Origin of the sequence: Halococcus salifodinae DSM 8989 (assembly GCF_000336935.1) — an archaeon.
GTDB lineage: Archaea > Halobacteriota > Halobacteria > Halobacteriales > Halococcaceae > Halococcus > Halococcus salifodinae.
The window spans coordinates 56,860-114,139 of record NZ_AOME01000051.1 but is presented as its reverse complement, the minus strand read 5'-3'; the positions used below and the strand labels follow the sequence as shown (position 1 = coordinate 114,139).

The 57,280-nt window shown below is 66.8% G+C and carries 53 protein-coding genes (1 of these 53 cut by a window edge); 25 read left to right on the top strand and 28 right to left on the bottom strand.

Annotated elements, in window-relative coordinates; genetic code table 11:
- Window positions 1-12: 12 nt before the first annotated feature.
- Both C450_RS07825 and C450_RS07820 read right to left on the bottom strand, forming a co-directional pair.
- A complete protein-coding gene (locus tag C450_RS07825) occupies window positions 13-1,014 on the bottom strand; it encodes an LLM class flavin-dependent oxidoreductase (protein WP_005042351.1) in 1,002 nt (333 codons plus the stop codon).
- Window positions 1,011-1,394, bottom strand: coding sequence for a nuclear transport factor 2 family protein (locus tag C450_RS07820; RefSeq protein WP_005042350.1), 384 nt, complete (start codon window positions 1,392-1,394; stop codon window positions 1,011-1,013). The genes C450_RS07825 and C450_RS07820 overlap by 4 nt, the downstream gene beginning before the upstream one ends.
- Window positions 1,395-1,490: 96 nt before the next feature.
- Here C450_RS07820 and C450_RS07815 point away from each other — a divergent pair, with 96 nt between their 5' ends.
- The 14 genes from C450_RS07815 to C450_RS07750 all read left to right on the top strand — a co-directional run bounded on the left by C450_RS07815 (window position 1,491) and on the right by C450_RS07750 (window position 19,115).
- Window positions 1,491-2,930 (top strand): FAD-dependent oxidoreductase, encoded by a 1,440-nt coding sequence (locus tag C450_RS07815; protein ID WP_005042346.1) that lies wholly within the window; start codon window positions 1,491-1,493, stop codon window positions 2,928-2,930.
- Between the two features lie 96 nt (window positions 2,931-3,026).
- Window positions 3,027-4,430: an ABC transporter substrate-binding protein gene (locus tag C450_RS07810; protein ID WP_049909947.1), complete on the top strand. Its 1,404-nt coding sequence runs from the start codon at window positions 3,027-3,029 to the stop codon at window positions 4,428-4,430.
- A gap of 70 nt (window positions 4,431-4,500) precedes the next feature.
- The gene (locus C450_RS07805; RefSeq protein WP_005042342.1) at window positions 4,501-5,493 is read left to right on the top strand and encodes a branched-chain amino acid ABC transporter permease; all 993 of its coding nucleotides are present in this window, start codon (window positions 4,501-4,503) and stop codon (window positions 5,491-5,493) included.
- Window positions 5,490-6,659 (top strand): branched-chain amino acid ABC transporter permease, encoded by a 1,170-nt coding sequence (locus C450_RS07800; protein ID WP_005042340.1) that lies wholly within the window; start codon window positions 5,490-5,492, stop codon window positions 6,657-6,659. Before C450_RS07805 ends, C450_RS07800 begins: the two co-directional genes overlap by 4 nt.
- Complete coding sequence (locus tag C450_RS07795) at window positions 6,659-7,525, top strand: ABC transporter ATP-binding protein (RefSeq protein ID WP_005042338.1); 867 nt, start codon at window positions 6,659-6,661, stop codon at window positions 7,523-7,525. The genes C450_RS07800 and C450_RS07795 overlap by 1 nt, the downstream gene beginning before the upstream one ends.
- Window positions 7,518-8,222 (top strand): ABC transporter ATP-binding protein, encoded by a 705-nt coding sequence (locus C450_RS07790; protein WP_049910004.1) that lies wholly within the window; start codon window positions 7,518-7,520, stop codon window positions 8,220-8,222. Before C450_RS07795 ends, C450_RS07790 begins: the two co-directional genes overlap by 8 nt.
- Before the next feature lie 53 nt (window positions 8,223-8,275).
- A complete protein-coding gene (locus C450_RS07785; RefSeq protein WP_005042332.1) occupies window positions 8,276-9,658 on the top strand; it encodes an MmgE/PrpD family protein in 1,383 nt (460 codons plus the stop codon).
- 115 nt (window positions 9,659-9,773) lie between these two features.
- Complete coding sequence (locus tag C450_RS07780) at window positions 9,774-11,174, top strand: MmgE/PrpD family protein (RefSeq protein WP_152424456.1); 1,401 nt, start codon at window positions 9,774-9,776, stop codon at window positions 11,172-11,174.
- An 84-nt stretch (window positions 11,175-11,258) separates the two neighbouring features.
- Window positions 11,259-12,032 carry an IclR family transcriptional regulator gene (locus tag C450_RS07775; protein WP_005042328.1) on the top strand — a complete coding sequence of 258 codons (774 nt, stop codon included), beginning with the start codon at window positions 11,259-11,261 and terminating at the stop codon, window positions 12,030-12,032.
- Window positions 12,033-12,890: 858 nt separating this feature from the next.
- Window positions 12,891-13,652 (top strand): IclR family transcriptional regulator, encoded by a 762-nt coding sequence (locus tag C450_RS07770; protein ID WP_005042325.1) that lies wholly within the window; start codon window positions 12,891-12,893, stop codon window positions 13,650-13,652.
- A 66-nt stretch (window positions 13,653-13,718) separates the two neighbouring features.
- Complete coding sequence (locus tag C450_RS07765) at window positions 13,719-14,483, top strand: cyclase family protein (RefSeq protein WP_005042323.1); 765 nt, start codon at window positions 13,719-13,721, stop codon at window positions 14,481-14,483.
- A 76-nt stretch (window positions 14,484-14,559) separates the two neighbouring features.
- Entirely contained in the window at window positions 14,560-15,777 is a 1,218-nt protein-coding gene (locus C450_RS07760) for a CaiB/BaiF CoA transferase family protein (RefSeq protein ID WP_005042320.1), read from the top strand.
- 141 nt (window positions 15,778-15,918) lie between these two features.
- A complete protein-coding gene (locus C450_RS07755) occupies window positions 15,919-16,482 on the top strand; it encodes a (2Fe-2S)-binding protein (RefSeq protein ID WP_005042317.1) in 564 nt (187 codons plus the stop codon).
- Window positions 16,482-19,115, top strand: a complete 2,634-nt coding sequence (locus tag C450_RS07750; RefSeq protein WP_005042315.1) for a xanthine dehydrogenase family protein molybdopterin-binding subunit — start codon at window positions 16,482-16,484, stop codon at window positions 19,113-19,115. Before C450_RS07755 ends, C450_RS07750 begins: the two co-directional genes overlap by 1 nt.
- 225 nt (window positions 19,116-19,340) lie before the next feature.
- Here the strand turns inward: C450_RS07750 and C450_RS07745 are convergent, their stop codons facing one another.
- From C450_RS07745 to C450_RS07735, 3 genes are all read right to left on the bottom strand, one after another.
- On the bottom strand, window positions 19,341-19,841 hold the full coding sequence (locus C450_RS07745) for a CoxG family protein (protein ID WP_005042314.1): 501 nt from the start codon (window positions 19,839-19,841) through the stop codon (window positions 19,341-19,343).
- Window positions 19,838-20,749: an FAD binding domain-containing protein gene (locus tag C450_RS07740; protein ID WP_005042311.1), complete on the bottom strand. Its 912-nt coding sequence runs from the start codon at window positions 20,747-20,749 to the stop codon at window positions 19,838-19,840. The genes C450_RS07745 and C450_RS07740 overlap by 4 nt, the downstream gene beginning before the upstream one ends.
- A 137-nt stretch (window positions 20,750-20,886) precedes the next feature.
- On the bottom strand, window positions 20,887-22,776 hold the full coding sequence (locus C450_RS07735) for a CocE/NonD family hydrolase (RefSeq protein ID WP_005042308.1): 1,890 nt from the start codon (window positions 22,774-22,776) through the stop codon (window positions 20,887-20,889).
- Between the two features lie 224 nt (window positions 22,777-23,000).
- On the opposite strand from C450_RS07735, the gene C450_RS07730 reads away from it, so the two are divergent.
- The 4 genes from C450_RS07730 to C450_RS07715 all read left to right on the top strand — a co-directional run bounded on the left by C450_RS07730 (window position 23,001) and on the right by C450_RS07715 (window position 28,009).
- Window positions 23,001-24,545, top strand: coding sequence for a uracil-xanthine permease family protein (locus tag C450_RS07730; RefSeq protein WP_241430289.1), 1,545 nt, complete (start codon window positions 23,001-23,003; stop codon window positions 24,543-24,545).
- Between the two features lie 85 nt (window positions 24,546-24,630).
- Window positions 24,631-25,047, top strand: coding sequence for a hypothetical protein (locus tag C450_RS07725; RefSeq protein WP_005042303.1), 417 nt, complete (start codon window positions 24,631-24,633; stop codon window positions 25,045-25,047).
- An 82-nt stretch (window positions 25,048-25,129) separates the two neighbouring features.
- Entirely contained in the window at window positions 25,130-26,563 is a 1,434-nt protein-coding gene (locus tag C450_RS07720; protein ID WP_049909946.1) for a dihydroorotase, read from the top strand.
- A gap of 432 nt (window positions 26,564-26,995) precedes the next feature.
- Window positions 26,996-28,009 (top strand): phosphate uptake regulator PhoU, encoded by a 1,014-nt coding sequence (locus tag C450_RS07715; RefSeq protein ID WP_005042299.1) that lies wholly within the window; start codon window positions 26,996-26,998, stop codon window positions 28,007-28,009.
- Between the two features lie 57 nt (window positions 28,010-28,066).
- On the opposite strand, the gene C450_RS07710 is transcribed toward C450_RS07715, so the two are convergent.
- Window positions 28,067-29,590: a cobyric acid synthase gene (locus C450_RS07710; RefSeq protein ID WP_005042297.1), complete on the bottom strand. Its 1,524-nt coding sequence runs from the start codon at window positions 29,588-29,590 to the stop codon at window positions 28,067-28,069.
- Between the two features lie 184 nt (window positions 29,591-29,774).
- Here C450_RS07710 and C450_RS07705 point away from each other — a divergent pair, with 184 nt between their 5' ends.
- A complete protein-coding gene (locus tag C450_RS07705) occupies window positions 29,775-30,407 on the top strand; it encodes a SatD family protein (protein WP_241430287.1) in 633 nt (210 codons plus the stop codon).
- Window positions 30,389-30,838 (top strand): hypothetical protein, encoded by a 450-nt coding sequence (locus C450_RS07700; RefSeq protein WP_005042289.1) that lies wholly within the window; start codon window positions 30,389-30,391, stop codon window positions 30,836-30,838. Before C450_RS07705 ends, C450_RS07700 begins: the two co-directional genes overlap by 19 nt.
- On the opposite strand, the gene C450_RS07695 is transcribed toward C450_RS07700, so the two are convergent.
- From C450_RS07695 to cobT, 8 genes are read right to left on the bottom strand one after another with little or no spacing between them, the layout of a single operon-like run.
- Entirely contained in the window at window positions 30,835-31,542 is a 708-nt protein-coding gene (locus C450_RS07695; RefSeq protein WP_005042286.1) for a cob(I)yrinic acid a,c-diamide adenosyltransferase, read from the bottom strand. The two genes, C450_RS07700 and C450_RS07695, sit on opposite strands and share 4 nt — an antisense overlap.
- 59 nt (window positions 31,543-31,601) lie before the next feature.
- On the bottom strand, window positions 31,602-32,318 hold the full coding sequence (locus C450_RS07690; RefSeq protein WP_005042284.1) for an adenosylcobinamide amidohydrolase: 717 nt from the start codon (window positions 32,316-32,318) through the stop codon (window positions 31,602-31,604).
- Window positions 32,311-33,330 (bottom strand): aminotransferase class I/II-fold pyridoxal phosphate-dependent enzyme, encoded by a 1,020-nt coding sequence (locus tag C450_RS07685; protein ID WP_005042281.1) that lies wholly within the window; start codon window positions 33,328-33,330, stop codon window positions 32,311-32,313. Before C450_RS07685 ends, C450_RS07690 begins: the two co-directional genes overlap by 8 nt.
- Window positions 33,327-33,914 carry an NTP transferase domain-containing protein gene (locus C450_RS07680; protein WP_005042279.1) on the bottom strand — a complete coding sequence of 196 codons (588 nt, stop codon included), beginning with the start codon at window positions 33,912-33,914 and terminating at the stop codon, window positions 33,327-33,329. The genes C450_RS07685 and C450_RS07680 overlap by 4 nt, the downstream gene beginning before the upstream one ends.
- Window positions 33,914-34,660, bottom strand: coding sequence for an adenosylcobinamide-GDP ribazoletransferase (cobS, locus tag C450_RS07675; RefSeq protein WP_005042276.1), 747 nt, complete (start codon window positions 34,658-34,660; stop codon window positions 33,914-33,916). Before cobS ends, C450_RS07680 begins: the two co-directional genes overlap by 1 nt.
- On the bottom strand, window positions 34,651-35,553 hold the full coding sequence (locus C450_RS07670; RefSeq protein ID WP_005042274.1) for a CobD/CbiB family cobalamin biosynthesis protein: 903 nt from the start codon (window positions 35,551-35,553) through the stop codon (window positions 34,651-34,653). The genes cobS and C450_RS07670 overlap by 10 nt, the downstream gene beginning before the upstream one ends.
- A gap of 59 nt (window positions 35,554-35,612) precedes the next feature.
- A complete protein-coding gene (locus C450_RS07665) occupies window positions 35,613-36,953 on the bottom strand; it encodes a cobyrinic acid a,c-diamide synthase (protein WP_005042272.1) in 1,341 nt (446 codons plus the stop codon).
- Entirely contained in the window at window positions 36,950-37,957 is a 1,008-nt protein-coding gene (gene cobT / locus C450_RS07660) for a nicotinate mononucleotide-dependent phosphoribosyltransferase CobT (protein ID WP_005042269.1), read from the bottom strand. Before cobT ends, C450_RS07665 begins: the two co-directional genes overlap by 4 nt.
- 298 nt (window positions 37,958-38,255) lie before the next feature.
- On the opposite strand from cobT, the gene C450_RS07655 reads away from it, so the two are divergent.
- Window positions 38,256-39,047: a sirohydrochlorin chelatase gene (locus tag C450_RS07655; RefSeq protein ID WP_005042268.1), complete on the top strand. Its 792-nt coding sequence runs from the start codon at window positions 38,256-38,258 to the stop codon at window positions 39,045-39,047.
- Window positions 39,048-39,054: 7 nt separating this feature from the next.
- Here C450_RS07655 and C450_RS07650 read toward each other — a convergent pair whose 3' ends face one another.
- Genes C450_RS07650 through cobN form a run of 3 tightly spaced genes read right to left on the bottom strand, consistent with a single transcriptional unit; the run spans window position 39,055 to window position 44,532 of the window.
- On the bottom strand, window positions 39,055-39,837 hold the full coding sequence (locus C450_RS07650; RefSeq protein WP_005042266.1) for a cobalt-precorrin-7 (C(5))-methyltransferase: 783 nt from the start codon (window positions 39,835-39,837) through the stop codon (window positions 39,055-39,057).
- Window positions 39,834-40,553 (bottom strand): precorrin-8X methylmutase, encoded by a 720-nt coding sequence (locus C450_RS07645; protein ID WP_005042262.1) that lies wholly within the window; start codon window positions 40,551-40,553, stop codon window positions 39,834-39,836. Before C450_RS07645 ends, C450_RS07650 begins: the two co-directional genes overlap by 4 nt.
- Window positions 40,543-44,532: a cobaltochelatase subunit CobN gene (gene cobN / locus C450_RS07640; RefSeq protein ID WP_005042260.1), complete on the bottom strand. Its 3,990-nt coding sequence runs from the start codon at window positions 44,530-44,532 to the stop codon at window positions 40,543-40,545. The genes C450_RS07645 and cobN overlap by 11 nt, the downstream gene beginning before the upstream one ends.
- A gap of 34 nt (window positions 44,533-44,566) precedes the next feature.
- On the opposite strand from cobN, the gene C450_RS07635 reads away from it, so the two are divergent.
- Genes C450_RS07635 through C450_RS07620 form a run of 4 tightly spaced genes read left to right on the top strand, consistent with a single transcriptional unit; the run spans window position 44,567 to window position 48,281 of the window.
- Window positions 44,567-46,849 carry an ATP-binding protein gene (locus C450_RS07635; protein WP_005042257.1) on the top strand — a complete coding sequence of 761 codons (2,283 nt, stop codon included), beginning with the start codon at window positions 44,567-44,569 and terminating at the stop codon, window positions 46,847-46,849.
- Between the two features lie 51 nt (window positions 46,850-46,900).
- Window positions 46,901-47,089, top strand: a complete 189-nt coding sequence (locus tag C450_RS07630; protein ID WP_005042255.1) for a CbtB domain-containing protein — start codon at window positions 46,901-46,903, stop codon at window positions 47,087-47,089.
- Complete coding sequence (locus C450_RS07625; protein WP_005042254.1) at window positions 47,089-47,916, top strand: CbtA family protein; 828 nt, start codon at window positions 47,089-47,091, stop codon at window positions 47,914-47,916. Before C450_RS07630 ends, C450_RS07625 begins: the two co-directional genes overlap by 1 nt.
- Window positions 47,913-48,281: a (2Fe-2S) ferredoxin domain-containing protein gene (locus tag C450_RS07620; protein ID WP_005042251.1), complete on the top strand. Its 369-nt coding sequence runs from the start codon at window positions 47,913-47,915 to the stop codon at window positions 48,279-48,281. Before C450_RS07625 ends, C450_RS07620 begins: the two co-directional genes overlap by 4 nt.
- Window positions 48,282-48,335: 54 nt before the next feature.
- On the opposite strand, the gene C450_RS07615 is transcribed toward C450_RS07620, so the two are convergent.
- From C450_RS07615 to cbiT, 11 genes are all read right to left on the bottom strand, one after another.
- A complete protein-coding gene (locus C450_RS07615) occupies window positions 48,336-49,589 on the bottom strand; it encodes an outer membrane protein assembly factor BamB family protein (protein ID WP_005042249.1) in 1,254 nt (417 codons plus the stop codon).
- Window positions 49,582-49,953 carry a DUF3209 family protein gene (locus C450_RS07610; RefSeq protein ID WP_005042245.1) on the bottom strand — a complete coding sequence of 124 codons (372 nt, stop codon included), beginning with the start codon at window positions 49,951-49,953 and terminating at the stop codon, window positions 49,582-49,584. Before C450_RS07610 ends, C450_RS07615 begins: the two co-directional genes overlap by 8 nt.
- Before the next feature lie 27 nt (window positions 49,954-49,980).
- Window positions 49,981-51,207: a CbiX/SirB N-terminal domain-containing protein gene (locus C450_RS07605; RefSeq protein ID WP_005042243.1), complete on the bottom strand. Its 1,227-nt coding sequence runs from the start codon at window positions 51,205-51,207 to the stop codon at window positions 49,981-49,983.
- Entirely contained in the window at window positions 51,204-51,914 is a 711-nt protein-coding gene (locus tag C450_RS07600; RefSeq protein ID WP_005042240.1) for a hypothetical protein, read from the bottom strand. Before C450_RS07600 ends, C450_RS07605 begins: the two co-directional genes overlap by 4 nt.
- Window positions 51,907-52,194: a ferredoxin gene (locus C450_RS07595; RefSeq protein WP_005042238.1), complete on the bottom strand. Its 288-nt coding sequence runs from the start codon at window positions 52,192-52,194 to the stop codon at window positions 51,907-51,909. Before C450_RS07595 ends, C450_RS07600 begins: the two co-directional genes overlap by 8 nt.
- Entirely contained in the window at window positions 52,184-53,176 is a 993-nt protein-coding gene (gene cobJ / locus C450_RS07590; protein ID WP_005042236.1) for a precorrin-3B C(17)-methyltransferase, read from the bottom strand. The genes C450_RS07595 and cobJ overlap by 11 nt, the downstream gene beginning before the upstream one ends.
- 2 nt (window positions 53,177-53,178) lie before the next feature.
- The gene (locus tag C450_RS07585; RefSeq protein WP_005042234.1) at window positions 53,179-54,072 is read right to left on the bottom strand and encodes a precorrin-3B C(17)-methyltransferase; all 894 of its coding nucleotides are present in this window, start codon (window positions 54,070-54,072) and stop codon (window positions 53,179-53,181) included.
- Between the two features lies 1 nt (window position 54,073).
- Complete coding sequence (gene cbiG / locus C450_RS07580) at window positions 54,074-55,087, bottom strand: cobalt-precorrin 5A hydrolase (RefSeq protein ID WP_005042232.1); 1,014 nt, start codon at window positions 55,085-55,087, stop codon at window positions 54,074-54,076.
- A gap of 261 nt (window positions 55,088-55,348) precedes the next feature.
- The gene (locus C450_RS07575; RefSeq protein WP_005042229.1) at window positions 55,349-56,221 is read right to left on the bottom strand and encodes a cobalt-precorrin-4/precorrin-4 C(11)-methyltransferase; all 873 of its coding nucleotides are present in this window, start codon (window positions 56,219-56,221) and stop codon (window positions 55,349-55,351) included.
- Window positions 56,218-57,096, bottom strand: a complete 879-nt coding sequence (locus tag C450_RS07570) for a cobalt-factor II C(20)-methyltransferase (protein ID WP_005042227.1) — start codon at window positions 57,094-57,096, stop codon at window positions 56,218-56,220. The genes C450_RS07575 and C450_RS07570 overlap by 4 nt, the downstream gene beginning before the upstream one ends.
- Window positions 57,093-57,280, bottom strand: the final stretch of a protein-coding gene (gene cbiT, locus C450_RS07565; protein ID WP_005042224.1) for a precorrin-6Y C5,15-methyltransferase (decarboxylating) subunit CbiT. 388 nt of this gene lie beyond the right edge of the window; only the last 188 of its 576 coding nucleotides appear in the window; its start codon lies off the right edge, out of view; it ends in the stop codon at window positions 57,093-57,095. Before cbiT ends, C450_RS07570 begins: the two co-directional genes overlap by 4 nt.

Sequence of the window (57,280 nt, the reverse complement as noted above, 5' to 3'; positions counted from 1 at the left end):
CATAAGCCTTCGTCACGTCGTGTCCTCCCCCGACGGTGTGGGGGCGAACGTTTCGAGCATCCGGTGGACGGCCTCGTCCTCGACGCCGGCGGGCGCACGCACGATCGGCAGGTCGACGCCCATCTCACGGATCGTCGACAGCCCTGTTCGCACCTCGTCGGGCGTTCCTGCCACTGCGACGAGGTCGAGGAACTCCTCGCTCACTCGGTCGGCGGCCGTCGCGTCCGAATTCGCCGCTCGAATCGCCGCGACCTCGTCCGCGAAGCCGGCCTCTTCGGCGACCCGGCCGTAGTACCCCGGAATCTGCCGAAGGTAGTAGACGACGTGTTCGGCCGCGGCGCGGCGCGCTTTCGCCGGATCCTCGTCGACGCTCGTGAGGACGTACATCGCGACATCGATCTCCTCGACGTCCCGTCCAGCCCGGTCGGCCCCGCGCGCCAGCCACCCGGTTGCCGTCTCGAAGCGCGGTCGCGGGTAGAGGTTCGGCAGCCAGCCATCGGCGTACTCGCCGGTGAGCGTGACGTTGCCCTCGCCGAGCGCCGCGTTGTAGATCGGGATTTTCGCCCGCTCCGGCTCGAAGGCGTCCCAGAATCGCGTCCGTTCCGGTGTGTAGAACTCCCCGTCGAAGCCGTCGGCGTCGCCCCGGAGGTACCGCCGGACCAGATCGACGTACTCGGCCATGCGCGCGAGCGGGCGATCGAACTCCGTACCATGAAATCCCTCGACCACGCCGGGGTGGGCGACGCCGAGACCGAGAATCGCCCGGCCCCCCGAATGTGCGTCGAGCGTCGCCGCCGCCTGGGCGAGCGCCGCGGGCGTGCGCGAGTAGACGTTCACGATCCCGGTCGCGAGGCCGATCCGATCGGTCGCGGTCGCCCACCGTTCGAGCTTGCCGAATGCCGTCCGGCCCTGGCCTTCGGCGGCCCAGACGCTCTCGTAGCCCAACCGTTCGGACCGTCGGACGAGATCGAGGTCGTCGCGGAGCGAGAGGAGCACCCCGATACGGTCGGTCACGAATCGACGACCCCCGCCACGAGGAGGTCGTTCCAGATGTCGAGGCGCTCGATCCGGCCGTCCGCGACCTCGTAGACGTCGATGTAGCGAACGCCTTCGAACGCCTCGCCACGGTTGTCGACGCCCGAGAGCGTCCCGATGCTCACGACCGTCGACCCCGACTCGATCCAGCGGTCGAACGTCTTGGTCGCCCGCTCGTAGCGCGGGGCGAGATGATCGAGGAATGCCGCGAAAGCGTCCTCGCCGGCGAACGACGCGCCAGGAAGCGTGATCGTCGGCTCGGCAACGAACAGCTCGCCGGCGGTCCGCCGGCGGTCGTCGTCGGCCATCCGGTCGAAGAACGCCTCGGCGACGGCACGCGGGGCTGGTGTGTCGCTCATGCCTCTCGAATCGTTCACACCGCAACGACCTATCTCCTTCGGCCACGCTGTCTCGATGTGCGGTAGCTTTACGCATATGCACCCCAAGCGTGGGACATGAGCGAGTCGGCACAGCCGACGCTGCGAGACGACCGTACCGAGACCGTTCCCGCGAGCGAGGTCGAGTGGGACGTCAGTACCGACATGCTGATCGCCGGCGGCGGCGGGACGGGGCTGGTCGCGGCGCTCGCGGCGAGCGAGTCCGATCTTCAGGTGACGGTCCTCGAAAAGACCGACGCGGTCGGCGGGAACACCTCCCTCTCGACCGGGATGATCCCCGCAGCGGGAACGCGCTACCAGGCCGAGGCGGGAATCGAGGACGACCCCGAAGACATGGCCGCCGACATCCTCGCGAAGAACGACTGCGAGGCCGACGAATCGATGGTGTCACACCTCTGTGCCGAGAGCGCGTCCCTCGTCCACTGGCTTGTCGACGAATGGGACGTCTCGCTCTCGCTCGTGGACGATTTCAAATACCCCAAGCACTCGGAGTACCGGATGCACGCCCCGCCCGGCCGCAACGGGGAGAACCTCGTTGCAGAACTCAAAGACAGAATCGAGGCGACTGAGAACGTCGAACTCCTGACGAACGCGCCTGTCACGAAGCTCGTCGCCGACGACGGAGCGGCGGGCGTCGCTGGCGTCGTGGCCGGCGAGCGCCGCGAGGAGTCGATCGAGGCCGAACGCGTGATCCTCGCGACCGACGGGTTCGCCGGCAACAAACGGATGGTGACGGAGTGGTGCGCGGAGATTGAGGAGGCGCTCTACTTCGGGGCCGACGGCAACACGGGCGACGGGATCCGGTGGGGGGCCGAGCTCGGGGGCGACCTCGCGTGCATGGACGCCTATCAGGGCCACGCGACCGTCGCCTACCAGACGGGGGCGCTCTCGACGTACGCCGTGGTCATGAACGGCGGGATCGTGGTGAACAGGGAGGGCGAGCGCTTCGGCGACGAATCGGCCGGCTACTCGGCGTTCGCGGTCGACGTGCTCCGCCAGCCCGACAACGTCGCCTACGAGGTCTTCGACGAGCGCATCTTCGACCGTCTCGACGGGGAGTTCGACGACTTCGACGAGGCCGTGTCGCTGGGAGCCTATCACGAAGCCGAGTCGGTCGAGGCCCTGGCCGACCATCTCGGCTGCGACCCCGATGTGACGGCGGCGACGGTCGAGCGGTACAACGAGGCGGTCGCGGCGGACGAGCCCGACGAAACCGGTCGTACCGACGGCGTCAACACCCTCTCGCCACCGTTCTACGGGGCCGAGGTCACCGGCGCGCTGTTCCACACTCAGGGTGGGCTCGTCGTGGACGAACACGGTCGGGTGCTCCGCGAGGACGGCTCGCCGGTCGAAGGGCTGTACGCCGGCGGGGGCTGTGCGGTCGGGATCAGCGGCCACGGGCCTGGCGGATATCTCAGCGGGAACGGGCTGACCACGGCGCTGGGTCTCGGCCGTCTCGCAGGGCTCCACGCGCGCCGATCGCTCGACGCGGACTGACCGATCGGCTCGTCGCTCGTGATTCTTTTGTGACACGACCTGTCGAAGATCGAATGTAAGTGTTTTATGTGATGGCCCGAAAAGGTGGCGTGTAGCATGCGCAGAAGTAACAAGCCCCCGGCATCGGCGGACAGGCGACGGTTCATCAAATACGCTGGCGCGGCCGGCGTCACGGGGTTGGCGAGCCTCGCCGGCTGCTCTAGCGACGACGCGGGTGGCAGCGGGGAGAACGGCAGCGGCGGTGGCGGCGACGGTGGTGGACAGGAAACCACTGGCGGCGAGGGGACGGAAGGTGGTGAGGAGACCACCGGCGGTAGCGGGAACAACAGTGAAGGTGGAACGACGAGCGGCTCCGCCGGCGGCAGCACGGAGGAGGTCCTCATCGGGTCGAACCATCCACTCTCGGGATCGCTCGCGTCGACGGGCGTCGGCATGAACAACGCGATCAAGCTCGCCGCCCAGCGGAAGAACGAGGCGGGCGGCATCGAGTCACTCGGGGGCGCACAGGTGCGCGTGTTGGAGGGCGACAATCAGGGCCAGCAGGAACTCGGTGGCCAAGTGACCCAGGAGCTCATCGACGAGGGGGCGAAGGTCGTCTCGGGCTGTTTCGCCTCGCCGGTGACGACGGCGGCGACGCAGGTCGCGGAGCGCCGACAGACCCCGTTCGTGATCTCGGTCGCGGCCGCGACGGACATTCTTCGTGGACGGGGATTCAACTACGTCTACCGGCCACAGCCCCCGGCGCGGAGGATGGCCATGGACTACGCGAACCTCGTTCCCGAGGTCATCCGCCAGAACGGAGGAGAGATCGGCACCGCCGGGCTGTTCTACGTGAACAACAGCTACGGCCAGTCGATCAACGAGAACCTGAAGCGCTCTCTCCCCGAAAACGGCGTCGAGGTGGTCACGGAGACCGCGCTCGAACTCGGGGCCTCCAGCGCGAACACGCAGGTCTCGAAGCTCAAGCAGGCCGATCCCGACACGGTGATCGCGACCACGTACGTGCCTGGCGGTGTGACGCTGGTGGACGCGATGCAGAACCAGAGCTACCGGCCGCCTTACCTGACGGCCTGTGCGAGCGCGACGTTCACCGACGACGCGGCCGTGAGCGACGTCGGCGAGTTCGCGAACGGCGTCCTCGACAACAACTACGCGCTGAACCCGACGGTCGACAAGACCCAGGAAGTGCGCGAGCAGTTCAACAGTTCGTACGAGGGCTCGTTCAGCGCGAGCGTCGGGATGGCGTACACCGCGGGCGAGGTCATCATCGAGGCGATCGAGCAGGCCGGCAGCACCGAGCGCGAGGCGATCAACGGGGCGCTCCAGTCGCTCACCTACAAGGACCACATCGCCGCGATGGGTCCGATTACGTTCCAGGACAACGGCGAGAACGAGAACGCGCTCGCCGCGGTTAACCAGGTACAGGACGGCACGATCAACGTCGTCTACCCCGAGGAGTTCGCGGGGGTAGAACCGATCGTCGAAAGCTCGTCGAACTGAACCAACCTGCGCGACTCCCGCGGTCTCGGCCTCGCGCGGTCGCGCCCGTCTCACAGCCTGATCACACTCCATGCCCACGACACTCCCACTCGCTTCGACCCTACTGCCTGCACTCGCTTCGGTACAATCGCCCGCACAGACGGGGATCGTCAATCGATTCGTCGACCCGTTCGCGAACTTCATCGCAGATCTCCTCGCGCTCGAGCCGATCCTCGTACAACTGCTCGTATTCGGCCTCCTGCTTGGAGGCGTCTACGCGCTGACCGCCCTCGGCCTGACGATGATCTTCGGGGTGATGGACGTCATCAACTTCGCCCACGGCGTCTTCCTCGTCGTCGGGATGTACGCCGTCTGGTGGTCGACGGAAACGTTCGGAATCAACCCCTTCCTGGCCCTGCCGATCGCCGTTATCGTGCTGTTCGTTTTGGGGGTTCTCATCCACGTCGCCATCATCGAGCCGATCATCGAGGCTCCCCAGCAGAACCAGCTTATCGCGACGCTCGGGGTGCTGTTCATCCTCCAGTCCGCGATCGAGATCGTCTTCTCGCCGAACCCGAAGGACATCCCGCTGGACGTGGGGACACTCACGTTCGGCGGCGTGTTCGTTCCGCTCGGCCAGTTCTACGCCCTGCTGATCGCGGTGGTCGCGATGCTCGCGGTCCGGGCGTTCCTCCAGTACACCGACCTCGGCCGAGCGATCCGGGGCACCGCCGACAACCGCGACGGCGCGCGGTACGTCGGGATCGATGTCCCCCGGATCAACTACCTCACCTTCGGGATCGGGGCCGCGCTCGCCGGGATCGCGGGGGGATCGATCGCGCTCTTTCAACGATTCGACCCCTTCACCGGCGAGACATATCTCATCAACGCCTTTGTGATCGTCATCCTCGGGGGGCTCGGATCGTTTACGGGGGCGTTCGTCGGCGGGCTGTTCATCGGGCTCGTCGAGGTGTTCGGGTCGTACTACCTTCCCGGTACGACCGCCCAAGTACTGATCTTCCTGCTGTTCATAGCGGCGCTTCTCCTCAAACCTGAAGGGCTGTTCGGGGGGTCGTCGTCGTGAGCGCGCTCGACTCGCTCCGGCAGCGCTACGCGTCCTTTTCCGAACGACGGTACGCCACCGTCGTGAAGGCGCTCGTCGGCTTCGGCTTCCTCGCTGTGCTTCCATACGTAATCGAGATCGACGTGATGGGGATGGAGCTCGCGGCGACGCTCAGCCTCCAAGTCCTCATCCTTACCCTCGTGTTTGCGTACTCGGCCCAGGCGTGGAACATCATGTCCGGGTACACCGGCCAGTTCTCTTTCGGCCACGCCGCCTTTTTCGGGATCGGTGCGTACGCGACCCAGGCGCTCGCCGTCGATCTGGCGGTCAACCCGTGGGTCGGCATGCTGATCGGGAGCGTCCTCGCCGGGATCTACGGGCTGTGTGTCGGTTACCTCTGCTTTCGGTACGATCTTCAGGGCCACTACTTCGCGCTCGCGACGCTCGCGTTCGCCGAACTGCTCCGGTTCATGGTCGTCAATGCGGGGGAGCTCAACGGCGCGAACGGCTACTTCAAGCCGTTCCCGCAGGATTACGGCGAGACGTTCGGCCTCGTGGCGTTTCAGTTCCAAAGTGACCTGCCGTACTACTACGTCATCCTCGCCTTCCTCGTGATCGTTACCGCTGTGTCGTGGGCGATCAAGCGCTCGTGGATCGGACTGTACTTCTTCTCGATTCGAGAGGACGAGCGGGCGGCGGCGAGCCTCGGTGTGCCCGCCTACCGCTACAAGATGCTCGGCATTGGGGTGAGCGCCTTCTTTACCGCGTGGGCCGGCGCATTCTGGAGCATGTACTTCAATACGATCCGCCCATCGACGGTGTTCGCGCTCTTCCTCAACGTCGAACTCCTGTTGCCTGCTGTCGTCGGCGGTCCCGGTACGCTCATCGGGCCGATCGTGGGATCGTTCGTCGTCACGCCGATCAGCGAGATCGCGCGGACCACCTTTAGCGATATCAGTGGTCTCGACCGGATCATCTACGGAATCTTCCTCGTGGTGATCGTGATCTACAGCCCGAAGGGCGTCGTGGAGTGGCCGGCGATGGCGAGACGGCGCGTGGCCGCCTTCCGCGATCGATCGCGCCGTGACGGGATGGGAACGACCGCCGAGACCGGAGCGGCCGAGGCAACCGAGACACCGGAGCAACCCGAGACGAGCCCCGACGCCGACACTCAGGAGGACGACTGATGTCGACCGACACACCAAACGAAACGACCGACACGGACGCATCGACGACGACCGATCACGAGGGTGAGGCCCTCCTGCGGGCGACCGACGTCACGAAGACGTTCGATGGCCTGGTCGCCCTGCGGGACGTCTCCCTTGACGTCCGCCGCGGGGAGATCGTCGGACTGATCGGACCGAACGGTGCGGGGAAGACCACGCTGTTCAACTGTATCAGCGGCGTGTTCGCGCCGACCGAGGGAACGGTCCACCTCGGCGACGAGGAGATCACGAACAAGTCCGCCCACCGGGTCGCACGGAGCGGGCTCTCTCGCACGTTCCAGATCACACGCCCGCTGGAGGAGCTCTCGGTCCTCGAAAACGTGCTCGTCGGGGCACACATCCACACGCGCCGGAGAGGACCCGCCGAGGACATCGCGCGCGAACAGCTCTCGTTCGTCGGACTCGACGAGCGCGCCGCGGAGAGTGCGGGCGATCTCACGGTCGGCGACCAGAAGCGCCTCGAACTCGCTCGGACGCTCGCCACGGAGCCGTCGATCCTGCTGCTCGACGAGATCATGGCCGGATTGACGCCGACCGAAACGCAGCGAATGCTCGATCTCTTCCGCGAGATTCGGGAATCGGGGACGAGCATCCTGCTCATCGAACACGACATGGAGGCCATCATGAGCGTTAGCGACCGGGTGGCAGTGCTCGACAACGGCGAGGCGATCGCGTTCGATTCACCCGAGGCAGTCGCGAGCGACGAGCGGGTGATTGAGGCGTACATTGGCGGCGACGTCGACGCCGATGGGGACGACGGGGCGACGAGTGATGCCACGACCACCGACGGAGAGCAGGCGGGAGGTGACCACGATGGCGATGCTTGAGATCGACGACCTCCGAGCGGGCTACGACGGGATCGAGGTGCTCCACGGCGTCGACTTGACTGTCGAGGAGGGGGAGATCGTCGCGCTCGTCGGCTCGAACGGTGCAGGGAAGACGACCACGACGCGGGCGATCGCGGGGATCGTCGAGTCGATGGGTGGCTCAATCCGGTATCGTGGCGACGAAATCGGCGGCGAAGACCCACACGAGATCGTCGAGCGCGGAATCGTCCAGGTTCCCGAGGACCGCGACCTCTTTACGGGGCTGAGCGTGCGGGAGAACCTCCTCCTCGGAGCACAGACCGACGATGCGAAGGCGGATCGGGGATCGACCATCGAGGAGGCGTTCGACCTGTTCCCGCGGCTCGAAGAGCGCGCCGACCAGCGCGCCGGGACGATGAGCGGGGGCGAACAGCAGATGCTGACGCTCGCGCGCGCCCTGATGGGTGCGCCCGACCTCCTCGTGCTCGACGAGCCCTCGACCGGCCTCGCCCCGCAACTCGTCGCGGACATGTTCGGAACGATCGCCGAGATCCACGACTCGGGGCTCACAGTGTTGATCATCGAGCAGAACGTCCAGCAGACGCTCGAACTCGCCGATCGGGGCTACGTGATGGAGAACGGCCGGATCACGCTCGACGGCACCGGCGACGAGCTGCTTGACGACGAGGGCGTCGTCGAGGCGTACCTCGGGGTGTAATCGTGAACGACGACGCTCGCCACGCCGAACGTACTCGCCCGAACGACAGGGAGATGGACCACGGAACAGCCGACGAGGAACACACCCACCGCCTCGCGGCGTGGGTCGCGGAGCTCGATAGCGAGACCGTTCCGCCGTCGGTCGAGGACCGCGTCGGGCTCGTGGTCGCCGACACGCTTGGCGTCGTGATCGGCGGCGCAAGCGACGACGCGGTGGCACGCCTCCGCGAGGCCTGGCGCGAGCGGGCGGACGACACCGGCGACGCGACGATCCTCGCCGCCGACGCGGGACGAGCGAGCCGACACCATGCGGCCTTCCTCAACGCGACGAGCGGCACAGTCTTGGAACTCGACGAGGGTCATCGGTTCGCCGCAGGCCACCCGGCGATTCACGTTCTCCCTGCGCTCCTCGCGGAGGCCGAAACGCGCTACGCCGACCGCGAGGCATTCCTCGTGGCGTTCGTGGCAGGCTACGAGACCGCCGTCAGGGTCGCCGAGGCAGTCCAGCCGCTCGCAGAGGGGTACCACCCACACGGCGTCTGGGGGGTGGTCGGGGGCGCTGCCGCCGTTTCCCGGCTCCGGGGCTACGACGCGACGACGACCCGGACGGCGCTCTCGATCGCCGCCAACTACGCCCAGCACACTCGCTTTGCGGCCGCGACGGCAGGGGCCACAGTTAGGAACTCCTACGCAGGCATGAGCAACCTCGCCTCGCTGATCGCGGCGGATCAGGCGCGGGCAGGGTTCACCGAGCTCGACGACGGGATCGCCGCCCACCTCGCGTCGGCCAGCGCGGCGGGCGTCGTCCGCGAGCGTCTCGCCGCCGACCTCGGCGATCGGTGGACGCTCTCGGAGGGGTATTTCAAAACTCACGCTGCCTGTCGGTACACCCACGCGACGCTGGACGCGCTCGCGGCGGCGCTCGACGGGATCGACGGGGAGCCAGCGGCCGAGGAGGTAGAGGAGGTGATCGTCGAGACGTACGCTGCGGCCGCGAAGCTCGACGATCCACACCCACGAAACGCGCTCGCGGCGAAGTTCTCGGTGCCGTTCGCGGTCGCGACGGCGCTCCGCACCGGCTCGACCGGTGCCGAGGCGTTCACGAACGACGCCGTCGCCCCGGAGACGCTCGCGCTCGCCGAGCGCGTGGCGGTCCGCGTTGAGGACGAGATCGACGCGCGAGCACCCGACGAACGCGGGGCCCGTGTGACGGTGACGCTCGCCAATGGAACCGAGGCCAGCGCCGCGGTGCGGCACGCGCGCGGTGGCGAGGCCGACCCGTTCGAGCCGTCGGAACTGCGGGCGAAGTTCGAGTCGCTGGTCGGTCCCGCGATCGGCAGCGAGCGGACCGACCGGCTCTGGACGGCGGCCCGCGACCCCGCACCGCCACGGGTGCTCTGTGCGATGGTCCGCGGCGGCGAGCACCCGGACCGATGAGTCGTCGCTGTCCGCGACCGGCCGACGGACCCGTGGCCGTTCACTTGCGGAACCGATTCGGACGCCGCTGTCCGTCGCGACCGGTATCCAACCACCACCGAAGGCTGCCAATATCATGACCGACAATACCGAATACGCCGTGCGCGAGTGGGAAGCGCACGTCTACGAGTTCCTCGACGAACCGATCCCCGACGACGTCCGCGCCCACGCCGCGACGACCGTCGGCGACGTGCTCTGTGCGACCGTAGCTGGTTCCGCGGCCCCTGGCGTCGGCGCGGTCGGGGCGAACGCCGACTTCGGTGACGGCCAGGCGACCGTCCTCGGGACCGCCCGAACCACGACGCCCGAGGCCGCCGCACTCTGCAACGGGGCGGCGGCGATCGCTCAAGAGACCGACGAGGGCCACGACACGGGCGGTCACGTCGGGAGTGGGATCGTCGCCGGCGGCCTCGCCGCGGCGGAGGCCGCAGCCGTGAGTGGCGCGACGTTCGTCGACGCCTGCGCCCGCTCGTACGAGCTCTGCGTCCGGCTCGAACGCGTGATCTTCGCGATGAAGGACCGACTCAACGACGCGACGCCGTGGCTGCTCCGCGATCCCCACGCGGCGTGGACCACGGTCGGCCCAGCGCTGACGGCCGCGCAGTGTTTCGGCGCAAGTATGGAAGAGCTCCGCGAGACGTTCCGGATCGCGGCGAACCTCGCGGTGATCTCGATGCACGACCCCTACGAGGAGGGACCGCCAGCCCGGAACTTCACCGCGGGTTTCTCGGCCCAGGCCGGCGTGAGCGCTGCACGGACCGCCCTCACGGGGCTGACTGGTTCGGCGAGCGCGATCGGCGTCGTGTACGACCCGTTCGAGTCGCTGCTCCCCGAGGGCGAGTTCGAGGGGAGTTTCGCGTCGCTCGGCGAACGGTGGGAGATCACGCGGAACTACTTCAAGCCGTACCCGTCGTGTCGGTACACTCACCCACCGCTCGACGCGCTTCGCGAGGCCATTGAGGAGAACAACTCGGAGAACAGGATCGATCCCGAAACCGTCGAATCGATCGAGATCGAGACGTTCGCCAACGCGACCGACATGGCGAACCCCGCCCCGGAGAGTTTCACGGCCGCGAAGTTCTCCACGCCGTACGTCCTCGCGCGCTACCTCGTGAGCGGCGACCTCCGGCTGGAACACTTCTCCTCGACCGCCATCGTGGACCCCGAGGTCAAGAAAATCGCCGAGAGCGTCCGTCTCGTGCGGGCGGAGCGCTTCGACGAGGGGGTCCCCGAGGCGTGGGGTGCGGCCGCGACCATCCAGTTCGCGGACGGCACTGAGCTCACTGGGGAACGGTCGTTCCCCAGAGGCGATCACCGCGATCCGATCGACGAGTCAGCGCTACGGACGCGACAGCGTGAACTGCTCGCGCACGGTCTCGACGGGAGCGACGTCGAGTGGGCGATGAACGCGATCACGACCATCGACTCGCGGCCCGTCCGTGAGGTGACGGCCGCACTCCGGGCCGAAACAGCGTAGCTTTATTTACTCTACCGGAATTTTGATTCGTCAGTGGTGAACAGAACGACAAGAGCTATTACGACGCTGCCCTCGTTATGAATCATGAACGATGAACCGGCCGTCACAAAAAAGCGAATCGGCGCTACCGAAACGTCGTTCGCCATCGCCGAACTGCTTCGGGATCAAGGCGGGGCGACGATCACGACCCTAGCCGAAGAGGTAGGACGATCGAAGAGTACGGTACACAACCACCTCCAGACGCTCCGGGAGTCGGGCTACGTCGTGAAGGACGAGGGCACCTACTACCTCGGTCTGGGGTTTCTCGACCTCGGCAACGCTGCGAGGCAGCGATGGAACCTCTACGAGATCGCCAAACCGGAGATGGACGAACTGGTGAGTGCGGTCGGCGAACGGGCCCAGCTGATGGTCGAAGAGCAGGGCCGAGGCGTGTACATCTACCAGACGAAGGCCGAGGGCGGGGTCCAGACCGATTCACACATCGGTGCAACCGTCGATCTTCACGCGACGGCGGTCGGAAAAGCCTACCTCGCCCACCTTCCGGCGGACGAACTGGTCGACCTCCGAGAACGACTCGATCTCGACGAGCGCACGGGTCGAACGCTCACCGACTGGGACGAGCTCGAAAGAGAGCTTGAGACGATCCGGGAGCGGGGGTATGCGTTCAACGACGAGGAACGGCTGATTGGGATGCGAGCGGTAGGCGCACCGGTCCTCGGCGACGATGACGAAATCCTGGCGGCGGTCAGCGTCTCCGGGCCAACGACGCGCATGGCCGACGAGTGGTACCGCGAGGAAGTTCCTGAGATCGTGACCCAGGCGGCGCGGATCATTGGAATTCGCGCGACGTACTCCTGATATTCGCCGCTTCGAGACGACTCCGACGCGTGGCAAGACGCTTCCGATGAACGGCCAAGATTGCTGGCGAGACATACGATCGATCGTTTCGACGTCGCGATAAGACGGACGGTTACAATGTGAACACCAACCATGAATCGGAACCGTTCGATACCAAGGCCTACAGAGCCGATGGAGATAGCGCCATCTGCTGTCGAGCTGGAAGCGTCGTTCGGTTTCTGCCCCACTTTTGTAACAACAATATCCTTGTTAGCGGTCGTGATGGTGATGACGTATAGTGGTTCGACCCCGTGAGGTGAGAGCGATCGGATCACGAGAGACATCGAGACGACTCACACCAGGCCTGACTTCGATTCCCCTATCAGTCACGAGTTCCGCTCTGTAGAACGTTCTTTCGTTAGGTTATCCATCGACGATCGGTCTTCGACTTCGTTGGTCTGGAATCGCGGCCAACGAATGCTCCCGATGGACGGCCACCTTACGCCTTGATCGCTTTTTGCTCTCGCTGAGGCGAACTCGCCGACCATCGCTTGGTATCGCCGATCTACAACGCGTGCTTACATACATTGATAGCCGTACCATATGACGAAACGATCCGACGTTATTCTAACCTCGCACTCGGGCCGCTGTCGTACCTCGATTTCCTGAGATCCACTGGACACCGCTTCAACAAGGGGTTGAAGACGCCGTCTCGACGTCGACTTGCGGCGCGTGTCTCGTACCATATCGTGGAACTCGTGTGAGGAGTCAAATAACTCTTCGAAGTCGGATACAGTACGTTGCAGCGGGTTGTACTGAGAGTTCTGAACGTCCCACGATGCGGAACACTTAGGTGAATCGCGTGATACACTCTCTCGCATGGCGACAGATGGTGAAACGATCGGTGCGGTCGGACGGACGCTCGACGTCCTAGAGTTGCTTCGCGAACACGGGGCGGCGACGCTGTCCACCGTTGCGACCGAACTCGACGTGAGCAAGAGTACGGCTCACCGACACCTCCGGACCCTGGAGGACAGGGAATACGTGGTCGAGCGTGACGACGGGTTCCACCTCGGGCTCCGATTCCTCGACTTCGGCGAGTTCACTCGACGGTGCCAACCCGAGTATCGACTCGCGAAGGAGAAGGTGGTCGAGCTCGCCGACGAAGTCGACGAACGGGTCCAGTTCATGGTCGAGGAACACGGGCGAGCCGTCTACGTCCACCAGCACTCGGGTCGTCACGCGGTCGAGGCCAACACCCACCCCGGCAAGCGCGTCCCGATCCACGCGAGTGCGGCCGGGCTCGCGATCCTCTCGGAGGTTCCATCGGCGGCCATCGATCGGATCGCCGATCGTCGTGGGCTCGCGTCCGTCACACCGAAGACACTCTCGACGCGCGAGGCCTTAGATCGCGAGCTCCGGGCGACCCGCGAGCGGGGGTACAGCATCAACGATCAAGGGATCATCGAGGGGCTCCGCGCCGTCGGTGCGCCGGTGACGGGTCCCGAAGGGGGAGTGATCGGCGGACTGAGCATCTCCGGCCCGATACACCGGATGGAGGGCGAGCGACTCGAAGAGCAGATTCCCTCGCTCCTGCTCGGTGCGACCAACGAGCTCGAACTCAACATCGCCTACCAGTGACCGGGGACGACGCTGCACGATCCACGGCACGGATTTTTATAGGAGGGGCGAGAACCAGAAGAGCGTATGCTAGACGGGTACGAGATGCACGACCTGACCCAGCCGTGGTGTGAGCACACGCCAGCGTGGCCGACCTACGACAACCCGAAGGTGTGGTACGAGAAAAGCCTCGACACCGAGAAGGTCAACGGCCAGAAGATCGAGTTCATGAATCACACAGGAACTCATCTCGACGGCGAGAAACATTTCGTCGCGAGCGGCCGAGACATCGAGAGCATGCCGCTCGACGAACTCGTCGGCGAGGCGGTCATCGCCGATATCTCCGACGAAGTCGGGGACTACGACGTCTACACCAGCGAGATGATTGAAGACGCCGTCGACGTTCGGGAGGGCGACATCCTCTTCATCCACACCGGGTATCAACAGCACGCGTGGCACCGCGAGGACGCCGACCCGCACAAGTTCTTCTGCAAACATCCCGGCCCCAACCAGGAGTTCGCCGAGTGGTGTGCGGAGAAGGAACTCAACTACCTGATCCTCGACTGTGGGAGCGCCGACCACCCGATGAACACCGTCGTCCGGGACGTCCGTCCGGAGCTCGCCGACGAGGCGGCAGACCATCTCGGCGTCGGCGATCTCGACGAGATCTTCCCGCCGGAGGGCTACCAGCTGATGCATACTGAACTGTTCCCCGAGGGGATCGTCCACGTCGAGAACGCTCAAGTCCCCGAAGAGCTCTTGAACGAACGGGTGCAGATCGGGACGTTCCCGTGGCGATTCCGCGGCGGCGAGTCGAGCGTCTGTCGGTGCGTCGCGTTCACCGAAGCCTGAGCGGCTCCCGCCCCGATGACAGGGGAGGGGTGCTGGCAGGCAACACTTTTCACACCCCGGTGCGCCAAGTAATTGCATGGACGCTTCCGGGTACGTACTGGAGGGTGTGTCCGTCCTCGATCTGTCGACGTTCGTGACCGGTGGGTTCTGCTCGCTGATGCTCGCGAACCAGGGTGCGGACGTGGTGAAGATCGAACGGCCCGGCGCTGGCGACGACATCCGCCACTCCGGACCGCCGTTCGTCGACGGCGAGTCGCCGTACTACTGGACGGTCAACTACGACAAGCGGAGCGTCGAACTCGACCTGAAATCCGATGCGGGCCGCGAGGCGCTGTACGATCTCGCGCGCGAAGCCGACGTGTTCATCCAGAACTACCGGCCCGGGACCGCCGAACGGCTCGGCGTCGACTACGACCGGATCGCGGCCGAAAACGACGAGATCGTCTACTGTGCCATCTCGGCGTTCGGCCAGACCGGGCCGTGGCGGCAGCGACCGGGCTATGACCTGCTGGTCCAGGGGCTCAGCGGGATCATGGACGTCACCGGCGATCCCGACGGCCGACCCGCGAAGGTCGGACTACCGATGACCGATCTCGTTACCGGGATGTGGGCCGCCTTCGGGATCGTCACCGCGCTCTACCGCCGTACAGCCACCAGTGAGGGCGAGTATATCGATCTCGGGATGTTGGACGCGACTCTGCCGTGGCTCACCAAACAGGCCGGGAAGGTGTTCGCTGGCGAGGAGCCACAGCGGATGGGAACGAAGGATCCGGTGTTGGCACCGTATCAGACCTTCCGGACCGCCGACGGCCACATCAACGTCGCCTGCCTCAACGGGAAACTCTGGCGAGCGTTCTGTGGAGCGATCGATCGCGAGGATCTCGCCGAGGACGAGCGGTTCGCGACCAACGCCGATCGAGTCGAGTCGATGAACGATCTCGAGGCCGAGATCGAGCGGACGCTGACGGACCGGCCGACCGACGAGTGGCTGGATCTGTTCGTCGATTCGGGTATCCCCGCAGCCCCGGTTCAGGGCGTCGAAGACGCGCTCTACAACGAACAGACCGCCGAACGCGACGTCGTGGGCACAGTCACCGGCAATGATGGCCACGAGGTTCCCGTCATCGAACACCCGCTCAACTTCCGACACGCGACGAGCGGCTTCCGATCGCCACCGCCACGCCTCGGCGAGCACACTCGCGAGATACTCCGGGAGGCCGGCTACGACGAGTCGGCCATCGACCGGCTGTTCGAGCGTGGCGTCGTCGGTAATGAGGCCGACACGTCTGAGTGAGTCGGGACCGCCGACCATCTCCCGCCGATCGCCTCTTCTCGATGGCTCCGACCGACCGTCCGAACCACCGAAATCGGAAGGGAACTGCTACCGCGGAAAGCTTTAACACGGTATCGACCATCATCCACGTCATGGTCGATCATGAGTGCTGATACGCCTGAGGACGCCGTGGGTCGACCGACGCGAGAGGTCTCACTCACGGTGAACGGCGAGACAGTCGAAGCCGAAGTCGAGCCCCGGCTGAAGCTCTCGGACTTCCTCCGGAATCACTGCGGTCTCCGCGGGGTCCGGGTCGGCTGCGAACACGGTGTCTGTGGGGCGTGTACAGTGAGTTTCGACGGCGATATCGTGAAGAGCTGCCTCGTCTACGCGGTCCAGGCCGACGGTCGCGAGATCGGGACCGTCGAAGGACTCGCCGAGGGCGGCGATCTCGGCCCGGTTCAACGGGCGTTTCACGAGGAGCACGCGCTCCAGTGTGGCTTCTGCACGAGCGGGTTCGTGATGGCGACTCGCGACCTCCTCGAACGGAACCCCGATCCGTCAGACGAAGCCATTCGAAAGGGGCTCGCGGACAACATCTGTCGGTGTACAGGCTACCAGAACATCTACGACGCAGTCCATCGGGCCGCCGACGAGATGGACACGAACGGCGGACAGCGTTCGGCGACGAACGTGGACGCCGACACCGACGCGGAGGTGGACTGATGTCGGGGGCCGAAACCGGTCCCGAGTCCGCTCCGGAGCCGGGTGCCGACGCGGGCACGGACGGGCGCTCGGAATCGTTCACCGGATCGGGACTCGAACGCGTCGAGGACCACCGCATACTCACCGGCGAGGCCGAGTACGTCCACGACATCACGCCCGAGGGCTGTCTCCATATGGCACTCCTCCGGACGACCCACCCCCATGCCGAAATCGAATCGATCGACACGAGCGCCGCCGAGGATCACCCCGACTGCGAACTCGTGCTGACCGGCGCGGATCTCCAGGAAGAATATTATCCGATGCCCTGTGGTCTCCCCGGGTTCGAGGAGTGGTCGCTCGCGGTCGATCGGGTGCGGTTCGTCGGCGAACCCGTCGCAGCGGTCGTCGCCACCGATCGGTACGCCGCCGAAGACGTCGTGGACGAAATCGACGTCGAGTACGAGACACTCGATCCCGTGGTCGATCCCCGTGACGCGCTCGACGACGAGACGATCATTCACGAGGACGTTGGTACCAACGTCCCCGACGGCGAGGAGTTCGTCTTCGGCGACGTCGACGCGGCGTTCGCCGACGCCGACCGCGTGATCGAGCGCGAGTACTCGTGGGGCCGGATCTCGGGCGTCCCTCTCGAAACCGGGGGCGTCGTCGCGGAGTACGACACCGAGGACGACGCCTTTTCGATCGACTGCAACATCCAACTCCACACGCTGGTCGACGACACGGTGTACGAGACGCTGGGCTATCCCCCTGAGCGCGTCTCGCTCGACGTTCCCGCCGACGTCGGCGGGAGCTTCGGCACGAAGATCGCCATCCACCGGTACTGCTGTCTCGCAGCGATGGCGAGCCAGCAGCTCGACGGCACTCCTGTAAAATTCGTCGAAGATCGCGTCGAGAACCTCCAGGGCGGCGACATGCACTCCTCCGACCGCGAGTACGAGGTCCGGCTCGCGGTCGACGACGACGGCATCATTCAGGGACTCGACACGTGGTTCGTCGACGACTTCGGTGCGTGGCCCCACTATCCCGTGAACCAGGCGCTCAAACCGCTCTCGGTGCTCACCGACGCCTACGACATTTCCAATGTGCGGTACGACTACGACCTCGTGCTGACGAACAAGACCTCCCAGACGGCGTATCGGGGATTCGGCGTTCCGCCACACCTCTACGCCATCGAGATGATCGTCGACGAGGCCGCCCGCGAACTCGATCTCGATCCCGCCGAACTCCGCCGGATGAACTTCGTCACGCCGGATCAGATGCCTCACGAGATCGCCTCGCACAACATCTACGACTCGGGGGACTACCCGGCGGCGCTCGATCACCTCCGGGATCGCGTAGAAGAGCGAGAGGCCGTCGACGGCGGCCTTCTCGACTTCGACACGGTCGAGGCGCGCCGCGATGAGGGGAAGTATCGTGGGGTGAGCTACACCCTCCACATCGAACCTGGCGCGAGTGGGTCGGACTGGACCGACCGCCAACGCACCGATCGCGACGCCCTCGACGACCGGAACCGCGAGGATGTCGCCGAACTCCCCGAACACCTCCGTGCCGAGATTACCCGTGAAGGGGACGTGCGCGCGTTTCTGGCCACCGATTCGTCGGGCCAGGGCCACCAGACCATCGTCACCCAGCTGCTCGCCGACGAGCTCGAAGTGCTTCCGAGCACGATCGAAGTCGAGTATTTGGATAGCGTTGCAGCCCCCACCGAGTACGGCAGCGCTGCCTCCCGGATGGCGGTGATGCTCTCGGGGGCGGCCCAGGGGCTCGGTGCAACGATGAAAGAAAACCTCGAAACGCTCGCCGCCGAGGAGTGGGGCGTCGACGAGGACGCGGTCCAGTACCGCGATGGGGCCGTCGAGCGCCGCGACGGCGACGGCTCGCTCGATCTCGCGACTCTCGCCGAGATCGACGCGGCGGGTGGCCGTGGCAGCGACCGGCTCACGCGGGCGAGCTACGATTACGAGCATCCTGCCACCGTGCTCTCGGAGTTCGACGAGGCGCTCGCCGGCAAGTTCCCCGTGTATCCGACCGCGGCGTTCGCGGTCAACGCGCCGATCGTCGAGGTCGATACGCGAACGGGGGAGGTCGAGATCTTGAAATTCTACACGCTCCGGGACTGCGGGACCCAGCTGAACCCCGTCATCGTCGAGGGACAGGCCCACGGCGGCATCGCCCAGGGTATCGGGGCCGCCCTGATGGAGGAGTTCGGCTACGACGAATCGGGCCAGCCACAGGCGGTAACGTTTTTCGATTACCTCCTGCCGTCGATCAAGAACGTCCCGAACATCGACATGGACCACTCCGAAACTCCCTCGCCGTTCACCGCGACCGGCGCGAAAGGCACGGGCGAGGGCGGGATGATCGACGCCCCCGCGAGCATCGCGTCGTCGATCAATCGCGCGCTCGAACCGCTCGGTGTCGTCGCCGATCGGATCCCTGCGACGCCGAACCGGGTTCACGACTGGGTCCGCGACGCGCAGTCGAATAGCGAGCCGACAACTGCCGAATCCGAGGACGCCGCGAGTGCGGAGACCGATGGCGGTGAGCGCGCCGAAGGCGCGCGATCCTCGCCAGATCGGAGGTCTGGCGGTGGTGAGCAGGCCGAAGGCCTGCAAACGTCGGAAGACGAGTGAAACGAGTCTTCCGGAAGTGAGGCGAGTAGCGAGGGACGCTTTGCGTCCCTCGGACCGTGCGAACGGGCGCTTCGCGCCCGTGAGCAGATGAAGCGAGCGCGAACCTCGTCGGTCGAGAGAAGCGACCCGACGGCGGCGTTGACGACACTTCAAGTTGAAAACGGGACGGCTAACGAAAGACGGGACGGTTAGTGGTCGATTCGGTTGCGTTCGCGGCCTCGTGAGTCAGTTCTCGATCGAGGCTTCGGCCTCGGGTTTGGCTTCGAGCTTCGACTCGGCAGGAACGCCTTCGTCGGCTTTCGCTTCGAGATCCTCGAAGAAGTTGTTCACGATCCGGGCAGCAACGCTGCCGAGCGCGCGCTGGCCCATGCTGGCGATGAGTCCGGCGACGTTCGTGCGGGCCTCCCACGTGGCGGTCGTCCCGTCGCCATCCTCGACGAGGCACATCTCGGTGACGGCCTCGAAAGAGTTCCGGCTCGCGTCGCCACCGACCTCCATCTCGAGGATTGCGGGCGCGTCGGCGCGCGTGACGGTCATATCGACGTCGAACGTCGGCTTGACGCTGCCGACACCGACCGTGATGGTCGCCGACAGCTCGCCGGGCGATTCCATCGTGATCTCGTCACAGCCTGGCGCGCAGTCGGCGAGGATTGCGGGATCGGTGAAGTAGTTCCAGAGATCGTCACGCGGGTGATCCGAGGTGAACTCGCCGTCGAATTCCATCATGGTGTTGTGGTGTCCGTGGTGTCGACCGCACGTTCGTACGCCGTTTCGAGCGAGCGCCGGGTGTACTCGCCGGCCAACTCTTCTTTGTACTCGGCGTCGGCGTGCATCTCCTCGCCCGGTTCGGCGGCCTCACTCGCGGCGTCGGCGGCCGACGCGAGTGGTGCTTCGACGAGCGATTCACCCTCGACGGCCGCCTCGGCATCCTCGACGCGGAGCGGAACGTCGGCGGCGTTCGCGAGCGCGAGCCGTGCCTCCTCGACGACGGGTGCGTCCGCGTCGGGGTCGTCGATGCGGATGACCGCGGCCGCACTGATCGTCGGCCACGTCTGGGCCGCGGGTTTCTGTTCGAGGAATGCCATCCCCGTGCGTTCGGCCGGGAACGGCTCCCGATCGACGGAGACGCCGGTGATCAGCTCGTCCTCCGCGAGGTCGGAGAACATGTACGCGATGAAGTACTCCGACGCCGCGACGGTTCGCTCCCCGTCCGCGGACGCGACGTGGAGATCGCCGTCGAGCGCGGTGAGCACAGCGGGATAGTTCCCCGCAGGGTCGGCTTCGCCCACACTCCCGCCAAGCGTGCCGAGGTTGCGGACGCTCGGCCCGGCGATCTGTTCGGCCGCCGCCGGGAACATCGGCAGCGCGTCGGCGAGGGCGGCCGAGGTCTCGATGGTGCGGTGGCTCGTCAGCGCGCCGATCGTGACCCGTTCGGTGGCAACGTCGACGTAGTCGAGTTCGTCGACACCGTTGATGTCGACGATATGCTCCGGTGTCGCCAGGCGATTCGCCATCACGATCCCGAGCGACTGGTTGCCCGCCATCAACTCGGCGTCGTGTTCGTGCTCCGCGAGGAGGTCGGTCGCCTCCGTCACCGACGACGGCTGGTGGTACTGGAACGCGGCCGGTTTCATCCGCCGTCACCGCCCGTCGGCGATCGATCCGTTTCGTGTCGGTTGTTCGTGTGGCTCATACGAACACGGTTCTTCCGTAGCCCCACCGTGAGTATAAGTGTTGCCGTGAAACCCCGAACTGTCCGCCGCTGATCTCATCAGGTCCGTCGAACCGGCAGCTCGATTCGGGTCGGATGGTCGGCGCTGTGATGGACGGTGTTCGTCGCGACCTGGTACTCGCGGTCGCCGTAGAGCGGACCGCCGGTGTTGTGGTTCACGTCGAACCGGGGGAAGTTCGACGAGGAGATGTCGAGCCGGATCCGGTGGCCCGCAGCGAAGACGTTTGCGGTCGGGTACGGCTCCATCACGAACTCGTAGACCTCGCCGGGGTCGACGAAGTCCGGCTCGTCGCGGTAGCCCCGGTATCGCGCCCGACAGATCGAGTCCGCGAGGTTGAGCGCGAACCCGTTCGGGAACCCGTCGCTGGGTGGGTACTCCTCGATTAGCTTCGCAGTGAAGTCGGTGTCGGGGGCGTCGGTCTCTCCGTGGACCCGGACCCGGATCGGGCCGACGATCTCGACCGGCTCGTCGAGCGGGGGCGTGCGGAAGACGAGCACGTCGTCGCGGTGCTCCAGCGGGCCGTACGGTGGCTCCGCGCCGAAGGTGTCCTCGCGAGTGCGCTGATCGAACCCGCCCCGACCGGTGATGTCGTGGAGGTTGCGCTCGGCCAGCGGGTACTCGATCAGGTTCTCCTCGCGGGGTTCGTAGGTGATGTACGACGAACAGTTGCCGCCGAGGGTGGGGACGGGATCTTTGGGATCGAACTCGTAGCTCGTCGCGCCGCCATCGGAATCGGGTTCGGCGGTCGCAAGCGTTCCGTCGCCGTGGGCGTAGTAGGTGGTCTGTTCGACGTCGTTCGGAGGCCACTCATCGGCCGTCGACCACTCCCCGCCGTGGAACAGCCGGCCGTCGGTGGTCCGGCCGCCGTCGCCGGTCCCCATCCGGAAGAACTCCACCGTGGCCTGGTCGCTCCACGAGTCCTCGTCCTTGAGGTAGTGATCGAAGAAGCGCAGGCGGGTTTCCTGGTAGTCCCGAAGCGCGGCCTCGCCGAAGGCGAGTTCACCGGAGTAGGGTTTGTTCCACGACGGCAGCGGATACCCGTTCCAGCCGTGGGTCCACGGCCCCATCAGGAGGAACTGATCCGCGTCCTTCCGCTCCGCGAGCGCAGCGAAGTTGTCACAGGTCGCCTTGGTGTAGGAGTCGTACCACGCGCCCGCGTACACGGTGGGAACGTCGGCCATCCCGTCGTAGTGGCGCTCGAAGTCGATTCCGGGAGACTGCCAGAGTTCGTCGCTCGCCGCCCCCTGCGTCATGATGTCGAACGCCCACTCCTCGTAGTTCGGGATGTGTCGCAGCGGGGACTGACCCTGCTGGATCGGCCCGTCAGCGAGCACGTCCCGAACGTCGACGTTCGCGAGGAGCGCCTGAACATCCGAGTTCTCCAGGGCGCGCTTCGCGAACCCGCCGCCGAGGGTGAGCGCCCAGCAGAGCCACCGGAGTTCGAACGCGCCGTTGTGTCGGAAGGTCGCCTCTCTCCCATTGGCGGCCCCCTGGTTCACGAACATCGCTTCGAGGTGGGGTGGATCCTGGGTCGCGATCGCGCTCTGGACCCATGCTCCATACGAAGTGCCGATCGTGCCGACCTGACCGTCACAGTAGGGGCGGTCGGCGAGCCATTCCACCGTATCGTAGCCGTCCTCTGGTTCGTCGACGAAGATGTAGTACTCGCCCTCACTGTCGAACCGGCCACGACAGTCCTGGATCGCGACGACGTAGCCGCGTTCGGCGTACCACTCGCCGTGGCGCTCCATCCGCCCCCGCTTTCCGTACGGCGTCCGGTCGAGCAGCGCTGGTTTCGGATCGTCGATCGGTTCGTTCGTGTCCGGATCCGCCGGCCGATAGATGTCGGTCGCGAGTTCGATTCCGTCACGCGTCTCGACGGGAACGTTCAGTTCGGCGGAGACTCCGTACTCCGATTGACTGCCCATACTGACTTCCTCTCACAATGGTACCAAGTAACTTGCGTCCGGCCGGATACGCCATCGCCACCGAAGGTCCACCGACGAGTCGACGGACGACGATCGAGAGTGCGGATTGCGTTCTCCCCGGCGGTCGTGACGACAACCCATAGATTTATGTCTTCATTCGACAACGATGCGCAAGGAGAGTACGACATGACATACCACAGCCGATGCCCGTACTGGAGGCGGTCATGAGCGGAGACACCAGCACCGAGAAAGCGGGGGCACACGAGAGCAGCATGGTCGAGTACGGGATCGACGACAAGCCGCCGCTCGGCCAGTCGGCGCTGCTCGGCGTCCAGCACTGGCTGACGATGATCGGGTCGACGATCGCGATCCCGCTCGTGCTCGCGGGGGCGATCGGGTTCGACGCCGCACAGACCGCCCAGCTCGTGGCGACGTTCTTCGTGGTTTCGGGGGTCGCGACGCTCGCGCAGGCCACGATCGGGAACCGCTACCCGATCGTCCAGGGCGGGACGTTCTCGATGCTGGGACCCGCACTCGCGATCGTCGCGGTGCTCGCGACGGGCGACGCCGCCCCGACGACGATGATCCGCGAGCTCCAGGGAGCGGTCATCGTCGCCGGTCTCGTCGAGGTCGCGATCGGCTATCTCGGGATCTTCGGCCGACTCAAGCGGTACGTCGGCCCGCTCGTGATCGCGGTGGTGATCGCGCTGATCGGGCTCGCGCTCCTCACTGTCCCGCAGATCACCAGCCCGACGAACAACTGGTATCTCGTCGGATTGACGCTCGCGCTCATCGTGCTGTTCTCGCAGTACCTCGACGGCTACTCCCGAATCTTCAAACTGTTTCCCGTTCTGTTGGGACTCGGCGGAGCGTACCTGTTCGCCGTCGTCCTCTCGGTCACCGGGCTCGTCCCCGGTCTCGTGGATCTGAGTCCGGTCGCGAACGCGCCCCCGCTCCGCGCGATCACCCCGTTTCAGTGGGGGCTCCCGCTGTTTACGACCTCCTTCATCGCGGGGATGATCGCCGGGATGCTCGCCTCGGCCATCGAGAGCTTCGGGGACTATCACTCGGTCGCCCGGATGGCTGGTGAGGGCGCACCCAACGCGCGGCGGGTCAATCACGGGCTCGGTATGGAGGGGCTCGGCAACATCTTTGCGGGCATCATGGGAACCGGCAACGGCTCGACCTCCTACACCGAGAACATCGGTGCGATCGGGATCACGGGGGTGGCCTCGCGGTACGTCGTCCAGGTCGGCGCGGTCGTGATGATCGTCGTCGGGTTCGTCGGCTACTTCGGGGCGCTGGTGACGACGATCCCGAGCGCGATCGTCGGGGGGCTGTTCCTCGCGATGTTCGCCCAGATCGTCGGAGTCGGCCTCTCACAGCTCCAGTACGTCGATCTCAACCAGAACCGGAACGTGTTCGTGCTCGGCTTCGGCCTGTTCGCCGGGCTGTCGATCCCGGAGTACGTCACCAACGTCCAGAACGCCTCGGACATCTCGCTCGAAGCTGGCCTCGCGAGCGTCCCCGTCTTCGGTGCAGTGCTCGGCCTTCCCACGGTCGCCCAGACGCTCGGGATCATCCTCGGCACGCCGATCGCCGTCGGCGGTATCGCCGCGTTCGTGCTCGACAACACGATCCCTGGCACCGCCGAGGAACGCGGCCTGACCGCGTGGGAGGAGATCACCGAAGACGACGACGCGTTCACGCCGTATCACGCACGATTCTTCGGCGGGGAGTCGAGAGAACCCGACGTCGCCAACGACTGATCGGCGATACGAAGCCTCACTTTTCGTGCCTCCATCCACGACTGACCCCCGTAACTCGGAAGTGATCGTGCCGCCACGCACCCGCATGAACGACCGCGACGGCTCGGACGGCACGACGATCACCCGAATGGGACTCCGGCGCGGCGGCTGGATCGGCTACAATCAAGAAGGCGTCTACGTCGATCGGGACGACGAGACGAAGATCAAGATCGAACACGCGAACGTGACGCAGGTCGGTCTCAAGAGTGCCGAGTGGGACCTCGTGGTCATGAGTCTGCTCCTCGTCGGCCTCGGCGTCTTCGTCGGCGTAACACGGAACCCCCTCGTCGGGGTCGGGTTCGCTGTCGTCGGGCTGGCGAGCCTCTACTGGAGCTATCGGAAGCGCCACGAACTCGTCATCCACGTCGCGAACGAACGGAAACCGATCGCGGTCTATCCCATCCATCCCACGGAGTGTCACGAGACGCTCGCCGACCGCGTTCGGACGAGTACCGAGGACTGACCGCTCCTGACTGCGCCAGCACCGAGTCGACACCGACCCGCCCCCGATAGTTAAGTTCTCGCACGCCGAGGGAAGAACGACGATGACACGAGCAGACTTGCGCGTGGTCGACGCACGAGTGGTGACGCCGAGCGGCACGATGCCAGGCGGCGTCGCGGCCGCCGACGGTCGGATCGTCGCGGTGGGAACCGAAGCGAACCTCCCCGATGCCGATCGAGAGATCGACGCCGACGGCAACTACCTCATCCCGGGATTCATCGATCCGCACGTCCACTGGGGACTCTCGCGCTACGAGTTCGAGGACTATCACGCAGGTCTCGAACACGACTTCGAAACCGAGACCCGGGGTGCGGTCCACGGCGGGGTCACCACGGTCGTGAACTTCTTGCTCCAGCGCGAGCCGTACCTCCCCGACATGGAGTTCTTCCGCGAGGTCGGGCGCGAGAACTCCTACATCGACTTCGCGTACCACGCGATCGTCCATCAGGATCACCACGTCGAAGAGATCGAGGGGCTGGTCGACGAGGGGATCCGGTCGTTCAAGGTGTTCTTCAACTGGTACAAGCACGCGAGTCCCGAGCTCGGGATCGATCACTCCGACGCCGGGCGGGTGTACCAGGTGCTCGATACGGTTTCGGACGTCAATGGGGGAGTGGTGATGTTCCACGCCGAAAACGAGGACCTCGCCTACGAGCGCCGCCAGGAACTCCAGGACGAGGGACGCAACGACCTCGAAGCGTGGACGGAGGCCTCGCCGAACGTCGCCGAGGCGATGCAGATAGAGCAGATCGGGCGGCTCACGGAGTACACCGACTCCCGGGCGTACATCGTCCATATGAGCACCGCCGAAGGAGTCGACGTCTGCGAGCGATTTCAGGATCGGGGCGTCAACCTCCACGCCGAGACCTTGCCCGCCTTCCTCGCCCACACCAACGACGAGGATCTGGGGGTCTGGGGCAAGATCTCGCCGCCACTCCGGAAAGAACGGAGCAAGAAGCGGCTCTGGGAGGGGCTCCGGACCGGCGTGGTCGACTATCTCGGTACCGACCACTGCCCGCACAAGATCGAGTTCAAGGAGAAAGGCGAAGGGAAGTACGGCGACATGTGGGACGCGATCCCCGGCGACAACAACGGAATCGAGTACTTCCTGCCGGTGATGATGAGCGAGGGCGTCAACGAGAACCGGCTCAGTATGGAGCGGGTAGTGGAAGTCTGCGCGGAAAACAACGCCAAGCGCTGGGGACTCTACCCGCGAAAGGGCGCGCTCGTCGAGGGCGCGGACGCCGACATGGTGATCGTCGACCTCGAAAAAAGTCGTGTCGTCGACGACGAGTTCTACCACACGATGGAACCAGGCTACTCCACCTTCCACGGCGACGAACTCACCGGCCTACCGACCCACACCATCGTCGCCGGCGAGGTCGTCGTCGAGAACGACGAACTCCAGGTCGAGCCAGGCGACCGCGAGTACCTCCCCCGGGGCGAGAGCGGCGTTCCGATGCAGAGTCCCGAATAGATCGTCCTTGGAGCACGAAGAGATATAATTGTCTACTGTTCTACTTTTCTTCGAGAGACATAGGCCGCCCCCCCCCCTCAAATCGAACTATGACAGTCTGTATTGTGGTTTCTGTCTGTTCGAAAGCTACCGAGCCGAATTTCGAATCGTGGTATCCGAGACAGACATTCCGGGGCCGAAAGACGTGATATCAGCTTTGAAATGGACTAAAGCCCCTCTTTGTCCGATAACCGGAGCTATTTGCCGATTCTCGACTGTTTGAAAGAGAATCAAAACAAACAACTCGGATCTTGGTTCACTGGTGGCTCCGACGACACTCTCGGCCAGGACGTTTTGTCGTTACATCGTCATTACCCCGTCATACGGATCGATATATAGCCGACAACACCCCACATATCAAGCTTGACGGCCACGGTTTGCGACGGACCGCACATGGAGATACGGAAGGTCCAGCTCTCCGGCGGGACCACGTACACCGTCTCGTTGCCGAAGTCGTGGGCGACCGAACACCGGATCGACGCGGGATCGGCCGTGCGTCTCCATCCGAAGGGGAACGGCTCGCTGCTCGTCGAGTCGGCAGGTGATACTGGTGGTGACGAACGGACCACGACCGTCGACAGCGGCGGCCTCGATCGGGACGGGCTCGCGCGGACGATCCACGCGCTCTACGTCGTCGGCGTCGATCGGATCCGACTCGTCGACGATACCACCCACTCGACCGAGCGTCGGAGCACGATCACGCGTCTTGCCGGGCAGCTGAGCGGGCTCGAAGTGCTCGAAACTACCGACACCGAGATCACGCTCCGGAGCCTGCTCGATCCGGGAAGCGTCTCGATTCACAAGAGCGTGCTGCGACTGAAGCTCATCACGCTCGGAATGGCCCGGGACGCGATGCGAGCGTTCGTGACCGGTGATCGATCGTTGGCCGACACCGTGATCGAGCGCGACGACGAGGCCGACAAGCTGTTCGCGATGGTCACACGGTACTTCCGGCGGTCGCTTTCGGATCTCGCGGTGATCGACGAGCTCGATCACTCGCGTGACGAGCTCTTCGAGTACTACTACGTCGCCCGGCAGTTCGAACGGATCGCGGACCACGCCGAGAAGATCGCCCGACTCGCCAACGAGGACGCCCTCACCGACGACCTCGACGAGACGCTCTCCTCGTACGCCGACCGCGCGCGGACGATCGTCGATCACGCTGCCGATGTCGCGCTCTCGAACGCCCACGTCGGGATGGCGTACGACACAACCGCCAACCGTGACGCACTCGTCGATGAGATCACCGCGTTCAGTCACGAACTCCACGGTCGCGGCGAACCGGAGGAGATCCATCGAGTGGGCCTCGTGCTCGACAGCATCGAGCGAACGGCCGAATACGGAGCCAATATCGCCGAAATGGCCGTCCAGCGGACCGCGCGTCAGGGCGAACTCCCCGACGCGTAACGCACTCGACTGGACGAACCGACTGTGGTCAGTCCCTGGGAAATCGAACGGTGACGATCACTCTGGATCAAGAGGGAGACCGTCGACCAGTGTTGCGGCCCTCTCGTACGGCGAGTGCTTCTTGTCTTCGGGCCGTGGACGCCGTTTGCCGGCGCGCCGAAACACGCTGTCGACGAACGTGTCGCGCACGGTCGCGTTCTCGAACAGCCCGTGGAGATACGTGCCGAGGACGCGATCGGTCGCGGCGCTGCCCTCGCCGAGGGGACGCTCGACGGCCGCGGTGGCGGCGGTTTCACCCATGTGGATCTCGTAGCCTGCGACGGTACCGCTCGCGCCAGCGATCGGGCCGGATCCGTCGATGTCCCGAGTGACGCGTTCGACGCACTTCTCTCGGGAGAACTCGGTTTCGACGGGCAACAGACCGAGCCCTTCGACGACCGATCGATCGCCCGTGCCCTCGATGGCGGCGTTCGTGATCCGCTCGCCGAGCATCTGGTAGCCACCACACAGCCCGACGATCGGGCCCGACACCCTGGCGAGCGCCTCGTCGAAGCCGGCCTCTCGAAGCGCCAGTAGATCGTCGACGGTGTTTTTGGTTCCGGGGATCACGACCGCGTCAGCGGCCGCGAGGTCGGCGTCGAGCGGCACGTAACTGACTCTGATGCCTGGCACGCGCGCCAACGGTTCGAGATCGGTGAAGTTCGAGATTCGGGGCAGCCGGGGGACCACGACGGTCACCGCGGCCCCGTCCGCCACGCCGTCATCGTCGCCCAGCACGCGAGGTTCGCCTTCTGCTGGCAACGAGACACTGTCCTCAGCAGGGAGACCGGGATCATCGTACCGGAGGACATCGAGGACTGGAATTCCGGTTTTTCGCTCCAGCTCTTCGATCCCCGGTTCGAGGATCGAACGGTCGCCGCGGAACTTGGTGAAGACGACGCCCATCACTCGTTCGCGGAGATCGTCGGGCATGAGTTCGAGCGTGCCGTAGGCGCTTGCGAACGCGCCGCCGCGCTCGATGTCCGCGAGCAGCAGGATCGACGCGTCGGCGAACCGCGCAGTCTCGACGTTCGCGAGATCACGGTCGTGGAGATTGATCTCCGCGATCGAGCCCGCGCCCTCGGCCACGATCACCTCGTGATCGGCTGCGAGACGGTCGTGGGCCGATTTTGCGGCCTCGCGGGCGCGCTCCCAGTGGTCGTCGTAGTACGTCCCAGCGGCGTAATGGCCGACGGCCTCGCCGTCGATCACGAGTTGGCTCTCGGCGTCGCCGCGGGGTTTGAGGAGCACGGGATTCATGTCGGTCGTCGGCGTGACGCCCGCAGCGCGGGCCTGGACATACTGCGAGACCCCGATCTCGCCCCAGCCGTCGGTGGACGTTTCGTCGTCCTCGGACGGCCGGCGCTTCGCGCCCGCGACGCCGTCGGCGGTCACGACCGCGCGGGCGTTGTTGCTCATGTTCTGGGCCTTGTACGGCGCGACCGCGACGCCCTCGCGCGCGAGACGACGACAGAGGCCGGCGACCACGGTGGACTTGCCGACGTGGCTCGCGGTGCCCGCGACGAGGATGGTCGAACTCATTGTTTTGCCTTGGAAGGTGCCCTGTACGTGTCTTTTGCTCGGGCGAGTCAAAACAACGCTTGCTCACAAAAGTCGATTCAACTACCGAAGATTGATCGGCACCACGTCAATCTATTTCGATTTAATCGGTGCTATTAAATTCTTAGAGATTTAGTAGAAGCAATGCATGCCAAAACGATACTGTGTGGTGATCGGTGATGTCGTTGACTCCAGATCGGTCGATGACCGGGAAATACTCCACCGTGATCTCGAGCGAGGAGTGGAGTACGCAAACGATGCGTTGACAGACCAGGTAGTTGCTCCGTTTGTCATATTGAAGGGTGTGGACGAAATAGGTGGTGTATTGCCGGATCCAGGCCGAGTGTATCGTGTGATTCGAGAAATAACTGAGGCTATTCATCCGACAGCTATTCGATTTGCAGTTGTACAGGGGCGAATCGACGTGGGTGCCTCAAAAAGCGACATCGTGTCGATGGATGGGCCCGCGTTCCACGAGGCTGACACACTACTGGATACGATCGCTCACGAAAATCAAGCAATCGCACTTTCAGATCCCGATGTCGATCCGTGGCTCCGGCAACTGATAACCCATCAAATTGACCTATTACTTGCTTGGAAGCAGAAGTGGACCTCGCATCAGGGTGCCGTTGTCCGGCAGTACCGAAACGAGTCACAGATGAAGGCTATTGCCGAACAGCGTGACGTATCTATCCAAACAGTGTCACAGACTCTTTCACGGACAGGAATCGAACGAATTATGCGAACCGAGAAGAGCCTTGAAAAAGCAATGGTGGAGGTATGGAGAGATTCGACGTGACTTGGCGGACGCTTCTCTCAGTGATCGCTACGATCATTTCAATCGTGGCTCTCCTCTGGGCGATTCCTCACGTTGAGACGATCGTTGCGCCGCGACATATGGTCGTAGTGGTGGCCGGTTATACGCTTTTGCTGGCGACGAGTGGTTACGTCGTGATGAGCATGCTCTCGCTTGCTGGTGCAAGTGTGGATGAGGCAGAAGCTGATACTGGGAGCGTGATCGGAAAAGTAGAGAACGTACTGATTCTCACACTAACGTTGCTCGGAGCCTACACCGCGCTGGGACTCGTGTTTACTGCGAAATCGATCGTTCGCTGGCAGGACATTTCTAGCGGCAACACGACGTACTACCTCACAGGTAGTGTGGCCAACGTCACCTACTCGCTCGTATTCGGTATCGTACTGCGGCGTGTGCTCGATACAGTAGCTTAGAACTCCGTTCCCTTCCGTGCGCGATGGCCCGCGTCGAACGGATGGGCCTCCTTCCGGACGTTCGTGACGAGATCAGCGCGGTCGGCGATCGCCGGCCGTTCGTGACCGCCCGTGAGGACGAGTTCGAGGTTTGCGGGCTTGTCGTCGACGAGGTCGGCGACCGCGTCGGGATCGACGAGATCGCGGTTCGCTGCGTACAGGATCTCGTCGAGGATCAGGTGGTGGACGCCGTCGTCGGGCTCGCTGTCGAGCGCGAGTGGTGCGGTGAGGTCGGCCTCCTCGGCCGCGGCGACGAGTTCGCGGGCGCGTTCGAGCGCGCCCTGGGCTCGCGCGGCGTGCTCGTCGTCGGCCGATCCGTCGAGCAGACCGTGCCAGCCGTAGTGGCCGGAGTTCTCGTAGGTGAACCCCGGGACGGCCTCGATCGCGTTGTACTCGCCGCGGGTCGACTCGACACTCGCCGCGCCACCTTTCATGAACTGGAGGAGGTGAACCCGGTAGCCGTGGCCCGCGGCCCGGAATCCCATCCCGAGCGCGGCGGTGGTCTTGCCCTTTCCGTCGCCCCACCACGCCGAAACCAGGCCGAACTCCTCGGGAGCAGCGGGTTCGATCGCCTCGGCTTTTGGTGTCTTCCCCTCGCCGGGGGTTCGGCGGTGCTGTGCGTCGCGGTCGGTGTCGGAGCTGTCGTTAGTAGTGTCGTCGGTCATGGATTGTGGACGGGGTCGCGGACGGCCGATCGGTTCAACCAGTGTCGACTGGCGAGCGATCACGGCGAGAACACCTCGGCTCGCCGGTCGGTAACGACGCCGTACTCGGCGTCGGCCACGCTCGACGGGAGTTCGCGGTGCTCGTACCGCGACGCGAGGCTCGCACGCACCGCCTCGCGGACGCAGGCGCGCGCCGCGGCCCCGACCGGGGTCGCACTGCCGGTGAACTGTGCGGGGTCGCCGTTGGGATCGCAGCCCGCGACGACCGCGTCGGTGGTCGTCCCCGGAAAGCCCGTCACCGCGAGCAGCGTCGCGGTCTTCGCCTCGACGGCGACCGCGAGCAGGTTCGCGAGCCCGGCGTCGTCGAGTGCTCGCGTGGTTCCGAGTACGATGTTGACCGTGCCGACGCCGTCCGGTTCGTCGGCTCGATCGTCGACATCGGCATCCCGGGCGGGAGACGACGAGGGCTCCTGAGGGAGCGCGGCGGGGTTCGACACGCCCGCGGTGGCGTACGCCACGACCGAGTCGAGTCGTGCGCCGCGGGCGTGTTGCAGGTCGACGCCGGTGAGCAGCGCCGGTCCCGAAAGATCGAACCCTGCCTGGTCGCGCCGTTCCGCGACGTAGATCCCGAGATCAGTTCGGCTCCAGCCCTCGGGCACCGAGACGTTGTAGGCGGCGTCCGCGCGCTCGAACCCGCCGTCCCAGCCCGTCGAGAGCCAGTCGGTGTCCCGCTTCACGAGCTGGAGGACGCCCGCCTCGACGCTCGCCTCAAACATCCCCGAGCACCTCGATCAGCCGGTCGTTCTCCTCGGGAAGCCGCACGGCGATCCGAATGTGTGAGTCGAGCCCGCGGAACGTCCGGGCATCCCGAAGGGCGAGGCCGCGCTCACGGGCGTGTTCGAGGAGCCAATCGACGTCGCGATCGCGGACATCGAACAGCAGGAACGGCGCGTCGGACGGATGAACGTCGAACTGCGCGGAGAGCGCATCGTGGAACCGGGACCGCTCCGTACGGACACGCTCTCGGGTTTGTGCGACGAAATCGGTCTGGCGCATGCAGTACGCGCCGGTCGCCAGCGCCGGTCCACTCACGTTCCACGGCCGGCGCGCGGCGGTCAGCGCTTCCCCATACTCGTCCGTGGCGACCGCGAACCCGGCCCGGAGGCCTGGCAGCCCGAACAGCTTGGTCAGCGACCGCGCGACCACGACGCCCCGCGTCCCGGCGAGCGACGGCCGACCGGTGAACCCGAGAAACGCCTCGTCGACGAGTAGCAGAGTTCCGGCGTCGCGACACCGCGCCGCGAACCCGTCGAGGGCAGCGGGGTCGTACGTCTCGCCGGTCGGGTTGTTCGGGTTGCAGACGATCGCGAGAGCGTGCTCCGCGAGATCATCCCTGCCGACGTCGAGCACCGCGTCGTGGGGAACGAACGCCGGCTCACCACCCTGGAGGCGGACCTCGCGGGCGTACTCTCCGAAACTCGGGAACGGAACCAGCACCGAGTCGCCGGGCGAGACCGCGAGATCGACGGCCGAGCGGATGGCCGCGAGGCCGCCGGGCGTCGGGATCACCTCGTCCGGCTGGCAGTCGACGTACGCCGCCGCGGCGTCGCGGTAGTCGGCGGGTGGTTCAGACGGGTACGATCTCGACTCGGCGAACGCGTCGCGGTAGATCCCCTCGACTCCCTCGGGCACTCGTGGGTTGGTGTTGGCGCTGAAATCCACCAGCTCGGGATCGTCGCTGCTGCCGTGTGGCGCTCTATCGACGCCGAGCGCGTCGTCGAGATTCATGTGAGCGCCTCCGCAACCTGGGCGTCCGCACGCCGGTTGACGTTGACCGCGAGGCGCTCGTCGCGGCTCACGAGCGTCGTTTCGGCGTCGCCCGCGACGACGTTGATCCCGGTTGGTGCGAGCGTTCGTCCGTCGTGTTCCATCGTCGTGTCGACGCTCACGCCGAGTGCGCGCTTGAGAATGACGGGAACGCAGACCGCAAGCGAGTCGCCGTCGAACGCGTCGAGAACGCGATCCACACTTTCGCCCGCGAGCAGCGGCAGGTCCGCCGCGACCGTCAGCACGGGCGGATCGATCGAATCGAGTGCGGCAGCGAGATCGGCGACGTAGCCCTCGCCGGGAGCTTCGACGAACGACTCGACGGGCGGGTCGTGGCGTCGAGTCTCGTCCCGGGTGGCGTCGAAACGGTCGGGATCGAGATGGTCGCGCGTCCGTGGCGCGTTCGACGATCCGACCGCGTGGATCGCCTCGACCCGGCTGGCACGGAGCGCGCCGATCACGCGATCGACCATCGGCCGGCCGCCGATCTCGTACAGCGGCTTCTCGGTGCCGGCGTCGAGACGAGTCCCGCGACCGCCGCACATCACCAGTGCGTCCACGCGATCACCCCCGCGTGGAGCGCCGCGACGCGCGCGATCTCGTTGGTCGCGCCGAGGACATCGCCCGAAACGCCACCGAGATTTGACCGTGCCCACCGGAGCACGACGACCGCCATGATCGCGGCAGCGAGGAGCGCTGTCACGGCGGGCATCACTGCGGGCCACGCGAGGAAGACTGCCGGCAGGGCGAGCAGCCAGACCGGAGCCAGCGCCCACGGGTTGGCGTTCGTCGTGAATCCCGCGCCGAGCCCGTCGTGGGGTGACGAGCCGACGCAGACCAGGCTCGCCATTCCGGCCTTCGCGCCCACCTCCGCAGCGATGGCAAGAAGCGCGGTCCGTGCCGGCAGCACCGCGATCGCACTCCCCGCGGCGACGAGGCCGGCCACGACCAGCGCGACCGCGAGCGCGCCACCGACGCCGAGCGTGGTGTCCTTCATGACCTCGCGCCGCGCGGCCGCGTCGCCGTGGACCGCGAGCGCATCGCCGAGGTCCGCCACGCCGTCGACGTGGTTGATCCCCGTCACGGCGTAGACGCCGACGGCGAACACGATCCCGACCGTGGCGGACGGTCCGGGGACGAGAAGTGGAAGACCGACGAGCGCGCCGATGACGTACCCGGCGAGCGGGAAGGCGATCGGCCGCTCGGCGAACGCCGTCCACGCGTCGGCGTCGCGCCCGACGGGGAGTCGCGAGAGGAAGCCGAGCGCACCCCGGAGCGCTGTCAGGACCACGTGATCACCCCGCAGAGGACGAACGCGACTACTCCTGTGATCCCGACGACCCGAACCCCCTCGCGCGCCCGCTCGACGCTCGGCAGGTCGGCGTCCGGGTTGAGGACGTACGCACCGTACTTTTCGAGACGGACATCGAGAACCGCGGCGAGCGTCGCCATCGGCCAGCCCGAGTTGGGGGAGGTGGGTGTGTTGCTCCACTCGTGGCCGCGGGCCAGCGCACGCGGTGACCGACCGGCGAGCGCGAGCAGCGCGGCGCTCGCGCGGGCCGGAAGCCACATCACGAGGTCGTCGAGCCGCGCGCTCGCCCCACCGACTGGCTTCGAGCGGTAGCCAAGCATCGAGTCGAGCGTGTTGACCGCCTTCACCCACGCCGCGCCCGCCACGCCAACCGCGAGCGAGACGCGCGCGCCGAGCGCGAACGCCAGCAACGGCGCAACCAGTCCATCGGCGAGGTTCTCGGCCGCGCTCTCGACCGCCGCGCTCCGGAGCTGAGCCGGGGTGAGATCGTCGGTCTTCCGTCCGACGAGCGCCCGGATCGATCCCCGAGCAGCCGCCGGGTCGGTCGTGGTTTGATCGATCACGTCCTCCGCGACCGACGTCAGTCGCGCCAGGCTCGTCGTGGCGAACACCGCGAGACCCGCGACCGCGCTGCCGACGATCGGTCCGACGGCGACCGCAAGGGCGGTGGCGACCCCCGCGATCGCGGCAGCACCGATCGGCAGACAGAGTGTGCTTCCCGTCCCGACGAGTCGCGGGTGCGACCACGACCGGTCGAGCGGCGCGACGACTCGCCCGAACAACGCGACCGGATGGACGCGCTGTGGGAACTCCTCGAACGCGGTGTCGAGCACGAAGCCGACGGCGAGCGCTCCGACGGCTGCGAGACTCATCGGCTCGTTCCTCTCACGGTCATCGTCTCCCCCTGACGATCATCGTCTTCCTTCGGCCATCATAGCGAGTCGATGAATCGATCGAACGCGGTGCTCTCAGCGTGGACGTGGGCGTAGGTGCCGAGCGTTCGGTACTCCGTGAGCCCGTCGTGCTCTCCGTCGATCCCCTCGCCACGCTCGACGTCGAAGGCGAAGCGCGCGTCCGCGTCGACGGCCGCCTCCGAGTAGTGGAACTCGTGACCGCGGAGGGTGTCGTTCGCGTTCGCGGTCAGCGTCGATTCGCACGCACTGAGTTCGACGTGATCGAGCGCTTGGTAGCGCTCGCACATTTCGACCGCAGCGGGGAGCACACCGGCCATTTCGTGGGTGTCGCCGTCGACGGTCGTGAGCGATTCGGCGAGCGCCATCATCCCGCCGCATTCTCCAAGGATCGGGATGCCCTCCCCGGCGCGGTCGCGGAGGGTGGCGAGTGCCGGCCCGTCGGCGAGTGCGGCGGCGTGAAGCTCCGGATAGCCCCCTGGAAGGTAGATCCCATCGGCTTGAGGCACGTCATCACCCGCGGCCGGGGCGAACGTCACGACCTCGGCGCGCGCCCGGAGGCGCTCCATCGTCGCGGGGTAGACGAACCGGAACGCCGCGTCGCGCGCGACCGCGACGCGCTTCTCACGGGCTGGTCCCGAGTCGATGGAATCGACTGCGGGTGGTTCGCGGGCGACGTCGATCAGTCGGTCGGTCCGGAGGTGTGTCGCCACCTCGTCGAGCGTCGCGAGGTCGATCGGTGCCTCGTCACCCATGTGGAGACCGAGGTGACGATCCGGGATTTCGAGATCGGGTTCGGGTGGTATCCGTCCGAAGTAGGCGAGATCGTCGGGCAACGCCTCCCTGATCCCGCGCTCGTGGCGGCCACCGTGGGCACGCTGGGCGACGATCCCCACGACGTCGACGTCGCGCCCGGCGTGGGCGGCGTAGCGCTCGAAGCCGACCGCGGTCGCCGCGACGCTCTCCATGCCGGCGCTCGCGTCGACGACCAGCACGACGGGGAGATCGAGCGCTTCGGCGACCATCGCCGTACTCGATCGGTCGCCGTCGTACAGCCCCATCACGCCCTCAACGACGCAGATGTCGCCCTCACCACGAGCGTAGTTCCGGCGGAGTCCCTCATCCCCTTCGAGCCAGACGTCGAGGGTGCGCGAGGGGCGCTCTCCGTCGACGTTCCCGGAATCGTCGGAACCGCGAGCGGAACCAACGACAGCGGTGTGGTGGCTGGGATCGATGAAATCCGGGCCGGCCTTCGCGGGCTGGACCGTGTGGCCCGCCGCTTCGAGCGCGCGGACGACCGCGAGCGTGGCGACGGTTTTGCCGACGCCGGATCGCGTGCCGCCGATCACGACGCCGTTCATGGTTCGACCCGAGGCTCGGTCGCCAGCAGTCGGTCGTGGATCGTGACGACGCGATCGCGGATGTCGGTCATCGGGATTCCTGCCCGCTCGGCCAGCGCGAGCGCGCCGCCCATCCCGACGCCCTCCTTCGCTTCGCCCGCGACGTAGGCGTCGAGTGCGGGGTGTGACTCTCGATCGAAGCCCGGATCGGTGATCGTCAGATCGAGGTCGAGATCGCTTGCCAGCCCCTCGACGTCCGCAGTGTCGTCGGCGGCGAGAAACGACGTCGTAGCGAGCGAGAGCGGCGCGTCGACGCCCGCGTGGCGGGCGAGTGCGGCGGCGGCACACAGCTGCGTCCCGCCAGCGAGCGTGACCTCAGTGCCACCTGCGGTCGTCCCGGTGACGAGACCCGCGACCGCAGCGAGCACCGGATCGCCGACCGCCCGCACCGCCGCGATCGGCGTTCCGGCAGCCCCACCGGCCGCGATCCCGGCAGTATCGAGCGCCTCACCGACCACCTGCTGCTTCAGTGCGATCGGGTTCTCGGGAAGTGACGACGAGGTCGCCCGGCGCTCGCCGAGCGCGGCGAGGACACAGCGCGCAGTGGTCGTCCCGCCCGGGATCGTCTCGCCGATCACGAGCTCGTCGTCCGGGAGCGCCCGGCCGTACTCCTCGGCGGCCGTGAAGATTTCTCGGGCTTCGGGAACTGCCCGCGCTGTCCGCACGTCCCGTCCCGACTCCTCGCCCACCGTGACGGTCGGCGCGGCGGTCGGTTCGGCGAGTCCCGCATCGACCACGACGGTCTCGAACCGTGCGAGTTCACGGACCGCACGAGTGACGACTGCGGGCGTCGGACAGCCCGATGGACTGACCGGGACGACCGGCGAACACACCGGCTGGCCGTACGCGACGATCTCGCAGTCGGCGCTCGGTGTGTGCGCCATCACGGCCGAGTCCGCACCGGCGGCGCTGATCCCCTCGATCCGTGCGGTCGCCGTGCTCCCGGCGACGACGACGAACTTCATCGATCGATCGCCTCCGTCGGTGCTGTCATCCCCGCTACACCGCCCCGCGTCTCGGCTCGGTTCGTCGGCTCAACACGACAAACTGTGGTTGGTGTAGAACAATAGTAGTTGCTCTTTCCCCCGATTCGTGACCCTTCCCTCGCCGTTCGTTCGACCACGACGATCGGCGATCGAAGTCCGCAAATCGATCCGCGCCCGTGGTGGATCGTCCAGTAGCCGAAAGGTATTTGCTGTCGCCTCGTGTCGCCTTTAGCAAGCCCATTTGTACTAACTAAACAAAACTTGGGCAATCTGAGCCATGACAACCGAAGCGATCCTTCTCGTCGGCCGCGGTGCGGCGCGCACCCGAACCGTGCTGAAAACCCACGCGGAGCGGCTCGAACGCCGGACCGGGACCACGGTCCGTGTGGCAACGTACGAACACGAACCGGTACACGAGCTCCGGGACCCGCTGGCACGGATCGACGCCGAGCGGGTGTACGCAGTGCCGGTCCGTGTCGCCCACACCTACGAGACGCTCGACGACCTGCCCGCGGCGCTCTCGACGATCGCCAGCGACGTCCGGTACTGCGAGCCGATCGGCCGGAGTCCCGCAATCACCGACCTCATCGTCGAGCGGGCCACGGCGCTCCAACCGGCCACACCGGACGTCTCGCTGGTGCTCGTCGGGTTCGGGAGCAGCGCGAAGCCGTACTACCGACAGATGGCGGCGTACCACGCCGCACGGATCGACGAGGGGTCGGACTACGGCGAAGTAGTCGCCTGCTATCTCCACCAGAACCCGACCGTCGAGTGCGTCCGCTATACGATCGAAAACGATTCCGCGGTCGCAGTCCCGCTGTTTCTGACTCACACCACCGCAACCACCGAGGCGATCCCGGCAAAGCTCGAACTCGACCGCGGCGGGATCGCGTACGCCGAGCCGTTCGGCGATCACCCACGGGTCACCGATGCGATCCACGCCGAGGTCGCAAAACAGCGTGCCCTCACGGACGGCGACAGGGGCGACACGTCATCGGGAACGTTCGAAACGCGGCTCACCGAGACGCGTCGGCCGATCGCCACCGACGGCGAAGGACTCGTGGAGTAACGTCGACTCAGTCGGCCCGGACGACCAGTACCGAGAGATCGGAGAATCGAGAGTCGGCTGCGGTTTCGCCGCCCGCATCGTTTCGTGCCTCGTCCGCGAGATCGCCGAGCGTCGTCCGTGTGACTCGCTCGTCGTCGTGTGTCAGCCGCTCGAACACGAGTGCATCGAGCGACGGGGTTGCGCCGGCCTCGACCAGCATCCCTGCAACGTCGCCCGGCATCCAGTCGTACGGGCGCGGCAGCACCAGCAGGTGACGGTGACCGACGGCCTCGCGAAGTCGCTGAAGGTCGGCATCGATCCCACCGCGTTTGTGGAGCGTGACGAACGTCGTCGCCTCCATCGGCGTCCGCGCACGGCTGGCGGCGATCTGGAGCGACGAGATCCCCGGCACGATTTTTACTGAGCGATCGACCGCAGCCTCGACCTTCCCGACGAACTGGTAGCCCGAGTGGTTCGGATCGCCCATCAGGACGGCCGTGCCCCGCTCCCCGTCGGCGACCCGCTCGGCGAACGCGTCGAGCGTCGCCGCCTCGTCGGCGTACCCACAGGTCAGCAGATCGGCGTCGGTCCGTCCACTGACGAACTCTACCACCGTCTCGAACCCAACGACGACGTCGGCCTCGCGGATCGCGCGCTCGCCCCGTGGCGTCAGGTACTCGGGATTTCCCGGCCCGATACCGACGGCATCCACCGGCCGTTCGGCCGCGTCGGGCCCTGCCTCGGTTTCGGGCTCCGCGGCCGCGACCGCTGCCGGGTCGCGGCCGTCGCCGAGATCGTCGGCATCGTTCACAGCGGATCGATCTCCCCGTTTCGAACGTCGCTCGCGACGTGGACGAGTTCGTTCGTCAGTCCGGCCGCGAGACCGCTGCCGCCGCGGCGGCCGACGTTGGTGATAGTGGGGACGCCGTTCTCCCGCGCGACCTCCCGAAGCCGCTCACGGCTCTCGGCAGCCTTCACGAATCCCACCGGCGTGGCGACCACGACTGCTGGTCGGGTCCCGTCAGCGATGCAGTCCGCGAGCGCGAGCGCCGCCGTGGGGGCGTTCCCGACCACGGCGACCGCGCCGTCGTAGACCCCTCGACTGTCGAGTTCGAGCACCGAGGCCGCGGTCCTGGTCATCCCCGTCCGCTCGGCGAGATCGGCCCCGTTCCCGATCGCTTTGCGGACCGGACAGTCGTGGCCCCGGCCGGTGACGCCGGCTTTCACCATCGTGATGTCGGTCACGATCGGTCGCTCCTCGCCCACTGCGCGCGCGCCAGCCCGGACGGGTTCGTCCTCGTCGTCGCCGGTGAACCGCAGCAGATGCTGGAACTCGGGATCGCCGGTGGCGTGGACCGCTTTCTGGCGCAGCCGGTCGGCGAGCGTTTCGTCGGGAACGAGTTCTCGCACGCGATCCATACTGGTCTCGGCGATCGCCATCGCGTTCTCGGTTGTCGCGCCGAGATCGGCGTACGCCTCGACTTCGTCCTTCTCGGCGCTCGTGCTCCCATCCGCATCAGTCGTCATCGCTCGACACCTCCTCGCTTTCGCTGTCGGGCTGGGCCCTGTCGGCTGCCTCCCCGGCACGCGCTTCGAGATCGGCGTCGGCCCGGAGGTTGACGTCGCGCAGCCGATCGGCGGTCGCGTCGTCGGCGTCCCAGAGCCCGCGGTCGATCGCCTCAAGCAGGGTGTCGGTGATGCTGTCGAGCGCCCACGGGTTCACCTCGCGCATCCACTCCTGACGGTCGTCGTCGAAGGCATACTTCTCGGCGACGTCGTTCCAGAGCGTATCGCTCACGACGCCCGCGGTGGCGTCCCAGCCGAGCGCGACGTCGACCGTGGTCGAGAGGTCGCCAGCGCCCTTGTACCCGTGCTCTTCCATACTGTCGAGCCAGGCAGGGTTGAGGACGCGGGCGCGCATCGCCTTCCGGACTTTCTCCTCGTTGGTGTAGATGTCGACGTTGTCGGGATCCGAGGAGTCGCCGACGTACGAGGCGGGTTCTTCGCCAGCGATCTCCGACACGGCGGTGATGAACCCGCCGTGGAAGGCGTACCAGTCCGAGGAGTCGAACTCGTCCTGCTCGGCGGTGTCCTCGATCTTGACGGTGGCGTCGACGTTGCCGAGCCGCCGCTCGAAGGATGCGTGGGCTTCTGAAACCTGGCCCCGACTGCCGAGCGCGTACCCGCCCCACTGGACGTACACCTCGGCGAGGTCCGAGCGGTCGTCCCAGTTGCCCTCGTCGACGGCCTTGTTGGTCCCCGCGCCGTAGCCGCCCGGCCGGGTGGTGAACACCCGATGGCTCGCCGCCGCACGGGCGTCTGCCTCGTCTATCCCGTCTTCGTCCACGCTCGGCTCGCCCTCGACACCATCCGCACTCTCGCCACCCTCAGCCCCGTCCGCCACGTCGTCCAGCAGTCGCTGAGTTTCCTCTTCGACGTGTTTCTTGACGTAGTTCCGCTCGTGGGGTTCGTCGAGATCGACTACGGTTTCGACAGCGTCGTGAATCACGCTCGCAGCTTGCGGGAAGGCGTCGCGAAACAGCCCCGAGACTCGCGTCGTCACGTCGATCCGGGGTCGGTCGAGCTCGTCGAGCGGGATCGGAGTCACGTCGTCGACCCGGCCGGCGTCGGTCCACTCGGGTTCGACGCCCATCAGCGCGAGCACCTGCGCGATCGTCTCGCCGCGGGTCCGGACGGTGGGCGTGCCCCACGCCACGACGCCGATCTCCTCGGGGTACTCGCCTGCCTCTTCCTGATGGCGCTCGGCGACGCCCGCCGCGACCTCACTGCCGACCGCCCACGCGCTTCTCGCGGGGACTTTCCGGGGATCGAGAGTGTAGAAGTTCCGCGCGGTCGGGAGCAGATCGACCCCGCCGCGGGTCGGCGCGCCGCTGCCGCCCGGCGGGACGTACTCGCCCGCGAGCGCGTCCGCAGTCCGCGGGATTTCCTCGGCGGCACCCGCCACGCGCGGTGCGGCCGTCTCACAAATGTACCCCAAGACCTCTCGGAGATCGTCGTGTGCGCCGGACTTCGCCCGCGAGTCGCCCAGCGGATCGATGTCGACGACGAGCAGGTTCATGTTCACCTCCTCGTCCGGCCCGGCCGCGGACTCGTCGGCCGGGAGGTCGAAGTCGTGTTCGGCCAGCGTCGTCACGAGGTCGACGCTGGTCTCGTACACCGCGTCGGCGGCCTCGGCGTAGGTCGTCCCGAGCGCCTCGTCGTAGGCTCCCGGCTCGTTGAGCAGGCGGTCGTAGTCGACGCCGAGCACGCCCGCCACGCTCTCGCGGAGGCTCGGCGCACCCGGGTTCTCCAGCCGCGTGAGCGCGACGAGATACTCCACCAGTCGGTCGCCATCCGGCGGTTCGCCCATCGTGTGCAGCCCCATCCGAATCTGAGTGGTCTTCACGTCGGTGAGGTATGCGTGGACTCGTTCGACGAGTTCGTCGATGTCGATCTCGTCGCCAGTGACCTCGCCCTCGGCGAGCGTCGTGCCGGCCTCCTCGGGCCCGCGGACATCGGCGCGCTCCTCGATCTCGCCCGCGATACCGAGTTCGACAGCGAGATCGAGGTCGTCGACCGTCTCGCGGAGCAGGTGTTCGAGGTTCTCGCCGTCGTCGGTTCGTGCGTCGGTCGCGCCGGCCTCGCGGTAGCGGTCGGCGAGCTCTTCGAGTTCGGCGAGTTCGTCGTAGGTGCCGGCGTTGGCCATCACCGGCGTGAGGTAGTCCACGATCGCGGCGTACGACCGGCGCTTGGCCTGGGTGCCCTCGCCGGGGTTGTTGACGATGTACGGGTACACGTTCGGGAGGTCGTCGATCAACTGATCCGGGGCGCTCTCGCCGTCCAGTCCGACGGTCTTGCCGGGGAGCCACTCCAGACTGCCGTGGGTGCCGAGATGGACGACTGCGTCGGCTGCGAAGCGGTTCCGGAGCCAGCTATAGAAGGCCACGTAGTCGTGGGGTGGCTGGAGGTCCGAGTCGTGATAGACTTTCGATGGGTCCATTCCGAACCCGCGCGGGGGCTGGACGGTCACGAGGACGTTCCCGAGCTCGATACCGGGAACCGCGAACGGACGGTCGGGGGCCTCGCCCCACTCCGCGACGACGTTCTCCTGAAAGCGGTCGTCGAGGTCGTCGAACCACTCGCGATACTGGCCCGGAGCCACGGTGTCGACGCTCCGCTTGCGGACGTCCTCGGGCGCGACCCACCGGTCGTCGAGGGTGAGCTGCGCAGTCAAACGATCGATGAGCGCCTGGCCGCTCTCGGGGAACTCGCCGTCGAGATCGTAGCCTCGACTGTCGAGTTCGTCGAGGAGATTGACCGTGCTCTCGGGACTGTCGAGCCCGAACGCGGTCCCGATCCCGTCGTCGCTCGGCGGGTAGTTGTGGAGCACGACCGCGACCCGCTTCTCGTCGTTCGAGGTGTGACGCAGGCTTGCCCAGTTGACCGCGAGCCGCGCGGCGTGGTCCACGCGGTCGTCGATCGGGAAATGCTGTTTGGGCGCGCTCCCGATCCCGGCCGCGTCGTCGGTCCGCTCTTTCCCGCTGATCGGATGGGTGATGACGTTGCCGTCGAACTCCGGCAGCGCGACCGAGAGCGCGAGCTCGAACCCCATCACGCCCGTGTCGCTCGACTCGTACCGCGACCGCGAACGCATCGTCGTGATCGTCTGGATCACGGGGACGCCGAGCCGATCGAGAAACACGTCCTCGGCCGAATCACCTTCGTCGCTCGCCGCCCGCCCCCGTTCGTCCATCGAGAGCGAGAACATGAACGACGACAGTACGGCGTCGACGAGCGGTTCGTCGTCGCTATTTAAGAGCCAGTTTTCAGTTACCCACTCGGCGTTCTCCTGGCCCGTTTCGTCGGCAGCGGGGTTGCAGAAGATCGGGAGCGCGTCCGCGCCGTGGGCCTCGATCGCGCGCACCTGCGCGTCGACGTACCGGGTGTTCTCGTGAGTCCAGTGGGATTCGTAGAACCAGACGGCGACCGTGGGAGTATCGGGGTCGAGCGTCGCCACGAGCTCGTCGTAGGACGCGCCGGGATGGTCGGGATGATAGACGCCTTCGGTCGGGAGCGCAACGGGATCGTCGTACTCGCGGTCGATCCCCCTCCCCCCATACTCGTCGACGAGATAGCGGATGCAGTTCGCCACGTTGCTCGTGCCGCCGCGATCGAGATACTCGTAAATTCGATCGCGGTTCTCGGCAGCGACGGTCGTGTCCTCGACGGCGTAGGCATCGCCGGTCGATTTCACGACGAGTGGGACGTCCGCCGCGTCGAGTCGCTCGATCGCGCGGTCGTAGCCCGGCATGCTGTCCTCGCCGCCGTGGAGCCAGAGGACGACCGCCGTCGCGTCAGTGAGTTCGTCGACGAACGCCTCGACATCCGTGGGGTCGTCGAGATCGCTCTCCGAGCGGACCACGAGGTCGGTCTCGACCTGTGCTGCGGCCCGCTGGACGGCCCCTAGCTCGTTCTCGGTCGCGGTGTACAGACCAACTGTTGGCATAATACTGTTAAACCTCCGTTTGTCTAATGCAAGTATGGTTGATTATGCTGGGGGCAAAAACTCTTCGCCCGTTGGACGAGCCGGGTCTGGCTCCCGACGGACCGACCGCGGGCTGTCGTTCGGGGAGATCGTCGGTCAGGACGGGTTCAAGCAAGCGCTGCTGGCGGTCGCGGCGAACGACGCACTCGATGGCCTGTTGGTCCGGGGCGAGAAGGGGACCGCGAAATCGACGGCAGTCCGGGCGCTGGCGGATCTCCTCCCGACACAGACCACGATCGCGGACTGTCCGTACGGTTGTCCGCCCGACGATCGCGTCGCCCAGTGCGGCGACTGTCGCGCGCGCGAGGACCCACCGACGGCGGAGCGGCCGGTGCCGCTCGTGACGCTTCCGTTGGGAGCCACCCGCGAGCGCGTCGTCGGCACGCTCTCGGTCGCCGAGGCGCTCGACGGCGAGCACGCGTTCGATCCCGGGCTGCTCGCGCGCGCGAACCGGGGGATCCTCTACGTCGACGAGATCAATCTCCTCGACGACCACCTCGTCGACGTGTTGCTCGACGCGGCCGCGAGCGGCGTCAACCGTGTCGAGCGCGACGGGATGAGTCACAGCCATCCCGCGAATTTCACGCTCGTCGGCACGATGAACCCCGAAGAAGGCGATCTCCGTCCCCAGCTCTGCGATCGGTTCGCGCTCCAGACCACCGTCACCGCGTGTGAGGAGCTCGATCGCCGCGTCGCGATCATCGAACAGACTCTCGACGGAGGCACAGATGAGAGTCGACAGGCCGAGAACGGCCGAACGAACCCGGAAACGAGCGCTGCACGCGAGCGTCTCCTGCGAGCACGCGAGGGTCTCGACACGGTGGAGCTGTCGAGAGAGCAGACCACCGAGATCGCAGCACTGTGTCGTGATTCGGGCGTCGACGGCCACCGCGGAGACGTCGCCACGGCGCGCGCCGCACGGACGTTCGCCGCCCTCGACGGTCGGTCGACGGTCGCCGAGGCCGACGTGCGGCGCGCGGCCGAGCTCGCGCTCGCCCACCGTCTTCAGTCACGGCCGTTCGAGGACGCGCCCGACGTCGAGGACGTTCTCGACGATCACTTCGATTCCGACGAATCTCCATCCGACGAACAGGGCCCAAACGGCGATGACGAAGGCGAGGGTGGAACCGACGGCAGGGGCGGGACGGGAACCGATGGCAGGGGCGACGACGGACGAGCGAACGGCAACGACGACGGACGGGGAGACGCCAGCGACACGGGTGAGGATGACGCCGGGGACACGATCTCCGACGATCACGACGAGAACGGTGGTGACACCGATCCCGACGATCCCGGGGGAAGCGGCGCTCGGCCGACTGCCGGCGGCAGAAGCGACGAATCCGACGAGGTCGAAACGCCGTCAACGGGCGTCGAGGACGGACGTGACGATGGCAACGACGGGGCCGAGGAGGATGGCAGCCACGCTCCGGACGCAGAGGACGACACCGATGGCGGCGTCCCACTCGTTCCTGGACAAGAGCGCGCCGAGATCGGGACTGCTCGCGCTCCCGAGTTGGACACATCCGAAATCGATACCGACGCGAGCGACGGTGCGGGAACCGGCTCCCGGACGGGGGCGCGACCCGCGGTCGACAGCCAGGGGCCGAGGCTCCGATCGCGTCGAGCGGCGTCGGGCGACGGCATCGATGCGGCGGCGTCAGTCCGGGCCGCAGCGAACCGCGGTGCGGCCGGGGTCGAGTCGCGCGATCTGCGGCAGTCGGTTCGTGCGGGACCGGCGTCGACGCTGGTGGTGTTCGCCGTCGACGCGAGCGCGTCGATGCGACCCGCGATGCGGGCGGCGAAAGGCACAGTGCTGGAGCTCCTGACGGATGCCTATCAGGGACGCGACGCGGTCGCGTTCGTCGCGTTCGCCGGAGATGAGGCGGACGTGCTTCTGCCGCCGACCGACAGCGTCGGCCTCGCGGCACGACATCTGAAGGAGCTACCGACCGGCGACCGGACGCCGCTGCCCGACGGCCTCCGGACCGCTGCCGGGGTGATCGAGCGGGCCGATCCCGCCGCGAGCGTGACCGTGCTCGTCACCGACGGCCGGGCGAACGTCGCCGCGGGCAGCCCCGTCGCGGCGACCCGCGAAGCCGCCAGTCGGCTGGCGAATCTCGGATCGCACGTCCTCGTCGTCGACGCCGGTGAGGGAGGCCGGGCGGGCGTCGCGGAACTCGTCGCCGAGGCGACGGCGGGCGAGCACGTTCCGCTTGCTTCGCTGTCGGCCGATCGGGTCGATGCAGCCGTCACCACCGCTCGTGATCCCGACGGGTAGCCCGGCCGAAAGTTTTACAATTTGAGTTGCCTCAGTACAAATGAGATTGGTATGGCTGCAACCAACGACACAGTTCACCGTCGTATCGAGCGTGCCAGGATCGAACTCACGTCGGCACGGGTCGCCGCCGGCCTCGCGGTGATCGCGGCCCTCGGGTTCACGCTGCTGTTCGTCCAGGAACCCACGGCTCACGACGCGCTCCACAACTTCCGTCACGCCGCCGGGATCACCTGTCACTGATGCTCACGGCGTACCTCCTCCGCGGTGCGAAGGCGGGTCTGATCGCAGGGCTCGCCTTCGGCCTCTTCATCGCGCTGGTCGGCAACCCGCTCGTGGGGCTCGCCGAGACGTTCGAGGGCGGCGATGCCGGCGGTCACGCCACAGAAGATCATGCGGGCGATGCGAGTGGCGATCACCACGAGGGCGGAGCGGGCAGCGCGGATGGCGCGGGCGGCGGCCATCACGCGAGCGCGGCGGTCTCGGCGCTCACCACGAAACTCGTCTCGATCGCCGGCGGGATCGGGTGGGGGCTGCTGTTCGGGATCGCTGGGTTCGGGCTCGCGTACTATTTCCTCGAACCCGCGATCCCCGGCACGGGCGCGACCAAGCAGTACCTCCTCGCAGCGGCCGGATTCGTCACCGTCTCGGGCGCTCCGTGGCTGGTTCTCCCGCCCCAGCCGCCAGGAGCCGAGCAGGCCCTGCCGACCGACACCCGACTGCTGTGGTACGCCGTCCTGCTGGTCGCCGGTGCCGGGGCGTGCCTGCTCGCGGGCGTCGCTTACAACCGGCTCCGGCGAATTCGGGGAACCGGCGTCGCGGTCGCCGGTGCAGCGGCGTCGTTCGCGGTGCTCGCGGTTCCCGTCCTGCTCGCGCCGGCGAACCCGGTTTCCGTCCCGGCCCCGGCCGATCTCGTGACCACGTTCCGTGGGCTCGTGGCTGCGAGCCAGGCGATGCTCTGGTTCGTGCTGGCCAGCGTCCACGCGTGGCTCGTGCGCTGCGAGGCCGACGCGTCGGCCGCCCCCGCCGAGCACGGTCCAACGCCGGAGTCGGTCGTGGTCGAATCATGAACCAGCGGACTGCGGACGTGCTCGACAACGGGTTCACCGATCACGTGCTGGTGTGTACGAACGACCGAACGTCGGAGTACGCCTGCTGTGCGGACGCGGGTGGAGCGGCCGTCCTCACGGCAGTCAAAGAGTGGCTCCGCGAGCGCGACGTCTTCTGGTCGCGGGTCCACGTTGCCGAGACGAGCTGTCTCGGACTCTGTAGCGCCGAGGGAACGGCGGTGGCGATCCACCCACGAAACCAGTGGTACTCGGACGTCACGCCCGACGACGTTCCCGAGCTCCTCGCTGCCGAGTTCGGAGAGGAGGCGACACGGCTGGGAACGAAAGACGCGATGGCCAGCGAGAATCGCTCGGTCGGCGACTGAGATTTTTCGGCCACTCGACTGTCGTATCCGATATCGAGCGGCGACCGAGAGGAGTTACGGCCCGCCAGCGTGGAGTCGGTACGCGCCGCGGCGCTGGCCCTCGTCGTGGTAGACGACCGGCTCCTCGACGGCCACGAACGCTCGTTCGTCGACCGCGGCCGCAGTGACGATCCCCTCGGCGTCGCGCTCCGCACAGCGACCCTTCCGTACGTCGAAAACACGCAGCGCGTGCGTCGCCGGGTCTCGCGTTCGGAACTGCTGTGCGCAGGGAACCGCGATCAGGTCGCCGGACGCCGCGATCTCGCCAGCGAACCCGCCGACCGACGCCGACCACACCCGTTCGCCCTCGGGCGAGTAGCCGAACGCGGTGTGTTCGTCGGGGTGGAGCGACGCGGTTTCGCGTCCCTCTTCGGGGTAGGTGTTCCCGGTGACGAAGACGCAGCCTTCGGGGGTCGCGTGGACGTGGTTCGGGTAGGCGTAGAGCGTCTCGTCGTCGATTTTCGTCAGCGTGGCGAGATCGACCGACCACCGCTCCGCGCCGCCCGCACCAAGCCGGTAGCCACGGTAGTCGCCGTGGCTGGCGACCGCGACGCCCGTTTCGAGCAACGATACGTCGCCGACGCGGCGCTGGCCGGCGGTTCCAGGATCCCACTGCCACTGCACCGCGCCGGTCTCGGCGTCGAGAACGACTACGCCGTGCTGGTGGTCGCCCGGACAGCGGTTGTACGCGACGGCGACGCGGCCGTCTCGTCGATCCGCCCCATCATCTGCGTCGAGGCTAATCGGCGATGCGTCGGTTTCGTACGTCCACGCGATGTCGCCGGTCTCCTCGAAGGCGTAGACCACGCTCCGGAACGAGCGGTCGTCGCCGTCGCGCTCGTAACGCCGCGCGGCGACGTACAGCCGCTCCCCGCAGACCGCGAGGTCGGCGACGAACGGCAGGAAAAACCGGCTCCGTTTCTGGGGTGCGCCGACGTCGTCCGCCGTGTCGTATCGCCAGCGCACGCTACCGGTCGCGACATCGTAGAGCCGAACCCCGCCGTCCGGGCCGCGCTCGCCGACGGCGACGCCGCCAGCGAATCCAACCGCCGCGACGACGCTCGTTTCGTCGTTCGTTCCCTCGGCGAACCAGCGTTCGTCGAGGGTTGTTCGATCGTACGCACGGACATCCCCCACCGCCGTGCCGGCAACGAGCAGGTCCTCGGTCAGCGCCACGGCCGAGCGCCGGCCAGCGTGGCGCGACCGCGCCGGCTCGATGTCGCCGAGGGGGACAGTCGTGGTATCGGTCGTCACGTCCGAACTACTCATCCGCCGGGAACGCCTCGTGGAGGAGATCGTGTGCGTCGCCGAGCCCGTCAAGGACGCTCTCGCCCTGATCGGTCAGCCGGTGGACGGCACGCTCGCCGTCCCGGACGGCGACGAGTCGCCCGCGGAGGTAGTCGTATTCGGGGTCGTTCTCGTCGGTGGTGGCGATCTCTTCTTCGAGATCGACGAGCGCTGCATCGAGATGGCGCTCGATACCTGAGAGGGTTTCGGCGTTCGCAAGCCCCTCGATGGGGCCGTCGAGATGGCCCTCCAGCTCCTGTTCGGCGTGGTCGCGAGCGGTTCGGTCCTCTGTGCCGAGGACGTTCATGAGTCCGAGTCGGAGTGCTTCGAGTTCGTGACAAGTCATGTGTGGTAATGTGGATTTAGTTGGGCGTCACAGCGTCTGATCGACGAGATCGCTCACGATGCGCTCGCGGTCGAGATGCGAGGAGACGATGCGGTCGGCGTCGCTCTCGTCGACGCCGCCGTACCAGACGCCGTCGGGGTAGACCGCGACCATCGGGCCGTCGCCGCATCGGCCGAGACACGACGAGCGGGTGATTCGGGCGTCGCAGGCTGCGGAGTCGCGGGCCGCCTGTCGGAGCCGTTCGAGCACCGCGGGCGCGCCGTCGGCGGCGCAGGTCTGGTTCGTACAGACCGCGACGTGTTTTGCGGGCGCGTCGTGGGCGTGGGGATCGTCGTCGACGCTCTCGCGGTCGGCGTGGGATTCCTGGTGGGTGAGCGCACGAAGCATCGCGCGCGCACCGCCGACGTCCTCCTCGTAGCCGTCGAGTTCGACTTTGTACTTGCAGGTGTCACACGACATCTCGACGCTGTCGGTTCGGGCCGCCTGCCACCGATCACAGAGCACGTCGAGCAACCGCGGATCGGTGCCGAGCGGGTCGCCGGCCGCCGCGTCGACGTAGGGGTACTCGGCGTCGAACTCCGCAGTACGGTCCCGGATCCGCTGGGTGAGCACGCCGTCACCGAGCATGTACGGCAGCACGACGATCGCGTCGGGGCGGTGTTTGGCGACTGCGTGAAGCGCCCCCGACAGCCGCGGTTCGGTGACACCGACGAAACACGCCTCGACCCGATCGAGCGCACGGCCCTCGTAGAGCAGCCGTGCCAGCTTGTGCACGTCGGCGTTGGCGTCGGGATCGCTGGACCCGCGCGCACAGAGCACGACCGCGACCTCCTCGGCCCCGCGATCCGCTTCCAACCCATCCTCCACCGCGGCAGCCCGATCGTCGAGCAGATCGACGATCGCGGGATGGACGCCGAGATGCGAGCCGTTGTGCAGCGTCAGATCGGGGTGTGCCGAGCGGGCACGTTCGACGGCGAGCGGTACGTCGTTTTTGACGTGGCTCGCGGCGAACAGCGAGAGCTGGACGACCGTAACTCGCGACACCGCCGGGGCGAGCCCCGCGATCGCCTCGTCGATCGACGGTGCGGCGAGTTCGAGAAAGCCGACGTCGACCGGGACGCCCAGTCGGTCTTCCATCCCACTGGCGAGCTCGCGGACCTGCTCGTTCGACTTCTCGCGCCGGGAGCCGTGACCGACCAGCAGTACCGCCTCGTCGTCGAGTCCTGCGGGGGCGGCCTGCGCGCTCGCGGTCATCCCGAGAGCTCTCCGACGTCGCCGCCGGTTGCGCGTTCGACGCTCCGGCGGAGCTTCCGGCGTCGATTCTCGGAGTAGAGTCCCGACACGTCGCTCCCGGCGTACACCCACTGGGCGAATCCGGCGACATCGGCGTCGTCCGCCAGCCCGAACCAGTACCCGCCCGAGGAGCTTTTGGCGAGGTCGTCGGTCGGAACGTGTGGATCGGCGGCGTCGAGGAGCGAGCGGACCGTTTCGAGCAGGCGCTCGTCGTCGTGGACGAACGAGATTCCGACCCTCCCCGCTGACTCCCGGAAGCAGACGGTGCCGCAGGCTTCGAGCAGCCCCCGAACGAGCGGCGCGCGGTGGTCGGCGAACGCGTCGAATCGGTAGCCGCCGGCCTGGCCGTCGATCGGGAGTCCGAGTGCCGCGCTGGCGCGCTCGGCGGGCGCGCCGATCACCTGGAGTTCGTACTCGTCCTCGTATCGGACGATCGACGCGTCGTGGGCCGATTCGCGCGCCGCGACCCGGTGGTCGGTTCGGTTCGCGCCCGCGACCGCCGCCAGCGCGTCGGCCGCGGTGTCGTCGCCCGCGCGCACGGTCACACTGTTGCGAGAGAGGTCGCCGTCGCCCGCGACCCGGCCCCAGAAGTACGCCGTCGCCGGCGACGCCGCGAGCAGGTCCGTGGCGGGGGCCGGCGTCGCCGCCCCTTCCTCGGTGTCACTCATCGTCGGCCTCCGTCGTGTCGGTTCCTCCGTCGGTTCCGCTCACGCTGATCGCATCGACCGGACAGGCACGGGCGGCCTGTCGGGCAGCGTCGATGCGGTCGTCATCGAACGTCGCGACGAGGGCCGTCTCCGCCGTCCGCTCGCTCGCCACGCTGTCGTCCGAGGCCTCGATCGTCGCCAGTCCATCAGTGGCCTCGACGAAACGGTCGTCGCGGACGAGACAGGCGAAGATGCCGTCACACCGCTCCCGGTCGAGACGGATCTCGTACTCAGTAGTCATACTTCGACTCGTAGCCCCGTGGGGTGACCATTCGGTCGTCCCAGACGTACGTCTCCTCGTTGCCGACGAGGAGCGTCGTCGTCATGTCGATCAGATCTGTCTCGCCGAGCTCTTCGAGCTCATTCAGTTCAACGATCTCGGCCGCCTCGTCGTCTCGGCTCGCACCGTGGACGACCCCGACCGGCGTCGACGGATCGCGGTGTTCGAGCAGGATCTCACAGCACGTCTCGAAGTTCTCTCGGCGCTTGCGGCTCCACGGGTTGTAGATCGCGATGGTGAACCCCTCTGCGGCGACCGCGTGGAGCCGCGACTCGATGGTGTCCATCGACGTCAAGTGATCCGACAGCGAAACGCTCACCGTGTCGTTCACCAGGGGTGCGCCGACGCGCGCGGCGCAGGACTGGGCGGCGGGCACGCCGGGCACGACGTCGAACTCGACCATCGAGGCGGTCGCACCCTTCGATTCGAGGATCTCGAGCGCGAGGCCGGCGAGCGCGTAGACGTTCGGATCGCCGCTCCCGATGATGGCGACCGCGTTGCCCGCGAGCGCGCGATCGACCGCCTCCTCGGTCCGGGAGACTTCGCCGCACATCGGCGTCGAGTGGATGTCGTCGGCGTTCTCGGTGATACCGTCGGGCAGCAGATCGACGTAGGTGGTGTAGCCCACGATGTGCTCGGCGTCGGCGAGCGCCGCTTTCGCGCGACTCGTCATTCCCTCGGGTTCGCCAGGGCCGAGACCGACGGCGATCAGTCTGCCCGGATCGGCGTCGAAGTCTTCGACCGTCGATCCCACCTTCTCGTCGGTCGTGTCTCCTTTCGAACTACCACAGCTCGAAGCGGATTCGTCCGTATCGGCTGCGCCGCATCCGGACTCCGTCGTCGAACTCGACGCCCCGCACTCACTCTCGGCGCTTGCCGTGGTGGTTTCCGCGTCTGTGCTCGCGTCGGTTTCGGTCGTCTCGGTGGTGTCGTCAGTGCTCATGGTCAGAAATCGTCGACGTCACGCCCGCCGCGCGGGGTGACGAGGTACTCGTCGAAATCGTTCTCCCAGACCGCCGTCTCGTGATTGCCGACGAGGATCGAGGTCCCCATCCCGCCGACCTCGTCGTCGTGGTCGGTCGCCGCGCCGAGCGTCGTGATGGTGTGGGTCTCGTCCTCCAAATTCCGGCCGGCGTCGCCTCGGCCGGCGTCGTTGAAGATCCCCACCGGGACGTCGTCGCTCCGCTCCTCACGGAGTACGTCGATCGCGCGCTCGTAGTCGCGCCAGCAGTTGTACAGCACGATCACGAACCCGCTGATGGCGGCTGCGCGGAGCTTCTCGGCGATCTCGTCCCACCCGCGCCACTTGTCCGAAAGCGAGATCGTGCAGAAGTCGTTCGAGAGGGGCGCGCCGAGGTTCGCCGCGCCGCCGAGCGCAGCCGTCACGCCCGGCACGACCTCGATCGGGATATCCGTCGCCCCCTCCGCTTCGGCCATCGTGAACAGCAAGTCGCTCTTACCGTAGACGTTCGGATCGCCGCCGGAGACGTGGGCGACGTCCTCGCCGTCGCGGACCCGCTCGAACGCCTCGCGCGCGAGTTCGATCTGCTGGCCCATCGACGACCGGACGAGCGTCTGGCGGGTCCCGTTCGGTCGTTCGAGCACCGTCGCCCCGTCGTCACCGGCGGCAGTACCGCCGTCGGTGGCCGCAGCGACCGCGGCATCCTCTGGCGGCAGCGTGCCGTCCCGGCGCAGGAACGCCTGGTAGAGATTCGAGGCGATCACGCAGTCGGCGGTGGCGATCACGTCTTTCGCACGCTGAGTCATCGCGTGCGGAAGACCTGGGCCGATACCGACGACGGAGAGCGTCCCGAGATCGTCGTCGTTCGTCGCAGCCATCTCAGCGCCCCACCGCCACGGTCACGGCGTCGTCGAACCGCTCTTTTTCGCGCGCGAGTTCGTGGTCACGGCCACCGGCGATCGCCGACGCTTCCGCGATCCCCGGCCACCCGATCAGCTCCTTCGATCGGGAGGGTGAGGGCCCCTCGAACCCCTCTAAGGTCTCTTTCTCGAAGAGGACGACTCCCGCTCCGATCTCCTGGGCGGCCACGTAGAGCCCCTCCTCGCCCTCCTTCCGGGTGCCGGTCGCGACGAAGTCGACATCGTCGAAACTCAACCCGAGATCGAGGTCGTCGAGAGCAGCCTCCCACGCGCCGAGGACTTGTTCCTTCTGCACGCCGGAGACAGTTCCTGTCCCGAGCACGACGCCCGTGTCGCCGTTGCGTTTGAGAACGGTGACGTCGTCGCCGACGAGGACTGCCTGGGGGCCGTCGAGTCGGGCGACAGGACCGAGATCGTCGTTCAGCACTGCGAGGTTGGTCGCCACCGTCGAGTCGCCGTTGACGACGTGGGCGTCGAGCGCCTTCGCCTTGCTCTCGACACCCTGCTCGCCCGCCGCTTCGCTCGCGGTCGTCATCGCCGGAACGGCACCCAACTCCGCGAGATCGCCCGCGACCTGGTTCGCGCCGTGGTGGCCGCCGGTGATCGGGATCGCCCACGTCAACTCCTCGTCGACGACCACGATCGCGGGATCGTCCCACTTGCTGTCGAGCAGCGGCGCGGTCTTGCGCATCGCGATGCCCGAGGCCATCAACCCCACGAAACAGTCGTACTCGCCCCAGTGCTCTTCGAAGACGTCGCCGTGGTACTCGATGATGTCGACCGAGTCGTACGCCTCGCCGATGCCCGCCGCGATCTCGCGGGCGGTGTCGAGCTTGCGCTCGAAACTCACGATCGCGATCTCCTCGGCCACCTCGCCATCCGAATCCGGTGTGGAGCAGTGGCCGCTCGATCCGTTCGATTCCTCTCGTTCGCTCGTTTCGCTCGAATCCGTGTCGTTGGTGTCGGTACTCATGATTCAGTATTGATCTGTCTGTGGATCATCGCGCGTGACTGCTGGCCGACCAGCCGCAGGGGTGGGAATGAAAGTGGCCGGTCTCTCGACGACGGCCGACGACGCAAGCACCGAAGGCGAGCGGCGCGTGGCCGATCGAAGGGAGGCCACGGTCTGCGCGAGCGGCGTCGCCGCGAGCCGTGAGCCGAGGCGCGCAGCGAGCCGCCCGAGTCGAGAGCGCGGGGGCTTTCTACACGTTTTGGGGAGTGTTGCCGTCGCATCTCAGTCGTCCGCCTCGCTCTCGCTTTCATCCGCGCCCCGGTTCGCCCAGTCGCCGTAGAGATAGGAGCGCTCGTAGCCTGCTCCCGTCGCCGCGTCGCCGATGACGACCATCGCCGAGGCTCGATAGCCCGCCGCCGCGACTTTCTCGCCGATGGTCCCGATCGTGCCCTCGATGATGTCCTCGTCGGGCCACGAGGCGTGATAGACGACGGTCACCGGCGTGTCGGGGTCGTGGCCCGTCTCGACCAGGCGGTCCATCGTCTCGGCGATCGCGTGGGTACCGAGATAGATGCAGGTCGTGACGTCGCCCATTTCGACGAACTCGCCGATGTGGTCCTCGTCGGGATCGAGGGTCTCGCCCCGCGGCCGGGTGAACGCGACGTGGTTCGCCACGCCATTCAGGGTGAGCTGGGTCCGGAGCGTCGCGCTCGCCGCGAACGCCGACGTGACGCCCGGCACGAGGTAGGTTGGCACATCCTCGTGTTCGAGCGCGTCCATCTGTTCGAGGGCCGCACCGTAGATCGCGGGATCGCCGCTGTGAAGCCGGACGACGCTTCGTCCGGCCTCGTGGGCGTCGCGCATGAGCGGAATCAGCTCCTCCAGATCTTTTCCGATGCTCGACACCTGCTCGGCGTCCGCACAGTACGCATCGAGGAGTTCGCTGTTAACGAGCGAGCCCGCGTGGACAACGAGGTCGGCAGCCTCGACCAACTTTCGGCCGGTGACCGTCAGCAGGCCGGGATCGCCCGGCCCGGCTCCGATGAACGGGATGCCGTCCTGAATCTCGCCGGCGGTTCGCTCGGTGATCCGCGGATCGCGCTCCGTCTCGCGGACGGCCCCCGCCGCATCGATCGCGTCCTGGGGATCGGTCATCGGGAGCGGACCTCCGGCGTCTCGTCGCCACAGCCCTCGCCCTCGGCACACTCCGCGACGGCGACGCCCTCTGTTCCGTCGCTGTCGGTCGTTCCGGCCCGGTCGTCCGCCGCCGTTCGACTCGGTTCGTCCGACTCGTCGTCGCTGGCTTCCGTTCTCGATTCCATCTCGGGAGCGCCAGCCGACTCCTCCGCCTCGAACGCGGCGGTCGCCGGTGTGACGTCGAGGTCGCGCTTCTCGGCGTAGGCCAGGGTGTAGTAGTCCCGCTCGGCGATCGTGTCGGGATCGTCGGTCACGATGGTCTCGCCCTGCTCCATGAACAGCCGGCGGCCGTACACCACGTCGTAGCCCGCCTCGCGGAGTCCCTCGTGGGTCGTTGGCGCGTCGGTGACTTTGAACAAAACCATTCGATCGGGACCGGTCGGGGCCGCGCCGCGGGCGGCCTCACGGAGCGCGAGGCTCGCGCCCGACGATATCTCGACACCGAGCGCGGTCGCGAAGGCGGTGACCGCGCTCACGCCGGGCACGATCTCGATCCCGACATCCGGATGAAACGCCGCGAGCGTCCGTCGGAGATGGCCGAACGTCGAGTAGACGTTGGGATCGCCGAGCGTGACGAAGGCGGCCGTCCCGTCGCGCGCCCGCGGCGCGATCTCCGCGGCGGCCTCGCGCCAGGCTCGCCGGAGTTCGTCCTCGTCGCGGGTCATCGGGAAGTCGAGATCGCCGATGCGATCTTCGGGAACGTGCTCGATCGCCACCGACCGCGAGAGGCGACCGGGCGAGTAGACCACGTCGGTCGTTTCGAGCACGCGCTTGCCGCGGAGCGTGACGAGATCCGCCTCGCCGGGGCCGAGACCGACGCCATAGAGGCTCATGGCGCGCCTCCATCGGTGGTATCGTCGGCGTCGCTGGCCCCGCCAACCAGCATATACACCGGGTTCTGGGAATCGAAACTCGTCGCGCCAGCGAGCTCGTACCCGTGGCTCACCTGGAACTGGACGACTTCGTCGAGGAGGTCGCGCTCGCGGAACGCCGCGGTGGCTGCCCCGGCGACTTCGA

Coding starts and splice junctions, on each gene's coding strand:
- C450_RS07630 (WP_005042255.1), top strand. CDS start 46,901: ATGGCTGCAACCAACGACACAGTTCACCGTCGTATCGAGCGTGCCAGG.
- C450_RS07725 (WP_005042303.1), top strand. CDS start 24,631: ATGAACGACCGCGACGGCTCGGACGGCACGACGATCACCCGAATGGGA.
- C450_RS07780 (WP_152424456.1), top strand. CDS start 9,774: ATGACCGACAATACCGAATACGCCGTGCGCGAGTGGGAAGCGCACGTC.
- C450_RS07735 (WP_005042308.1), bottom strand. CDS start 22,776: ATGGGCAGTCAATCGGAGTACGGAGTCTCCGCCGAACTGAACGTTCCC.
- C450_RS07740 (WP_005042311.1), bottom strand. CDS start 20,749: ATGAAACCGGCCGCGTTCCAGTACCACCAGCCGTCGTCGGTGACGGAG.
- C450_RS07680 (WP_005042279.1), bottom strand. CDS start 33,914: ATGTGCGGCGGTCGCGGGACTCGTCTCGACGCCGGCACCGAGAAGCCG.
- C450_RS07685 (WP_005042281.1), bottom strand. CDS start 33,330: ATGAATCTCGACGACGCGCTCGGCGTCGATAGAGCGCCACACGGCAGC.
- C450_RS07770 (WP_005042325.1), top strand. CDS start 12,891: ATGGCGACAGATGGTGAAACGATCGGTGCGGTCGGACGGACGCTCGAC.
- C450_RS07795 (WP_005042338.1), top strand. CDS start 6,659: ATGTCGACCGACACACCAAACGAAACGACCGACACGGACGCATCGACG.
- C450_RS07820 (WP_005042350.1), bottom strand. CDS start 1,394: ATGAGCGACACACCAGCCCCGCGTGCCGTCGCCGAGGCGTTCTTCGAC.
- C450_RS07600 (WP_005042240.1), bottom strand. CDS start 51,914: ATGAGTGACACCGAGGAAGGGGCGGCGACGCCGGCCCCCGCCACGGAC.
- C450_RS07755 (WP_005042317.1), top strand. CDS start 15,919: ATGAGTGCTGATACGCCTGAGGACGCCGTGGGTCGACCGACGCGAGAG.
- C450_RS07790 (WP_049910004.1), top strand. CDS start 7,518: ATGCTTGAGATCGACGACCTCCGAGCGGGCTACGACGGGATCGAGGTG.
- C450_RS07815 (WP_005042346.1), top strand. CDS start 1,491: ATGAGCGAGTCGGCACAGCCGACGCTGCGAGACGACCGTACCGAGACC.
- C450_RS07700 (WP_005042289.1), top strand. CDS start 30,389: ATGGAGAGATTCGACGTGACTTGGCGGACGCTTCTCTCAGTGATCGCT.
- C450_RS07715 (WP_005042299.1), top strand. CDS start 26,996: ATGGAGATACGGAAGGTCCAGCTCTCCGGCGGGACCACGTACACCGTC.
- C450_RS07605 (WP_005042243.1), bottom strand. CDS start 51,207: ATGACCGCGAGCGCGCAGGCCGCCCCCGCAGGACTCGACGACGAGGCG.
- C450_RS07690 (WP_005042284.1), bottom strand. CDS start 32,318: ATGTTTGAGGCGAGCGTCGAGGCGGGCGTCCTCCAGCTCGTGAAGCGG.
- C450_RS07765 (WP_005042323.1), top strand. CDS start 13,719: ATGCTAGACGGGTACGAGATGCACGACCTGACCCAGCCGTGGTGTGAG.
- C450_RS07775 (WP_005042328.1), top strand. CDS start 11,259: ATGAACGATGAACCGGCCGTCACAAAAAAGCGAATCGGCGCTACCGAA.
- C450_RS07575 (WP_005042229.1), bottom strand. CDS start 56,221: ATGACCGATCCCCAGGACGCGATCGATGCGGCGGGGGCCGTCCGCGAG.
- C450_RS07595 (WP_005042238.1), bottom strand. CDS start 52,194: ATGACTACTGAGTACGAGATCCGTCTCGACCGGGAGCGGTGTGACGGC.
- C450_RS07695 (WP_005042286.1), bottom strand. CDS start 31,542: ATGACCGACGACACTACTAACGACAGCTCCGACACCGACCGCGACGCA.
- C450_RS07745 (WP_005042314.1), bottom strand. CDS start 19,841: ATGATGGAATTCGACGGCGAGTTCACCTCGGATCACCCGCGTGACGAT.
- C450_RS07655 (WP_005042268.1), top strand. CDS start 38,256: ATGACAACCGAAGCGATCCTTCTCGTCGGCCGCGGTGCGGCGCGCACC.
- C450_RS07585 (WP_005042234.1), bottom strand. CDS start 54,072: ATGGCTGCGACGAACGACGACGATCTCGGGACGCTCTCCGTCGTCGGT.
- C450_RS07750 (WP_005042315.1), top strand. CDS start 16,482: ATGTCGGGGGCCGAAACCGGTCCCGAGTCCGCTCCGGAGCCGGGTGCC.
- cbiG (WP_005042232.1), bottom strand. CDS start 55,087: ATGAGTACCGACACCAACGACACGGATTCGAGCGAAACGAGCGAACGA.
- C450_RS07730 (WP_241430289.1), top strand. CDS start 23,001: ATGAGCGGAGACACCAGCACCGAGAAAGCGGGGGCACACGAGAGCAGC.
- C450_RS07810 (WP_049909947.1), top strand. CDS start 3,027: ATGCGCAGAAGTAACAAGCCCCCGGCATCGGCGGACAGGCGACGGTTC.
- C450_RS07720 (WP_049909946.1), top strand. CDS start 25,130: ATGACACGAGCAGACTTGCGCGTGGTCGACGCACGAGTGGTGACGCCG.
- C450_RS07665 (WP_005042272.1), bottom strand. CDS start 36,953: ATGAACGGCGTCGTGATCGGCGGCACGCGATCCGGCGTCGGCAAAACC.
- C450_RS07710 (WP_005042297.1), bottom strand. CDS start 29,590: ATGAGTTCGACCATCCTCGTCGCGGGCACCGCGAGCCACGTCGGCAAG.
- C450_RS07760 (WP_005042320.1), top strand. CDS start 14,560: ATGGACGCTTCCGGGTACGTACTGGAGGGTGTGTCCGTCCTCGATCTG.
- C450_RS07645 (WP_005042262.1), bottom strand. CDS start 40,553: ATGACGACTGATGCGGATGGGAGCACGAGCGCCGAGAAGGACGAAGTC.
- cobT (WP_005042269.1), bottom strand. CDS start 37,957: ATGAAGTTCGTCGTCGTCGCCGGGAGCACGGCGACCGCACGGATCGAG.
- cobN (WP_005042260.1), bottom strand. CDS start 44,532: ATGCCAACAGTTGGTCTGTACACCGCGACCGAGAACGAGCTAGGGGCC.
- C450_RS07570 (WP_005042227.1), bottom strand. CDS start 57,096: ATGAGCCTCTATGGCGTCGGTCTCGGCCCCGGCGAGGCGGATCTCGTC.
- cobJ (WP_005042236.1), bottom strand. CDS start 53,176: ATGAGCACTGACGACACCACCGAGACGACCGAAACCGACGCGAGCACA.
- C450_RS07625 (WP_005042254.1), top strand. CDS start 47,089: ATGCTCACGGCGTACCTCCTCCGCGGTGCGAAGGCGGGTCTGATCGCA.
- C450_RS07620 (WP_005042251.1), top strand. CDS start 47,913: ATGAACCAGCGGACTGCGGACGTGCTCGACAACGGGTTCACCGATCAC.
- C450_RS07635 (WP_005042257.1), top strand. CDS start 44,567: ATGGTTGATTATGCTGGGGGCAAAAACTCTTCGCCCGTTGGACGAGCC.
- C450_RS07805 (WP_005042342.1), top strand. CDS start 4,501: ATGCCCACGACACTCCCACTCGCTTCGACCCTACTGCCTGCACTCGCT.
- C450_RS07785 (WP_005042332.1), top strand. CDS start 8,276: ATGGACCACGGAACAGCCGACGAGGAACACACCCACCGCCTCGCGGCG.
- C450_RS07670 (WP_005042274.1), bottom strand. CDS start 35,553: ATGAGTCTCGCAGCCGTCGGAGCGCTCGCCGTCGGCTTCGTGCTCGAC.
- C450_RS07610 (WP_005042245.1), bottom strand. CDS start 49,953: ATGACTTGTCACGAACTCGAAGCACTCCGACTCGGACTCATGAACGTC.
- C450_RS07615 (WP_005042249.1), bottom strand. CDS start 49,589: ATGAGTAGTTCGGACGTGACGACCGATACCACGACTGTCCCCCTCGGC.